The sequence below is a fragment of the Arthrobacter sp. 9V genome (assembly GCF_902506065.1).
Taxonomy (GTDB): Bacteria; Actinomycetota; Actinomycetes; order Actinomycetales; family Micrococcaceae; genus Arthrobacter.
Genome location: NZ_LR732912.1, coordinates 3,845,299 through 3,901,033, shown reverse-complemented (window position 1 = coordinate 3,901,033; position 55,735 = coordinate 3,845,299). Strand labels below are relative to the sequence as shown.

The window sequence follows — 55,735 nt, the reverse complement described above, 5'->3', positions numbered from 1 at the left end:
GGACGACTCCGGAAGAATGATCGGCATAGCCTCCATCAGCAGGAACTACCCCTCCACCATCGAGCGGCTGGGAGACGCCGTCCCAAACCTCCTCACTTACCTTGGCGTGGCCAGTGTCCTCGGAGTGGCCGGATCCCTTCTGCTGTCCCGCCGCGTCAAACGGCAAACCCTGGGCATGGAACCCCGGGAAATCACCGGGCTGGTGGAAAACCGCGAAGCGATGCTGCAGGGCTTGAAAGAAGGTGTAGTGGCCTTGGATCCCCACGAACGCATCACGGTGGCCAACCAAAGCGCCAGGCAACTCCTTGGCCTGCCCCCGGATTGTGTCGGCAGGAAACTGCGGTCCCTCCACGTGGATCCCGCCCTGAAAATAGTGCTCACGCGCGAGCAATCAGACCCCGACCAGCTGGTGCTCGTAGGAGAACGGCTGGTGGTCATGAACCGTGTTGCCCTCCGCTCGCACGGCCGGGACATCGGCTCCGTAACAACCCTGAGGGACAGGACCGAGTTGTCCGCCCTGGAGAGCGAACTCGGCGCCACCAAAACCGTCACCGACACCTTGAGGGCACAAGCCCACGAGTTCGCCAACCAACTCCACGTCATCTCCGGCCTGATCCAGATCGGTGAATACGAGTCCGTGGTGCAGTTCGTCAACGGTGCCACGTTGGACCGCACCCGGCTCAACGACGACGTCACCAGCCGCATCGAAGACCCCGCGCTCGCCGCCCTCCTCATTGCCAAAGCCAGCCTCGCCACTGAGCGCGGTGTGGAACTGCAGCTGGATCCGCACTCCGCGTTGCCCCGGGTTAACGAGGACTTGTCGCGGGATCTCACCACCGTTGCAGGCAACTTGGTGGATAACGCTTTCGACGCCGTCACTGGACTTCCCGGGGCATCAGTCCGGGTGCTGGTGGCCAGCGCGGGTGACCAGGTAACGGTCACCGTACGGGACAACGGTCCCGGTGTGCCCACCGGCTCGGCGGAGGACATTTTTCGGCAGGGTTTCTCCACGAAAGAACCCGGACCGGGTGATGCGCGCGGCTTCGGGTTGGCGTTGTCACGCGTGATCTGCCGGCGATCCGGAGGTGACCTGTCTGTGTCCAATGACAAGGGGGCAGTGTTCACTGCACGGTTCAGCAAACACCATTCGGATTCCACAAAAGGGGCAACGCAGCCGTGATCAAAGTACTGATCGTCGACGACGACTTCATGGTGGCCAAAGTCCACGCAGGGTTCATCCAACGGACCCCCGGCTTCGGTGTGGTGGGCGTGGCGCATACGGGCGCCCAGGCTCTGGTGGAAACCGAGCGGCTGCAGCCGGACCTGGTGCTGTTGGACATCCATCTCCCGGACATCAACGGGCTCGAACTCATGCACCAACTCAGGGATGTTGCCCCGGACTTGGACGTGTTGGTGATCAGCGCTGCCCGCGAAGTGGAAACCGTGCGGAAGGCCTTGCGTGGTGGAATCGTCCACTACCTGATCAAGCCATTCTCCCAAGCCGACCTGCAGGAACGGCTGGAACACTATCTCAGCGCCTACCAAGGCTTGGACGCGTCGAAAGTCGAGGCCGAGCAGTCCGATGTGAACCGTGTTTTCGGCCTGGCCGTTTCCGAGCGGACCCTGCCCAAAGGCTGCAGCGTGGAGACCCTCGAATTGGTTGAATCAGCGCTCAAATCCGCGCCGGGCGATCTCTCCGCAGCTGAGCTGGCTGAACAGCTGGGGACTTCCCGGGTGAGTGCGCGGCGTTACCTTGAGTACCTCCACGACGAGGGGGCGCTGGAGGTCAGACTCAAGTACGGCGTCGGACGTCCTGAAAGGCGCTATGTGCTGAAGGGGCGGTGAGCCGGACGGTCACCTAATGCTGGTAGACGTCCCGCCTGTGGCCCATGGCTACCACCAAAACAATGAGCTGTGCGTCGCGGATCTCATAGATGATCCGATAGTCACCAGTCCGGACGCGCCAGTCTCCGCTGCTTCCAGATAGCTTCTTTGCCCCGGGAGGACGAGGTGTTTCGGCGAGGATTTCGATGGCGGCCTGGATGCGCCGGCGTGCTTCCGGTGGAATCTTTCGCAATTGGCGGACCGCCGCGGGCGCAACCTGAACGGCGTAACTCAAGCCAGGCCCAGCTCCGCTTTGACTTCCTCCCATGGCACGGCGGCATCGCCGGTCTCGGTCATTTCGGTCCGTGCAGCGTTGGCTGCCCGGAGGTCGTTGAGGTCCTCAGCTGCCTCAATCAGCTTGGCGAGATCTTCTGCGTCGATCAGTGCCGCGACGCGGCGGCCACGGCGCAGCAAATACACGGGTTCGTGGCTTACCCGGGCGGTATCAACCGCTTCGGAGAGTCGGCTCCGGGCCACGGTAACTGTCATCTCGGTCATGACACCACTTTAGACTTTAGTACGCTGAAATGTACATTTCGGCGCTAAGCTGTTATTCGGCTCTTTTCCAGCCCAAGGCGGGACCCAATTTCCCTGCGATGTCGGTGAGGATCTGCACGTAATCCTCGTGATCGAAGCTGAAGGGCAGCGCGAACGCCACCTCCTCCACCTCTTGGAAGCCTTCATGGGCGTACAGTTGCGCGGCGAGTTCGTCACTGGTGCCGATGAGGTCCTTCGCAAACATCATGCCCTTGGGTCCCTGCGGAGCACTCGTGCGTGGCGTGCGTTCGTCGACGTACCGCTGGTACTTCTCCCGCTGCTCATTCGAGGCGGAATCAGTGGGGATCACCACTAACCCCTGCGAGGCCCGGGCCGGGTTTCCGGATGCTGCTGCGGCCTCCCGGTAGGCGCGAATCTGCGATTGCTGGACCTTGGCGAAATCAGGTTCCTGATCCTTTTCCGGAAAAATTACGCTGCTGGACAACAGATTGAAGCCGTTGGCCCCCGCCCACACGGCCGACTTCATGCTGCCCGCCCCGTACCAAAGTCGGCTGCGCAAACCGGGGGAGTGCGGTTCCACGCGGTTGGAGAACTCCTCCACAACTCCTTGCTTGCCGGAGAAGTCCCTTACTTTTTCTCCAGCGATCAGGCGGGCAAACCGGTCGACGCGGCCGTATGAAAAGTCCTCTGTTTCTGCAGAATCCGGGTACAGCTCATGCTTCACAGTGTCGTAGTGCATGGGTTCGCCCACGCTCAGTCCCGGATTGATCCTTCCCCCGGCCAGCAGATCCACGGTGGCCAGGTCCTCGGCCAGTCGCAACGGGTTTTCCCAACCCAGCGGGGTTACCGCGGTGCCGAGCTCAATCCGGGACGTGCGCTGGCTGGCGGCAGCCATCACCGCCACGGGGGAGGAGATGCCGAACTGCAAATGACGGTGCCGCAACCAGGCGCTGTCGAAGCCCAACTGCTCGCCCAACTCGATGATCTCCAACGTGGACCGGTGCCCTGCAGCCGGATCAGCGGCGTCGAACAATCCGATGGTGAGGAAACCGAGCTTGCGGAGGGGGCGTTCGGGAGTGGGCATGGGCTTTCCTTCGCGTTTGGTGGTGCAGCTAATGCCCAGAATAGGTGCCGGCACCGACAACGACGGCGGGAGGTTACCTTTTGTGATGGGTGCGGGTACAGCTCACTTTCGTGAAGTAGCTAGACCCCCACCGTCTTCAGGTAGTTCCGGATCCCGTCCACCACCATCTGGTGGTCCTCCTCCGACGACAAACCGGACACCGTGACAGCACCGATCACTCCGGCACCCCGCACGCGGATGGGGAAGGAACCGCCGTCGAGGGTGTAGTCCTCGGGAGCGAGCCACCCGCCGCCAAGCGGGTTGCGCTCCGAGAATTGTTCACCCAACAACGCCGTGCTGTGCTCGAATCGCAGCACGGCGGCGGACTTGCGGCGGATCCATTCTTCCTGGTCCGCCGTGGAACCGGGCAGGACGCAACGGAAGAGGACGAGGTTGTGCCGGCGGATGTCGATTGCAACGCCAAGCTCCGAAGCAATGGCGTGGTTGGCGATCAACGATCCGAGCCGCCACGCGTCATGGTGATCGAACGAGGCGAAGACCAGCTCTTCCTCCTGCTGGCGGAGTTCAGTCAGGCGAGGTGAATCGGCCATTATTCGTTTCCTTCCAGAACACCGTCAGCGTCGTAGCTGAGCCCGATCTGCCTCCGGATTTCGTCCATGGCGGCCATGATGGCCACCGTCTCACTGGGCGGCAGGATGGCCCCCGCGGTGGAACCATCCCGGATGAGGCGCTCCAACTCGGCGGCCTGATATTGCATGCCCCGGCTGGTGACCGGCTCGTCGTACCGTTCAACAACACTGCCATCAACTGCGAAAACCGTGAAGGACACCGGGTTGTACCAAGTATGTTCTATGTCGATCCACCCTTCCGTCCCGATGACCATGGCTCGGTTGGCACTGGCGGCGTCCAGCTCACAATCCACTATCGCCTGAGCGCCATTGGAATATCCAAAGATCGCTGCTGTTTGGCGGTCCACCCCGGTGGCGGACATGGAAGCGCTGGCCTTCACAGACTCAGGCGTGCCCAGGATGTCGAAGGCAAAGGAGATCGGGTAAATACCCAGGTCCAGCAGCGCGCCACCACCCAGGGCGGGATCGTTCAGCCGGTGGGCGGGGTCCTTGGGCAGGCTCTGGTTGTGGGTGGCCACTACCTTGCGTACTTCGCCGATGGTGCCGGCCGCGATGAGCTCCCGGATCCGGATCATGTGCGGCAGGAACCGGGTCCACATGGCCTCCAAGGCCACGAGCCCTTTAGACGCCGCCATGTCAACGATCTCCTGTGCCTGGCGGGCGTTCATGGTGAACGCTTTCTCCACCAGCACGTGCTTGCCGGCGCTCAAGGCCAGCAGGGCATTTGCGTGGTGGAACGGGTGTGGCGTGGCCACGTACACAACGTCCACCATGGGGTCGGCAACCAGGTCCTCATAGCTGCCGTGGGCGGTGGCCACGCCGTACTCCTCAGCGAACGACTCACTCGATTCCAAGGAGCGCGATCCCACGGCTTGCACCGTGAAGCCATTCTCCTTCAAGTCCTTGATCTGGAGCCCGGCAATGAATCCCGTGCCGAGGATGCCCCAGCGGATGGTGCCGTCGGATGTGCCGTTGCTGAGGGTCACGTGCTTAGTCCTTGCTGCTGAAGGCGGCGTCGAAGGAGGTTTGCGACGCCGGGAAGTCGAACTTCTTGAGGGCGGCGAGGGCTTCGGGGGCGCCGTGGAGCCGGTCCATTCCTGCGTCTTCCCATTCTATGGAGATAGGGCCGTCGTAGCCGATGGCGGTGAGGGCGCGGAAGGATGATTCCCAGGGAACATCGCCGCGTCCTGCGGAGACGAAGTCCCAACCGCGTCGGGGATCGCCCCAGGGCAGGTGGGAGCCCATCACGGTGTTGCGGCCGGTGGGGCGGAGCTTGGTGTCCTTGCAGTCCACGTGGTAAATCCGGTCCTTGAAGTCCCAGATGAAGGACACAGGATCGATTCCCTGCCACATGAAGTGGGACGGATCCCAGTTCAGGCCGAAAGCTTCACGGTGGCCGATCGCTTCGAGGGTCCGGACGGTGGTCCAGTAGTCGTAGGCGATTTCGGACGGGTGGACTTCGTGGGCAAAGCGGACCCCGCATTCGTCGAAGACGTCCAGGATGGGGTTCCAGCGGTCGGCGAAGTCCTGGTAGCCGGCGTCGATGACCTTTTCCGGAACCGGCGGGAACATGGCCACGTATTGCCAGATGGAAGAGCCGGTGAAGCCGACGACGGTATCCACCCCGAGCGCCTTGGCCAGCCGCGCCGTGTGCTTCATTTCCTCCGCGGCGCGCTGGCGGACGCCTTCCGGTTCACCGTCGCCCCAGACGCGGGATCCGACGATGGCTTCGTGGCGGAAGTCGATGGGGTCATCGCAGACGGCCTGGCCCTTGAGATGGTTGGAAATGGCCCAGACCTTCAAGTTGTACTTCTCCAGGACGGCGAGCTTGGATTCGACGTAGCCGGGCTCGTCCCAGCGCCAAGCGTCCAGGTGGTCACCGGAGACGGCGATTTCCAGGCCGTCATAGCCCCAGCCGGAAGCGAGTCGTGCCACTTCCTCAAAGGGGAGGTCGGCCCACTGGCCGGTGAAAAGAGTGTACGGGCGGGGCATGTCAGGCTCCTTCAAGAACGGATGCGTTGAGCTGGATCAGTGAGCTTTGTGCTGCCGCGGATTCTTCCACGGCGGCCAGGATGTGCTGGACGTTCAGGCCCTCTTCAAACGACGGCGACGGCGATTCACCGGCCGCGATCGCGGTGAGGAAGTCCCGGATCTGATGCGTGAACGTGTGCTCCCAGCCGATAATGTGTCCCTGCGGCCACCACGCGCCCAAGTACGGGTGCTCGGGTTCGTTGACCAGGATCCTCCGGAAGCCCTGTTCGCGGACCGGAACTGTGGTGTCCATGAAGTTCAGTTCGTTCAGGTTCTCCAGATCAAAGGTGAGCGAACCGAGGGAACCGTATATTTCGAGCCTGAGGGAGTTCTTTTGGCCTGTAGCCACCCGCGAGGCTTCTACTGAGGCGATGGCCCCCGAGGCGAGCGAGAGGTTAACCCAGGCGGCGTCGTCGACCGTTACATCCTCCGGGCCTTCAGCGCCGGGGCGCTGATCAACAAAAGTCCGCAGGCGGCCGGAAACTTCGGTGACGGCATCATCCAGGAGATAGAGGATCTGGTCGATGGCGTGCGAGGCAATGTCCCCGAGCGCGCCTGACCCGGCCGTTTCCTTGCGGAGGCGCCAGGTCATGGGAGATTCTGCGTCGGTCAGCCAGTCCTGCAAGTACGCCGCGCGGACATGCCGGACGGTGCCGAGGCGGCCCTCGGCAATGAGCTCACGGGCCAGCGCAAGCGCAGGGACACGGCGGTAGTTGAAGCCGATCATGGATTGCACGCCGCGGGCACGGGCTTTCGCGGCGGCGGCTGTCATCAACTCGGCCTCGCCGAGCGTGTTGGCCAGCGGTTTCTCCACCAGGACGTGCTTGCCCGCTTCCAACGCGGCGATGGCGATTTCGGCGTGCATCCAGCCCGGCGCGCAGATGTCGATGATGTGGATATCGTCGCGCTCAATGACGGAACGCCAATCCGTGGCGGACTCGGCCCAGCCATACTTGGTGGCCGCTTCGGCAACGGCATCGGCGTCCCGGCCTACCAGCACCTTCTGTTCGAAGGCCGGGACGTCAAAGAAGCTGGCAACGTTGCGCCAGGCATTGGAGTGCGCTTTGCCCATGAAGGCGTAGCCGATCGCCGCAACGCCCAAGGGCGTGTTCGCAGGGGTAGTCATAGTTTCCTCGCCGGTTCTAGAGCGTCGCGGTTTCGGGTGCCCAGTCCTCGGGGACCGCAGCTGAGACGGGTGCGTTGCTGGTGACGTCCACGAAGGTGCCCGATTCCACGGATTCGGTGATGGAGACCATGCTGTCCAGCACGTGGTAGGCGAGATCACCCGTGGCGCGGTGCGCGGTACCGGCGCGGAGGGCGCGGGCCATATCCAGCACGCCCAGGCCGCGACCGTTGGCAGGTCCCGTGGCGGGGATGATTTCGGGTTCTTCCGCACCCGGCCGCCAGAGCTTCAGATCGCCGTCGAAGTAATTAGGGTCCGGCAGGGAAAGCGTGGCGTCGGAGCCGGTGATTTCCACGAAGCCCATCCGTTGGCGCGGGGATTCGAAGGAGAAGACGCTGTGCGAGGACTGGCCGCCCTCGAACTGCGCCATTGCGGACACATGCGTGGGGACCTCGACGGCGAATTCCTCGCCGGCCTTGGGCCCGGAACCAATGATGCGGGTCGCCTTGGCGGAGGAGCCGACGGCGGCCACCTTGCGGATGGAGCCAAAGGTCTGGATCAGTGCGGTGAGGTAGTACGGGCCCATGTCGAACAGGGGACCGGCGCCGTGCTGGAACAGGAACGCCGGATTCGGGTGCCAGGATTCCGGGCCGGGGGTCTGGAACGTGGTCATGCCGGTCAGCGGGGTGCCGATGTCGCCGCGTTCGATGATGCGGCGTGCGGTTTGCAGCCCGGCGCCGAGGAACGTGTCCGGTGCGGTGCCCAGGCGAATGCCCGCAGCGTCGGCTGCTTTGAGCAGGCCAAGCCCGGACTGGCGGTCCAGGGAGAAGGGCTTCTCGGTCCAGACGTGCTTGCCGGCGTTGACCGCAGAGGTGGCCACCTCAACGTGCGCGGCGGGGATGGTCAGGTTCACAATGAGTTCGACGTCGGGATGGTTCAGTGCCAGCTCGGGCGTACCGAATTCGGCGATCCCATATTCCTTCGCGCGTGCTTCGGCGGCCTCTTCGAAGAGGTCCGCGATGACCAGGACTTTCACGTCCGGGAAGACCGTGAGGTTGTCCAGGTACTGCTTGCTGATGTTGCCCGCGCCGATGACGGCAACGCCCACGGGGCCTTTGCGGGTGGAAGGGGCGAAGCTCATGCCTGTGCTCCTTCTGCTGCTTCTGTGCCGGCTGCTTCGGCGCTGGCCGCGGCGGTCAGGTACGCAAGGCTCTGGGTAATGCCTTCGAAGATGTCGCCGGAGTAGTCATCGAATTCAACCACTCCCACTTCCAGGGATTTCGCTGCGGCAATAATGTCCAGCACCGGGATGGTGCCCTGGCCGGCGGGCTGCTGGGCCTTGGTGTCGGTGGTGGCGGGGCCGTCCTTGATGTGGATGAGTTTCACCCGGTCACCCAAGCGGGCCAGTAGTTCCACGGGATCCTGGCCGCCCACGGCAACCCAGTACGTGTCCACTTCCAGGACGAGTTCGGGATCCAGCAAACCCTCGAAGTACTCCAGGGCGGTCTTGCCCTCGATGGTGGACTCCAGCTCCCAGGCGTGGTTGTGGTAGCCCACGCGGATGCCGTACTCAGCACCCTTCTTCGCTGCTGCGTTGAGCTTGGCGGCAGTGGCCTGGATGGTCTCGGCGTCCTGCCAGTGCTCGGCCGGAAGGAACGGATCGATCACCGTGCTGATACCCAGTTCCTTGGCCGCGGCGAAGATCTCATCCTGGTCCTGGCTGAGCAAGGGGGCGTGGCCGGAAGGTGCAGTCAGGCCGTTGTCCTTCAACGCAGCGCCAAGCTCGGAAGCCGTGGCCACAAAGTTGTATGGCTCCACCTGCGTGAAGCCAATCTCGGCAACCTTCCTGATGGTTCCCGGCAGGTCCTCCTGGATGGCATCGCGGAGGGTATACAGCTGGAGTGAGTAAGACATCGGGATCCTTTTCGGGAGTGGTTTTCCGGGAAATCAGGGCCTTGGCGCCAGTCTAGTGAGCGGCCCATCGGGGAGCCACCGATTCCACGCATCAATGGACCGGGCGCCAACTGTTTTCAGCCTAGAGGGACTTTTGCCGAGCGTCCAGCAAAAGTATCGATTATTCCGCCAAACTTCTACCGGGTGACATGCATAAGCAATCATGCTTCACTGTTTGCATGACATTTGAGGCCGGAATCGACGCCGGAAATAGCTCCGCGCCCGAGGCCGGCAATCTCTCGCGCGCCGGGAATCTCTTCCAACTCCTTCGCGACGGCAAAGCGCGGACACGGGCTGAGCTTGCTGAGACCACAGGCCTCGCCCGCTCCACCGTCGCCTCGCGGATTGACGCCCTGATCAGCTCGGGCCTGGTGGGTCCCGCCGGCGAGGCGACCTCCACAGGCGGCAGGCCGCCGTCGCGCATTGCCTTCAACCCTGGTGCGCGCGTGGTCCTGGCCGTCGACGTCGGAGCTACCCACGTGATTGTTGCCGTCACCGATCTCGGTGGCCACGTTATTGCCGAACGAAGGCTGCGGCAGGAAGTCGCCGAAGGGCCGGACGTCGTTCTGGGCCGCGTGGTATCGGCAGGGCGTGAACTCCTGGCAGAAGCCGGCCGCGAACCCGGAGACCTGGCCGGCATAGGCATCGGCCTGCCTGGTCCTGTGGAACATGCCACCGGGAAGCCGGTGAAGCCGCCTATCATGCCGGGTTGGGACGGATTCGACGTCGTCGCGTACGTTCAGCGCTCCCTGCCGGTGCCCGTCCTGGTGGACAACGACGTCAACATCATGGCCCTCGGCGAACGCACCGCGTACTGGCCCGACCATGAGAACTTCCTGTTCATCAAGGTGGCCACCGGCATCGGCGCGGGCATCATCAGCAGCGGTCAATTGCAGCGCGGCGCCAACGGCACCGCCGGGGACCTCGGCCACGTCCGGGTCCGGCGCGGGGACGACGTCCTGTGCCGCTGCGGCAACCACGGCTGCCTCGAAGCGCTCGCCTCAGGTCCCGCCGTCGCGCGTCAATTGCAGGCGCAAGGACTGGAAGCTGCAAGCGGTGCCGACGTCCTGCGGCTTGTGGACGAGGGCAATCCGCAAGCCATCCAGGCGTTGCGGCAGGCCGGACGGGATGTGGGCGAGGTGCTGGCTACTGTGGTCAACCTGCTCAATCCGTCCATGATCATCATTGGTGGCAGTGTGGGGGAGGCCGGCGAGCATCTGGTGGCCGGGATCCGAGAGGTGGTCTACAGCCGGTCCCTGCCCCTGGCCACCACGGACCTGCGTATCGGCATTTCCATGGCAGGCCAGCGCGCGGCGATCCTGGGTGCCAGTCGTTTGGTCACCCAACACGTTCTCTCGCCGGCAGTGATTGAGGCCACGCTCCAAGCAGCGGGATGAGCATTGCTGGATGCCCGTTGCTGGCCGGCGCCGTGATAGCAATGAAAGTGATGAGTACTTTCTTCCCTTCTCCGTGCGCCCGATGAGCCGAATCCTCGCCAGAGTTCCCCGAGGTTGGTTGATCCTCGCGTGCATCGGCCTCATTGCCCTGAACATGCGCGGGCCCTTTGTGGCCGTAGCTCCCGTGGTGGATTCGCTGCAGCAGGACCTCGGATTCTCGCCCGTCGAGCTGGGACTGCTGACCGGTATTCCCGTGTTGTGCTTCTCCCTCGCCTCACCCTTGGCTTCCTTGGCGGGGCGCCGATTGGGGGCCGAATTCGCGGTGATGCTGACTCTTATTGGTGTGCTGGCCGGGGTAGTGATCCGATCCAGCGGCGCTGGCGTTTCGGTCATGGTGGGCACGGTGATCATTGGCGTTGCCATCACCATCGGCAACATCGCGGTGCCGCTCATCATCCGCCGGGACTTCGCACCCCGGCGCCAAGCAACTGCCATGGGCGTCTATACGGCCGCGCTCAACGTGGGCTCATTCCTCACCTCCGTGGCCACTGCACCCTTGGCTGAACTGCTGGGATGGCGGCTCGCCCTGGCCGCGAGTGCGTTGTTGGCCTTGGCAGCAATCCTGTTTTGGGTGCCCACCGTTGGAGCGCGCCGGGCCTTTGTTCCTCTTGCCGTCCCTGTACACGCTGCCTCGGCCTCTGGTCCGGTAGCCGGCGTGGGCTGGCTGACTGCTGGCCTCACGCTCGGCTTCGCGGGCCAGGCCTTCTCCTACTACGGCGTCACCGCCTGGCTTCCCAGCTTCCTGTCCGACGAACTCGCCATGGGCACCGCCGAAGCCGGCGCGGGCTCCTCGCTGTTCCAGATCTTCGCGATTGTGGGCGGCTTGGGCGTGCCGCTCCTGGCCCGCTTCACCAGCACGACGGCGGTAGCGGCCACCCTGAGCGCGCTGTGGTTGACGGTTCCCGTTGGTTTGCTGCTGGCACCGAGTTTTTGGTGGCTGTGGTCCTCGCTGGGTGGTGTGGCCCAAGGCGGTGGGATCACGGTGATCTTCATTGCCATCATCAAATTCGCGCAATCCCAGGCAGCTGCCGGGCGAATGTCTGCCGTGGTGCAAGGTGTGGGCTACTGCTTCGCCGCGTTGGCTCCCACAGTTATCGGGTTCGTGCACAGTGTGACCGACGGCTGGACTGTTCCGCTGCTGGTGATCCTCGGCTCGGTGCTCGCGTTCTGTGTGTGCACCACGTTGTCCGTGCGATGGGTGGCCCGGCAGGGGTAGTTCTGGCCCCGATTCGATGGTTCCCTGCACAACGTGCCGTGCGCACGGCATGGTGAGCAGCGGGGCATCGAAGTGGGGTGGACCGGCGTGGGCCGGAGCAGGGTCAGTGCGGGCTGGGCATGGGTAAGCCCCGCTGCTGGGCTGCCTCCCCGGCGGTCGGGGTCACTTGTTGCGAAGAGTGCAGGCAGCCCAGCGTCGGGGCTTGATAGGTGTCGCTACCTCAGGTCACTGGACCTAGGCTGCGACGAGTTCCTCTTCCGTAGCCTCTTCACGGGCCTCGGTGAGGAAACGGGCGTACGCAGGGATGGTGAGGAAGGTGGGGAATTCCTCGGCCAGGGTGACTTCTTCGAAGATGGCGCGGGCGTCAGCGAAACGGTCTCCGTCGAAGCGTTCCAGGCGGGCGTATTCCTCGTCCAGCATGTCCTCCACCCATTCGCGGGTGATGATGTCGCCTTGCTCCGTGATGGCGTGGGAGTGGATCCATTGCCAGAGCTGGGACCTGGAGATCTCGGCGGTGGCAGCGTCTTCCATGAGGTTGTGGATGGCCACGGCCCCGTTGCCGCGCAGCCAGGACTCGATGTAGCGGATTCCTACCTCGATGTTCAGGCGAACCCCGCCCTCGGTGATGGTTCCCTCGGTGCTGGCGATGTCGATCAACGCGCGGTCATCCGGGGTGACATCCTCGCGGGAGCGGTCCAACTGGTTGGGGCGGTCTCCGAGAACTGAGTCGAACACTTCCCGGCACACCGGCACCAGGTCCGGGTGGGCCACCCACGAGCCGTCAAAGCCGTCGTTGGCCTCACGGGTCTTGTCCGCACGGACCTTCTCGAACGACGCAGTGTTGGCGGCCTCATCCTTCCGGTTGGGAACAGCTGCTGCCATGCCCCCAATAGCCATGGCACCACGGCGGTGGCAGGCCCTGACCAGTTGCTCGGTGTAGGCACGCATGAACGGCTGGGTCATGGTCACCTGGCCGCGGTCCGGGAGCACAAAACGCGGTCCGCGGGTACGGAAGTTCTTGATCAGGGAGAAGATGTAGTCCCAACGTCCGGCATTCAAACCTGAAGCGTGGTCCCGCAGTTCGTACAGGATCTCTTCCATCTCGAACGCGGCCGTGATGGTTTCGATCAGCACCGTGGCGCGGATGGTGCCCTGCGGAATGCCGAGCAGATCCTGGGCCAGGACGAAGATGTCATTCCACAGCCGTGCTTCGAGGTGGTTCTCGATCTTCGGCAGGTAGAAGTACGGGCCCTTGCCCTGGGCCAGCAGGCGTCGGGCGTTGTGGAAGAAGAACAGTCCGAAGTCCACAATGCCGCCGGCGATCGGCTTGCCATCGATCAGCATGTGCTTCTCCGGCAGGTGCCAGCCACGCGGACGAACCACAATAGTGGGCAGGTCCTCGGCGGCCTTGAGCTTGTATTCCTTGCCCTCAGGGGAGGTGAAATCGATGCGGCGCTCCAAAGCATCGGTCAGGTTCAGCTGGCCCTGGATGACGTTCCGCCACGTCGGCGTGGACGAGTCTTCCATGTCAGCGAGCCACACCTTCGCACCCGAGTTCAGGGCGTTGATGGTCATCTTCTTATCCACCGGACCCGTGATCTCCACGCGACGATCCTCCAAACCCGGAGCCGGGGGAGCCACACGCCACGACGGATCATTCCGGATGCCCTCAGTCTCGGGACGGAACCGGGGATCCTGGCCACTGGAAATCTGGTTGCGGCGGGCATGCCGTGCCTGCATCAGCTCCTGACGACGATCCGCCGTAGCCCTGTGCAACTTGCCAATGAACTCAAGCGCGTCCGGCGTCAAAACCTCGTTCTGCCGGCAAATGGGCTGAGCGGTGATAGTGATGCCATTGATAGTGAAGTTGTCAGTGAAGCTGTTCATTTCAATCTCTCCTTGAGAAGCAAAGTTCGACGGCGGCGCTTGTCTGGGTGGGTCGGGCCTGGGTCGGGTTGGGCCGGTTTGGGTCCGGCCTTCGGACCGGAACTGCTCTGCCTGCTATTCCCCTTATGCGGGTCTGACCTCGCTGAGCGAGGACAAACCCTGATAAGGGGGCCCTTTTACGCAGGCTGCCGCAATACCGGCCTCTTCGGCCTGGTGCCTGCTTCCCCGATAACGGTCGACCCAACGGTCGAACAAGGTGATCCGGAAGCGTGCGTAAAAGGGGCCCTGTCCCCGCCGTCGACCGAGCTTTGCGAGGTCTATCGGCGGGGACGGGGAATAGCACGCGGAGGATTGCCTTGTTCGACCTCCGCAGGCAGAGCGTTGCCGGTCTGTAGGCCGGAGGCGACAACCGTCACCGGAGCCGAGGACCGCCGTCGGAAGTGGTTAGTGGAACTGGCCTTCTTCGGTGGATCCCACCAGGGCCAAAGTGGATGCGTTCGGGTTGAGCGCGGTTGCGATGTCGTCGAAGTAGCCGGTGCCGACTTCGCGCTGGTGCTTGGTGGCGGTGTAGCCGCGGGACTCGGAGGCGAATTCCTTTTCCTGGAGTTCGACGTACGCGCTCATACCTTCACGGGCGTAACCGTGGGCGAGGTCGAACATGGAGTAGTTCAGGGCGTGGAAGCCGGCCAGGGTGATGAACTGGAACGTGAAGCCCATGGCACCGAGCTCGCGTTGGAACTTGGCGATGGTGGTGTCGTCCAGGTGCTTGCGCCAGTTGAAGGACGGGGAGCAGTTGTAGGAGAGCATCTGGTCCGGGAAGTCGGCTTTGACCGATTCGGCGAACTTGCGTGCCAGTTCCAGGTCCGGGGTTCCCGTCTCCATCCAGATGAGGTCGGAGTACGGGGCGTAGGCCTTGGCGCGGGCGATGCAGGGTTCGATCCCGTTGCGGACTTTGTAGAAGCCCTCTGGAGTGCGTTCACCGGTGGTGAATTCCTGGTCGCGCTCGTCAACGTCTGAGGTGATCAGGGTTGCTGCTTCGGCGTCGGTACGGGCGATGACCACGGTGGGGGTGCCTGCGACGTCGGCTGCCAAGCGGGCCGCGTTCAGCGTGCGGATGTGCTGCTGGGTGGGAATCAGAACCTTGCCGCCGAGGTGGCCGCACTTCTTTTCCGATGCGAGCTGGTCTTCCCAGTGAACACCGGAGGTGCCTGCGGTGATCATGGATTTCATGAGTTCGTAGGCGTTCAGCGGGCCACCGAAACCGGCTTCGGCGTCGGCGACGATCGGGACCAACCAGTCCTCAACAGTTTTGACGCCCTCGGCATATTCGATCTGGTCTGCGCGGAGCAGGGCGTTGTTGATGCGGCGGACCACCTGGGGGACCGAGTTGGCCGGGTACAGGGACTGGTCCGGGTAGGTCTGGCCGGAAAGGTTGGCGTCAGCAGCCACCTGCCAGCCGGAAAGGTAGATGGCGCGAAGGCCGGCCTTGACCTGCTGCACGGCCTGGTTGCCGGTCAGGGCGCCCAGGGCGTTGGTGTAGCCACCGGTGGGAGCTTCCTCGGTGAGCTGCTTCCACAGCTTCTCCGAACCGCGACGGGCGAGGGTGTGCTCTTCGGAGACGCGACCACGGAGGCGGACGACGTCAGTGGCCGAGTAATCGCGGGTGACGCCTTCCCAACGCGGGTTGGCGGACCATTCAAGTTCCAGCGCTGCGGCCTGCTGCTCTGCGGTCTGCTCTGCTGGTTCAAATGATGCGGTCATCTTAATCTCCTATGTGGTGCCCGGGCCGGCCTCCGCTGCGCCTTTGCTGCATCGGCCGGCTTATCCGGGGTCTGTATTTCTTTTTCGTAAGTCCTACTTTTCTGCACTTCCAAGAGGGTTGCTAGAGTAAAAGTGTGGAAAGAAATGCACTTCTTCGCGTATTCTCAAGAAATGTCTCCTGTGAGCTGGAATCGCGAAGTAGCATCGCCGTCGTCATCCGCTGCGTCCCCTGAACTGGACGTCATCAGCCTTGGGCGCCGTGTGCGCCATCTGCGTAAGCAGGCCGGGCTGACGCTGGACGACTTGAGTGCCGCCGTCGGGACCGCGCCGAGTCAACTGAGCCTGATCGAAAACGGCAAGCGCGAACCAAAATTGGGGCTGCTTCAGCAGCTTGCCGCCTCGCTGAATGTGACCATCGATCAGCTGCTTGGAGCGGAGCCGCCGAGCCGTAGGGCGGCGCTGGAAATCGAGCTGGAACGGTACCAGCGCGGACCGCTGTATGAGTCCCTCAACCTGCCCAAAATCCGCATCAGCTCGCGGTTGCCGCTGGATGTTCTGGAGTCGCAGGTGGGGCTGCTTCAGGAGCTCGAACGCAAGCTTAATGAGCAAGTTGCGACGCCGGAGGAAGCCCGCCGCGCGAACGGCGAGTTGCGTGCCATGATGCGCGAGCGCGGTAACTATTTCCCGGAGTATGAGGCGGAGGCGCAGAAGGTCCTCAAAGGGGTGGGTTACACCACCGGTCCGTTGAGCCAGCACGTCATTGCGGACATCGCGGAGAACCTCGGTTTTTCCCTTCACCATGTGGGCGATCTGCCGCACTCCACGCGGTCCGTGACGGATTTGAAGAACCGCAGAATTTATCTGACGCAGAACCAGCGCCAGGATCACGACCCCCGCTCGGTCCTCCTTCAGGCGTTGGGCCACTACGTCCTGGGGCATGAAACTCCGCGGAACTACGGCGATTTCCTGGCACAGCGCGTGGCCACCAACTACTTTGCCGCCGCCTTGTTGCTACCGGAGCAGGCCACGGTGGAGTTCCTGCAAAAAGCGAAGGCGGCCAAGGAGATCGCCGTGGAAGACATCCGCGACGCCTTCGCCGTGTCCTACGAAACTGCTGCCCACCGCTTCACCAACCTGGCCACCAAGCACCTGGGCATCACCACCCACTTCCAGAAGACCCACCAATCCGGCATCATCTACAAGGCCTACGAGAACGACGGTGTGACCTTCCCGCAGGATCACACCGGGGCCATTGAAGGGCAGCCTTCCTGCAAAGCGTGGACCTCGCGTGCGGTGTTCGACGTGCCGGACAAGTTCAGCGCCTACAGCCAGTACACGGACACGCCATCGGGCACTTACTGGTGCACGGCGCGGACAGAGCGCTCCGCGGCAGGTGAATTCTCCTTGAGCATCGGTGTCCCGTATCAGCACGTGAAGTGGTTCCGTGGCAGGGAAACCACCGCCCGGGCCACATCCAATTGCCCGGATCCCAACTGCTGCAAGCGCCCGCCGGAGTCCTTGGCGAATGAGTGGGCCGGAAACGCCTGGCCCTCCGCGCGGGCCCACTCGCACCTCCTCGCCGCCATGCCTCCCGGCGCATTCCCCGGCGTGGACGAGACCGAGGTGTACAGCTTCTTGGCGGCCCACTCCGAGCGCTAACGCTCCATCACGTCCCGCGGGCTTGAGCTGGACGCTCGCTCACGTCCCGCGGGCTTGAGCTGGACGCTCGCTCACGTCCCGCGGGCCTGCAGGCCTTAGTCAGCGGACCAACCGGCCCACCAGCACCGCCGCAGCATCAACGACGTCGTCGGCTTCCCGCTTGGATGCGCTGAGCGCCACTTCCTGCCCGGCCACCGTGATGATGTCCGTGATCACCGCAACGGTAAGCCGCCCCAAGGTGTCGTCGCTTGCACCCAGGAGCACAGAGTTCTGGCGCACCCATTCGCGCCCACGTTCACGTCGGAGGACTTCGAAGCCCGGGGGAGTGTCGCCCTCGATGAAGACGCGCTCCAAGTCCCGGTGCTTCCAGGTGTAGTCGAAGTAGCTGCGGCTGCCCACGTTGAACAGTGCAAGGGGATCGGCCTCGCCGGCCTTGCGTGCTTTTGCCACGGACGCTGCCACCAGGCGTTCATGCTCGTTTTGGTAGTCGTCCCACAAGGCAAGGAAGAGTTCAGTCTTTCCGCCGAAATGGTGATAGAGGCTACCCACGCTGGACCCTGCTCGGGAAACGATGTCCGAGATGCTGGCGTCGGTGAAGCCATGTTCCACAAACACCCCGGACGCCGAGTCCAGGAGATTTCGCTGGGTTGCCGCGGTTCGGGTCCATTGCCAGGAACTCGCGCTGCTGGCCACTTGGGACGCTTTCCGGACCACGCCTTCACTCCTCTCGGGCAGAACAAGGACCGGAGTGTCTACCGGCCATTTTCTGGAATCGTACCTGCGGAACAATCCACATAGCCAGCAAGATGTCTTGACTGGCCCCGGCAGCTCAAGAAATAATTCTGGAAGTCTGTTCTAGAAATACATATTGCGGCGTATATCCGAATGCTGCGATTTTTGACGTGGGACGCCCCGAAACCCGGGTGCCGTTTTCGCCGTCGGGCTTCAACTGGTTGAATCGCTATATAGCGCCAACTGGTCGCAGCCAAACAAGCCAGAGAGGAACGCGGCCTGATGTCCGTTTCAAGCAAGTCGTCCGGGATTACGTCGAACAGGTGGTTCAAACCCGTCGCCGTCACCGTAGGAGCCTTGGTGGTGGCACTGATTCTGGTGCTCGTTGCGCAATGGTTGCGGACACTCCAGCCCGTGCAGCAATTCCTCACTGACTACCCCGGGCATTCAGCAATTCCTGATGGCACACCCACGGGCTTCCCGGCGTGGCTCGGCTGGCAGCACTTCCTCAACATGTTCTTCATCGTCCTGATCATCCGGTCCGGCTGGCAGGTGCGCACCACCACTCGCCCGGCCGCCAACTGGACCCGGAATAACAAGGGACTTATCAAGACCAAGAACCCGCCCACCAAGATCAGCCTGGACCTCTGGTTCCACTTGACCTTGGATGCGCTGTGGGTTCTGAACGGCATCATCTTCATTGTGCTGCTGTTCGCCACGGGACAGTGGTTGAGGATCGTGCCCACCAACTGGGACGTCTTCCCCAACGCCGTGTCGGCAGGTTTGCAGTATGCCTCGCTGAACTGGCCGGTTGAAAATGGCTGGAACAACTACAACAGCCTCCAACTCCTCACCTACTTCATCACGGTGTTCGTGGCCGCGCCGCTGGCCATCATCACAGGCATTCGGATGTCCGGTGCATGGCCCAAGAAGGCTGCGATCAACAAGTTCTACCCGATCGAGCTGGCCCGGAAGATCCACTTCCCGGTGATGATCTACTTCGTGGCTTTCGTGATTGTCCACGTGACGCTGGTGCTGGCTACCGGCGCGCTGAACAACCTGAACCACATGTACGCCTCCAACAATGACTACAGCTGGTGGGGCTTCGGCATCTTCGCTGCCTCCATCGTTTTCACGGCGGCTGCATGGTTCCTGGCAAGGCCCCTGTTCCTGCGGCCCATCGCCTCGCTCATGGGCAAGGTCTCGCGCTAGCCTTCACGCAAAGAAAGACAGCCGCCCCGGAAGTGTTTCCGGGGCGGCTGCTTTTGTCTGTATCGAGAGAGGCTAGGACAGCGCCCCGCCCTGCCACAGAGCATCGAACGGAGCGCCCGAGGACACCCGGTTCTTGATGCCGGCCGTCACGAAAGCCTTCGCGGTCCGCGCGGCTTCCAACGGCGTCGCGCCCTTCGCGAGTTCGGCGGTCACAGCTGCAGCAAGGGAGCAACCAGCACCGGAGACAGCCACTTCGCCAACCTTCGGAGCGCGAAGGACTTCCAGCGTTTCACCGTCGTAGTAGACGTCGACGGCGTCCGGGCCTTCCAGCCGCACCCCGCCCTTGGCAAGGACTGCTGCGCCGCTGATCTCGTGGATACGGATGGCAGCGGCCTTGAGCGACTCTTCGTCGGTGATGGTGAGCCCGGACAGCGACTCGGCTTCGAAGTGGTTCGGAGTGACAAACGTTGCCAACGGCAGGATCTGGGCCTTGAGGGCCTGATCGGTGTCCAGGGCGTGGCCGGGCTCCTGGCCCTTGCAGATCAGGACAGGGTCCAGGACCACATGCTTGAAGGAGCCATCTGCCAGCGCCTTTTCCACTGTGCTGATGGTTGCCGGGCTGCCGAGCATGCCGATCTTCACGGTATCCAACACCGATGGTGCGCCCGAAGCGGCACCATATGCCGCCGTCGTGGCTTCCAATTGATCGGCAATAACTTGCTGGTCCACCGGCACAAAGCGGTGGTTCCAGTTGTCCTGCGGGTTGAAGGAAACGATGCAGGTGAGGTTGGCGATGCCGAACACTCCGAGTTCCTGGAAGGTTTTGAGGTCCGCCTGCGCGCCGGCGCCGCCGGTCGCTTCGGAGCCGGCGATGGTCAGGGCGATGGCAGGGGCAACGGCTGAAGTCATGTCTTCCATTTTGCCATTTGCCAGGCCGCACCTCCGATTTCGGGCTCGGACGGCTACCCGTGCAGCGTCCGGTAAGCGGTCTGCGCCGCCGGATGCAGAGGCACGCCGGCGGTGTTGATGAGCGTCTCGGGGCTAAGGAACTGCACGCCCGTGCTGGACTTTGGCACAAGATCCTGGGCTTGTTCCACCAGCAGCTCCACGGTCTGCCGGACAACATGATCCGCCAGATCCTTGCGGCACAGGAGCAGGTTGGCCACACCAACAGTCCACACAGCGGGTGCGTTTCCGTAGCTGTTCGCGGGGATGAGGACACGGTCGTAAAAGAAACCGGACTCAGCCCGGGTAGCCGGAACGAGTTCAGAAAGGTCCAAGAGCCGCATGCCGAGGGCCTGGGAGGCAGCCGCGATGGGCGCCGTTGGGACGCCGCCGGACTGGATCATGACGTCAATGGAACCTTCGGCCAGGGCAGCCAGCGCGTGATTGAGTCCAAGGTTCACCTGCTTCAGCGCCCGGTCCGGACCGGCTGTCGCCGGAGATAACCCCGCGGCAGCAATAATGCGCCCGGCAGTGAGGGTAGTCCCGGAACCCACTTCACCCACACCAGCGGTCTTCCCGGCGAGGTCGGCGAAGGTCCGGATGCCGCTGTCTTCCCGCACCATGCAGTGGACGTAGTTTTGGTACACCTTTCCCAATGCCACCAACTGCCCGCCTTCTGCGTCCGTGGCTGCGTCCGTCGCCGCGGGGGCTGCGGCTTGCGCTGCGGCGTCGGCCAGCGCGACGGCGAACGTTGCCTGTCCGGATAAGAGGCGCTGAATGTTTTCCAGGCTTCCACCGGTGGTCACGGCAACTGCCCTCTCAGCAACCCCTTCCCGTTGCAGCAAGTCCGCGAGCAGGGTGGCGAACTCAAGGTAGAAGCCGCCCGATTCGCCACCGGCAACGGTGATTTCCTTCGGCCGTTCCTCCGCGGTGCAGCCTGCAGATGTTGTAAGGAGGGGACCGCCGACCCCAAGGACCACGGCTGTTTTGATGGCATTTCGCCGGGACATGCCAGGCCGGGATAAAGCAGGTGACTCAGGCATGCGAACCGTCCCGTGGCCGTGCGAATTCCAGCCGGGCCCTCAACCCGTGTGGCTCACGCGTATCCAGGACCAGCCGCGCCCCGTTAGCCTCCGCCAGGCGTTCCACAATGGTCATACCCAGGCCATTACCGGGAATCCCGCTGTGCTGCGGCGCCCGCCAGAACCTGGTGGTGGACGCGCTGAGTTGATCGGCAGGGAGGCCGGGGCCGTCGTCGGAAATCTCGACGGCGGTGCCTCCTTTGGTCTCATGCGTGGCCACGGCGATGCGGGCTCCTGGCGCGTACTTGATGGCATTTGCAAGGAGTTCACCCACCATGTGTGCGAGTTCATCGGGGTCGCACATGATCTGGCTCTCGGACGGCGGACCCTCCAAGGTCAGCTCCGCCCCCGCATTCCGAGCGGCCGGCGTGGCTCTTTCCACCTCACCCTGCAGGACCGGGAAAGGATCGATGACGGAGTGGCGCTGCTGCTCTGCTTTCCGCTCCACACGGGCAGTCCCTTCAGAGGCGCGATGTTCAGCGGTGGCCAGCTTCAGCACGCCGTCGAGCATCTCCTCCACCCGTTCAAGTTCGGCAATAACGCCGGCGGCGGCCGCCTTTTCGGGGTCGCTCTTCAGCTCGAGCTGCAGAAGATCGATCCTCAAACGCAACGCGCCCACCGGGTTGCGGAGCTGGTGCGACGTATCTGCGATGAGCCGGCGCTGCGAGTCCATGCTCCTGGTCACGGTATCGGCCATGGCGGTGAAAGAACGGCTCAACTCCCGAAGCTCAGGCGGACCGGCTTCGGGAAGCTGACTGGTTTTGCCCGTGGCCTCGAGCTCGCGGACTGCCCTGCTCAGGCGATGGACCGGGCGCAAAACCCAAGCCGTGATCCGGGCAGCGGCCAGCAGGAGCAGCGCGCCAAGCGCAACGGCGGCGAGCACCACCACCAGCCACCGCGCCCGAAGCTTCTGCCGGGCTGGATCAAGGTCCACTTCAAGAACTACCTCGCCGAGTACCTGGCTGGCTGTACCGAAGGATCTGGAAATGAAGTCATTGCCCGTCCCGAACGCACGGATGGGGTTCAGCGTAGTGTCGCTGAGGTTCAGGCTCGCCCGGTTCAGCGCACCCTTGACCTCAGGCTGGTCCTCGCTGAGACCGCCCGAGCGGAGGGATTTCTGTTGGAGCCGGATCAGGACACCTTCACCATAGAGCTCGGAGTACCGGTCCATTTCCCGCTGTAGTTGGGTGGTGTTGTTGTCCGCCGCGGCGTCACTGGCCAGCTGCGCGAAGCGGTTGAGGGCTGCCACGCGGTTGATCTGCAGCTCCTGGGTGAGCTCCCGGCTGGCCGAGGTGAGGATCACGCTGGACACCGTCACCACAATGATCACCACCAGCAGGCTCAAAACGCCCAGAACCCGGACTTTCACGGCTGCTCAACCCGGTAACCCACGCCTCGGACGTTGATGATGAATCCGGGAATCTGGAGCTTGGACCTCAGCCCCGTGAGGTGAACGTCCAAGGATCTGGAATGCGCCAGGAACGCATCACCCCAGAGCGCATCCAGGATTTGCTCCCTGGTCACCACTGATCCTGCGTTCCTGACCAAGAGGCTGAGGAGGTCGAATTCGGTGGCGGTGAGGGCGAGTTGCCTTTCTCCGACGACGGCCACGCGGCGATCGAGGTCTACCTCCAGATTTCCGAGGACTATGGCGTGCGGAGCTTCCTGGCCCGATCGGTTGGTGCGTCTGGTCACTGCTTCGATTCTGGCGAGCAATTCCACCAACTTCACGGGTTTGACCAGATAGTCATCAGCGCCGGACCGGAGGCCCAGGACTACGCTGCGTTCGTCGTCGCGCGCCGTCAGAATCAGGATGGGAATCTGGGTGACCTGTCTTAGCTTGCGCAGCACATCCAAGCCGTCCAGGTCCGGGAGGCCGAGGTCCAGCAGGATCACTTCATGCTGCCTGTGCGCCAATAACGCATCCTCGCCGCGCGACACCCGGGTGTGCTTATGGCCGGCTGAGGCGACGGCTGCACTCAAGGCCGACGCCATGGCGTCGTCATCCTCGACGATGAGCACGTGCACTGTCCGGATCCTTTGGCTTGCGGGGGTGGTTCGCTATCGGGGGTTCATGCGGGTGGTCCGCTACTAGAGCTTAACGTTGTGGGGCCCGCTCTGCGCCCTTCGGAGTATCCAAAGCGCGTAGAACGGGCCCAACAAGGCAGGCGGTTCAGGCGTCGACGCGATCCTTCGCGCCGCCGTCGTCCGCTGCGCCCTTGGCCACGAAGGCGCTGCCCTGTTCCGCGTCCAAGTGCGTGGGCTTCTTGTTCTTCAGCGCGAAGATGTACACCAGCAGCGAGACGAAGATCGCAGCCGTGACGTAGGTGAAGAACATGTCCACCTGGCCCGACTTCTGCAAGGCTGCACCAATCAGCGGAACCGTGCCGCCGAACAGCGAGTTGGCGATCGCGTAACCGAGCCCCACGCCAAGGGCACGGATGGACGCGGGGAACAGCTCAGCCTTCACCAAAGCGTTGATGGACGTGTAACCACCAACCATCAGGAGACCGCCCATCATCAGCAGGAACGCCATGAAGGGATCCTTGGTGCCGGCGAGCGTGGAGAGCAGCGGCCAAGTAAACAGCACACCGGTCACACCAAACCAGATCAGGAGCGGCTTCCGGCCGATCTTGTCAGAGAGCATGCCGTAAACCGGCTGCAGCAGCATGAAGATGAACAGAGCCCAGAAGTTGATGACGGAAGTGTCTGTCTTGGCGATGCCCGAGGTATCGTTCATGAACTTGAGGATGAAGTTGGTGTATGTGTAGAACGCCACCGTGCCGCCAAGAGTGATGCCGATGCAGATCAGCAACGGCTTCCAGTGCTTGGTGAGCAGGAGCTTCATGGTGCCGGGCTGTGCCTCGCCCTCAACCTTGACGTGCGCGGCGCGGAGCTGATCTGCGGAAAGGGTCTCCTCCATGGAACGGCGCAGCCAGAGAACAACAAGTGCAGCGACACCACCAATAGCGAAGGGAATCCGCCAGCCCCACGCGGTCAGGTCTTCCTTGCTCATGGTGTTCTGCAGGATCACCAACACCAGAAGGGCCAGCATCTGCCCGCCGATGAGCGTCACATACTGGAAGCTGGAGAAGAAACCACGCCGCTTGGCCGTTGCGGCTTCGGACATGTAAGTGGCGCTGGTGCCGTATTCGCCACCCACTGAGAAGCCCTGAACCATGCGGATGAACACCAACAGGATCATGGCCCAAAGACCAATGACGTCCTGCGTGGGCATGATGGCGATAGCGAATGAGCCCGCAGACATCATGGTTACGCTCAGTGTCAGTGCAGCCTTGCGACCCTTGCGATCGGCGTAACGCCCGAAGAACCAGCTGCCGATCGGACGCATGAGGAACGACGTCGAGAAGACTGCCATCGCCTCCAGCCCGGCCTGAAGATCGTCCGAAGAATTAAAGAAGTGCGACTGGAAATAAGCCGCGAAAGCGGTGTAAACGTAAACATCGAACCACTCCACGAGGTTGCCCGCGGAGCCCTTAAGGATGTTGCTCACGGCCTTGCGAGTCTGGGCGGCCTCGCTCAGAGGCGCAGCTTGTTGGGTGCTCATCAATGAACCTTCCTGGACGGCAGCCTTTTGCGGCAGCCGTGTCTTGCATGAGTTCGTTCTGTCCATGAAGCGGGTGCTCATGGCGTCCTTGCGCATGGCTCTTCGTCGACTAAGAAAGGTCCTCCAAAGGTGAAAGAGGACATGTTCCAAACTATGGGTGATGCACGGCACAGCCCTAGCGGGCCGGGCATTTCCTAACACTTCCTTAGGTTTCGGCTTGCGTCGCTGGCGCCGGTGGCGTCGCTGGCGCCGGTTGAGGTTCGACGGCGGGTGGTGGGGCCAGTGTCCTGTCGTTCCGTCGCCCGGTGGTCCCCTTGCGGACGCTCTCGCGGATCCCTCGGCTTTGGCTGGGTCGCTCTTTCAGGTCCCTCGACGAACTAATCGGTAAGCGCGCTGACGTCGTTGATGCGCACCAGTTTCCACGCGGCGAGGCGGCCAACACCGGCGGCCAAGGCAATTGACGATGAGAAAAGTAGGGGACCTATCCCTGAAAGTCCGCCGAATGGCGCACACATGAGCAAACCTCCGGCGAAAAACGCGGCAACGTGAAGCCATTGATTCCGAACTCGACGCAGTGCCAAACCGAGAAGTGACCCCGCCGCCGCGCCAACCACCCAGACAGGGAGCAGGCTGTAAAAGAAGACAATGATGGCCCATGCCGGCGCTTGGACGCCCCACAAGACGCAGAATGTGAGGTGCGCTACCGCGATTCCCACAGCCAGGCCCTTGGCGCCGAGCACCACCCGATCCTTGGACCCGTACCGCCATTCGGCAGACGTGCGGGGACTTGCAAGCCCGTACTCGGCCTCGTCAGTCCACGGTTCCTGGCTCATGGTTATTCTCCTGGATAGTGAAAGAGCGTTCGGCTGAAGGGGTGATTATGTGAGTGAGCGTTCGGCTGTATGGGTGATTATGTGCGGGAGGGATGGTCGTTGATGAGGACGAGTTTCCAGACGGCCAGTCGGCCATGCCAGCTCCAAGCGCTGCAGGAAGTGTCATGTAGGCCAAAGTGTGAATGGTCCAACCCGTGAAAGTAACTCCTACCAGGGTTCCCACCAAGGCTCCGGCGACGATGAAGCCAGAATGCCGGATGGTTAGGCGAGTTCATCGAGTAGCCGCGATCTGGTTGAGCGCGCCGGCCAAAGTTGGGTGCTGAAACGCGAAGCCGGCCTCGAGCAGTTTCCGGGGTTCCACCCATCGGCTTTTGAGGACCAACTCGGTCTGCGTGCGGATCAGGACCGCGCCCGCTTCAAGGAGCCAAGCGGGCGTCGGAATGCCAAAAGGAACACCCATGCTTTGCCGGACCAATGACATCAGTTCGCGGTTATCCACGGGGTAAGGCGTTGCCGCGTTCACGGGACCGGTCAGCTCAGCATGCTCATGCACGAACAGCACTGAACGGAAGAGGTCCTCCACATGGATCCAGCTGAACTTTTGCGTTCCAGGTCCCATATGCCCGCCCAATCCGAGCCGGGCGAGGTTCCGCAGAGGGCTCATGACACCACCGGCACCGAGCACGATCGCAATGCGCAGCGGCACTTTCCGGGTACCAGGCACGTCAGCCGCCGCCAACTCGGCCTCCCACGCGCGGGCCACGTCCACGGAAAACCCGCTGCCCAGCTCACCCGACGATTCAGACTGCGGACCGTCTTCAGCGTGCCGGTAAATAGTGCCAGTACTCGAGTTGATCCAGGTACTCGGAGGTTCGGCGCAGGCGGCAACAGCGCGGCCGAGCGTCCGCGTTGTCAGAACGCGGGAGTCCATAATCTCGCGCCGGTGCCGCTCGTTGTAACGGCAATTCACGGACCGTCCGGCAAGGTTTACCAGCAGTTCGGCGCCGTTCAGCACCTTGGTGATGGCGCCGTCGTCGTGCCATTGCGCATCAGCGGAGGCATCCCGCCCGACGGTCCTGACCTGCCAACCGTCCTCAAGAAACCGCCGTCTGAAGTAGCTGCCAATAAATCCACTGGCCCCCGCGATCACCACTGTCCGCGGCATCACGAGTCTTCCTTGACGCTGCGTACGAGCCCCAAAACGTCGTCGAAGACTTTGCTGACGCCCGGGACTTTCGCGAGGGACAGGCCGCGGGCCACGAGGGGGGCGGCGCCGTCGATCAGTTTTCGTGTACGTCGCTGTCCTTCGGAGCGGTCGTAGACCCAGAAAAGCGCGACGCCCATGTACGCCAGCCACAGCAGTTCGGGCAGATCCCCGCGCAGCTTTTTCGCTACAGCCGGGGAGGAGCCTTCGACAGCGGACCTGAAGATCGCGAGCGAAGCCTCGCGGGCGGCGGTGGACGCCTCACCGAACGGGTTAACGGGCGACGACGGCCGGATCGCCGTCGCGATGAAGTCGGAACCGAACTGGTGGTAAGGCGCCATGACGTCCACTCCTGTGTGCAGAACCGCCTTCAGGCGCCCCGCAAGATCCTGCACATTTTCGAGTGCCTGCGCCGCGATCACCGCATGCTCGTCCTGCACTTGGATGTACAGCTCCTGGACGAGCTCGTCCTTGGAGGCGAAGTAGTAATAGGCGTTCCCCACCGACACCCCGGCTTCCTGTGCGATGGCTCGCATGGTGGTTTTTTCGAAGCCGATTTCACGGAACATCTTCAATGCCACGTCGGCCACCAGTTGGCGGGTCTGCTCACTCTTTGCGGCCATCGGTTGCTGCTCCTCAATCCGTTTTTGAACGTGTTCAAGAATGAGTATGCCACGCTTTCTGAACGTGTTCAAAAACTGGGGAATGGCAGGACGTGAAGGAGGGATGCTCGACAGGGGATGGGATGTGAGGGAGGGATGCTCGAAAGGGCGCGGAATGTGAAGGAGGGATGCTCGACAGGGGATGGGATGTGAAGGAGGGATGCTCAAAAGGGGATGGGATGTGAAGGAGGGATGGCAGTGGGAGAATGGAACCGGTGCCGGGCCGGATGCCCCACCAACCACAGTGCTAATACAGCGGGGCGCCCTTTCGAAAAAGGGGCCTGCGCAAACCACTACGAAATGGATGACCCATGCCCTCGCCCTCAGGCTCCAGTACTTTGAGCAAGCCCGCGCCGCGTTTCGCGTCGATCGGTTCCCCCTATTTCGGCATCATGTTGGCCATCATGGCCGTGGTGCTGATCCTTTCCAACATCGGCGCATCCAAGGGCGTAGTGCTCGGACCGATCATCACGGATGGCGGGTTCTTCCTCTTTCCCATCGCCTACATCCTGGGCGACGTGATGAGCGAGGTCTATGGCTTCAAAGTTGCGCGGAAGGCCATCATTACCTCGTTCGCACTCTCGGTCTTTGCTTCCCTTTGCTACTGGATCATCATCGTGCTGCCCGGGTTCAACGACGAGTACGGCACCGCCAAGCAAGCTGCTATTGAAGGCGCCCTGGGACCGGTGCCGCAGATTGTCCTGGCCTCACTGCTTGCATTCCTTGCCGGGCAAACCATCAATTCCTGGATCCTGGTGAAGATGAAGGCCCGCACTGGTGAGAAGTCCCTGTGGGCACGCCTGATGGGCTCGTCCGTAGTGGGCGAATTCGTGGACACACTGATCTTCTGCAGCATCGCCGCATCTGTCATTGGCATCACGGACGCGGGCTCGTTCCTGAACTACGTCCTGGTTGGCTTTGTGTACAAGACCGCCGTGGAGTTCCTGTTCGTCCCGATCACCGTGCTGGTGGTCGGCTGGATCAAGAAGCGCGAGCCGAGCTACGGGGTTGCTGCAGCCTAGGCTTGGACTGAGCTGGCGCGGCGCTGAGTTCACCGGATGAACCCGAGGACGCGGGAGCTGTACAAGATCGCCGGATAAGCCCGGCGACCTCGCGCGGCTCCCGCGTGTTCGCGCGGCTCCCGCGTTCTCGAAACCCAGTGAGGCGGCAGGACTCGCGGAGCGCGCCTGGCTCCCGTCATCTCTTGAGCGCTTTCAGAACCCGCGCCTTGAACTCCTGCTCCTGAAACAGGTCCTTCCATTCCACACGGATGAAGAACCAGCCGTCCTCTACCAGGGCCTTCTCCCGGCGTCGTTCCTCAAAGATCACCCGGTCTGTGCGGGCGTACTTGAAGTACTTAACCTCCCCGTCGAACTCAAGGGCCACCTTCTCTTTCTTCCAAGCGAAATCCATTCGGTGCCGTCCGATCCGGGTTTGCACCTCCACCTGGGCCTCAGGCATAGGCAATTTGAGGCGCATGAGCAGTTCACGGCAGAGAGTTTCGCCAGGGGATTCCGAGCGGGGGTCAGCATGAGCCAAACACCTCTGCAGGGTACGGCATCCTCGCCGTCCGGAGAGCGTGCTTGCGTGGGCTTGCATGAGCGGCTTGTCCGCTCCCAGCCGCAGCGCATGATCCATGATGATCAACGCTTGCCGGTAGTTCAGACTCTTGGCACAGTCCACGACAGTTCGCTCAAGATCGGTGACCTGGAGGAATTCCACCGTGGTGATCTGGGAGCGTGTCAATCGCAGTTTGTGCCCGCGAACATCCTTGCCGAGCCGCTCGCTGGATGGGTTGGACGGAAGTGTGACGTGGATGGTTTGATCCACGTTCCAAAGAAACAGTCCGTGCAGCCTGGCCGCGGACGTGTGGCTGTAGACGTAGCCGCCGGTGGACGTGGTGAGCGTTCCGTGTGCATGCGCGTGGATCAGCTGCTTACCGCGGACGTCTTCCGGCTGTTTTTCCCATGCCGCGCGGCGTATATAACAGCCTTGGCGTACCCGGATGAGGTCACCCTGGCGGACCAGCGTGCCGATTGCCCGTGAACTGAGTCCTAGTTCATTGAGCTGCTGGGTGCGCCAAAGGGTTCCCATTTGAGGGAGGGATGCAGTTGGTTTTTGACTCATCAACTCAGCCTCAGGCAGGCTCGACGCCGAAAGTAGACCCCGCCGTCGTTATGTGGACAACACGCGAAATCGCCGGACCTAGGCCGGGGACGCGGGAGCTGTGCGAGTTAGCCGGACAGGCCCGGCGAGCCTGCACGGCTCCGGCGATCCTGCACGGCTCCGGCGCTCTGGCATGGTTCCCGCGATCTCGGCGCGCTACGAGTAGTACCGGCCCAACGTCTCCGCCTTGAACTCGAAGAAGTCCCCGGATTCGATGGCCAGGCGGGCGTCGTCCACCATCTTCACCACAAAGCGCTCGTTGTGAATGGAGATCAGGGTTGCGGAGAGCATTTCCTTGGCCTTGAACAAATGGTGGATGTAGGCGCGCGAGTAGTTCAGGCACGTGTAGCAGTCGCAGCCATCCTGCAGGGGTCCGAAATCGGTCTTATAGCGGGCCCCGGAAAGGTTGAACCGGCCAGACGGAGTGTAGAACGCCGAGTTCCGGGCAACACGGGTGGGTGAGACGCAGTCGAAGGTATCAGCACCGTTTTCGACTGCCGTGAAGATGTCGTCCGGCTCGGAGATACCCAGCAGGTGGCGCGGCTTATCCTCGGGAAGTTCCTCGTTGCACCAGCGCACAATGGTGCCCAGGTTTTCCTTCTCCAGCGCCCCGCCGATCCCGTACCCGTCAAAAGGCATGGCGCCCAGATCCTGGCAGGCCTTGCGCCGCAGGTCCTCATATTGGGCTCCCTGAATCACGCCGAACAGCGCTTGGTACGGCTTGCCCGTCCGCGAGGAAGTCAGCGAGGCGTGCTCCTCCAGGCATCGCAAAGCCCAAAGCCGCGTCCGTTCCAACGACTCCTCCTGGTAGGCCCGGGAGTTCTGCAGTGTGGTGAGCTCATCGAAGGCGAACATGATGTCCGCCCCGATCTGGTGCTGGACCTGCATGGAGATTTCGGGGGAGAAGCGGTGCTTGTCGCCGTTGAGGTGCGACTTGAACCACACCCCGTCGTCGTCAATGTGGGCCAGGCGTTCCTTGCCGGGCGCTACGGCGTCATCGGGCCCGGACGAATCCACATTTTTCATGTCGATCACTTTTTTGAACCCCGAGCCCAGGCTCATCACTTGGAATCCGCCAGAGTCTGTAAAAGTGGGCCCGGACCAGTTCATGAACGCGCCCAGCCCGCCCGCGGCGTCGAGGATTTCCGGACCTGGCTGCAGGTACAGGTGGTACGCGTTGGCGAGGACGGCCTGCGCACCTAGCTCGGAAATGGACTCCGGCAGCACCGCCTTCACCGTTGCTTTGGTTCCGACGGCGATGAACGCGGGCGTCTGGATGGTTCCGTGCGGTGTGGTGATGGTTCCGGTCCGGCCCAGGAACGCGCCCCCGTTGGCATCTATCTGAGCGTCCGACGGCGAGCACGTTTCAGTCAGGCGCTTGCCCACTGAAAAGGAGAACTCGGATTGCCTGCCGGACAAACCGGGCAGGGCAGGGGAAGATGCAGGAGCAGATGAGGAAGCTGGCACGCTATCAAGTGTGCCAGCTTTACCGGGAGTACCCTGCCGATAAGCCCTTAGGACCCGTAGTTCTCAGCCTTCCAGTTGTCCCAGGATGACCGGATGTCCGCCAAGGTGTGGGCCCCCAAATCGTAGGTGGAGGCAATCACCATGGAACCGCCGTCGGGCCTTTTCTCCGGAATCGGCAGTTGCTCCGCGACGATCAGCAGCCCCTCCCCATGCTCGGCGTAGCTGTGGACGGTGAGTCCCACTTGGTGCCGGCTCTTGAACCAGACCTTGCCGGAGATCTTCTCGCCGGTTGCCAAGGTGAGCGAGTACTCCTCCCCAACGGGCGGAAGATCGCCGAGCCCCAGCTTCTCAATCGCCGGCCCACCTTTGCCCGGAAGCGGCATGAAGTGCGTCCGCCGGTGTCCGTGTGGGTGCCGTTCCAAAGCGAAACGCAGCTGGTGCAGGAACGTGAGCCAGCCCTGGGTGATGTCCTCATCCCATTCCGCCCACTCCGAATTGTGGTCCAGGGCGGCCCGGGTGATCTTCACTTCGGTTCCGCCTGAGACGGGGTGGAGCTCAAAGACGTCGCCGCCATTGACCGTCAGGCTCGTGTGATCGGGCCCCTCCACAACATCGGTGTTGAAGTAGATCTGTTTGATTTCGTCGGTGAGATCATCAGCTTCCCAGCCGTGCCATTGAGCCACCAGCGACGGTTCGCGCAGCATGGTCCAAACCTGCTGCGCGTCGGCATTAACAACAACGCTCAGATTGTTCGTCATGGCCCCGAATCTACCGCCGTTGGCGCCCACATAACAGGTCTTGATCTTCCGCAAATAGGCCGAACCGGAAAGCTAGGCGCGTACCGACTCGAGTTCGTTGCCGATCCGCCGGGCCAACTCTTCCTCGCCGATGGTCTTGGAGCCGCCGTGGGCACGCAGGAACATCAGCGCTTCCAGACGGAGGAACCGCCATTCGCGCTCAGCCTCGTGGTTCCCGTGGTCGATCGCGCGGAAGATTTCCTTGTCATACAGGTTGGGTTCGTTGAGCGAGCGTTGGCGCACGCGCGCATTGATCCGGGCCTTGAAGGGGTCCTCTTCCTGGGACTCGGGCGAACGCAGGAGTTTTTCATACACGGCGGCGCGTTCGGCCTGGCCCGCTTCGCGGCAGATGAAACTGGACAGCGCCAGCGCCCGTTCAATCGATGCCCAACGGTCCAGGTTGCCGTCAAAGGGCAACACATTGAGCAGATCGGCCACCGCCAGGGCATGATCCGGATCGCGGAGCACGATGCAAAGATCGAAGGCAAGATCACTAAGGTCCCGGAGGCAGCTCCCGGATTTGGTGTTGATGCCCTTCGCCAGTCGTTCCGCCAGGACCTGCACGCCGTTCTTGCCCTTGTGGTTGGCGGCCGCGGCACGGACCACGGCTTCGGGCGTGCCGTCGGGCTCGGGGATGAGCGCCATCTCTTCGGCGCTGGGGCCGGTGTACGTCGGCGGCGTCTCCGGGCGGGGAGGCACGACGACGGCGGGCCCGGTGGGCGCTTCGGCGTCACCTTCTGTGGTGGCGTCTGCGGAGGAAGCTGTTGCTTCGGCGCCAACAGGAACACTGGACCCGATCGCGATCCGCACTGTGCCGCCGTCGACCATTGTTACCAGCAGCAAAGCGGCAACGCCGTAATCGTCGTTTTGAACCTCAACTGCGGCGATTTCCTCGGCCGGGCCGTCCCCGGGCGGGAACACGAAATCCCCGGGCTGCAGGTCCCCAGCCTGCTTTTCTCTGTACTGCTGTGTGGCTGGGCTGTGAGTCATCGGAAGTCCTTTGGTTCTCGTGGGGTCCGCCGTCCAGTCTACAAAGACCGGCCGGCGTAAGGGCCGGGACCCGCTAGAGAACGATGCCCGAGAAAGCCAGAGCCTGCCGGACGAGGTTCCCGCGGCCGCCGTCGAATTCCTGCTGCACGTTCTCGCTGAGCACCTCTTGGGGCGTCATCCACGTCAGTTCCAAGGCGTCTTGGCGGGGTTCACATTCGCCGGTCACAGGAATGATGTAGGCCAGCGAGACCGCATGCTGGCGATCGTCGGTGAAGCCCGTCTGTGACGGAGCGGGGAAATACTCGGCAACGGTGAAGGGAACAGGGCTGATGGGCAGCTGCGGGAAAGCCAGGGGGCCCAGGTCCTTTTCCATGTGCCTCAGGAGGGCGGCACGAATGGTTTCGCGGTAGAGAACGCGGCCGGAGACGAGGTAGCGGACCATGTTTCCGTCGGCGTCGCCCTGCAGGAGGGTGCCTACTTCGTTGACATAGCCGAGCGGATCCAGCCTGACCGGAACGGCCTCCACATAGACCATGGGGAGTCGGCCGCGGGCTTCGAAGAGGTCTTCATCTGAAAGCCAGCCTGGATACGGGTCGGGTGTACGTACGCTCATGGTTAAGTTCTACCGCATCACCCGCCGAACTTCCTTGGTGGCACTGCCGTGGCTGCGGGGTTACGCTCTCGGCTGTATTACGGGCGGGAACCGGTAACTTTCTCTATGGCAATGGATGCCGGGGCCGCGCCGCTCACTGCGTCCGGGTTGGCGACGTACAGGACGTCCTCGCTGATCCTGGCCTCAACGTCCGCAGTCCTGAGACGCGCCAGCAAGGGCTCCAATTCGCCGTCGTACTCAAATGCGAGGTCCCCGTTGCTGGTGTCGGCGCCATGAATGACCCGCAAGATTCCGCCGTTTTTGGTGGTGAAGGTGGCTGACTCGTCGTCCTCAGTCCGTGGCCGGGCGCCAATGTTCCGCAAGGCGCTTCCGGCAAGGCCCACAAAGGGGCTCACCCACGTAGCTACCACGCTCAGCGCTTGATCGGCCTCGCCGGAGGTGGCCCAAGTGCCATCAGCTGCACGTTGCGCGGGGAAAGCAAAGAACTCAAAGCCGTCGTCGGTGGAGACACGCACCGAGGGCCCCTCAGAGGCTTCATGGAGTTCAGCCTGGGTGCCGTCCTCCTCCGTGCGGCGTGCGAATTCCTCCAGGTCACCAACCTCCACACTGAAAACCGTGGAGCCATCCAGCGCGTGTCCATGGACTACTGAACCCAGCGCAAGGCGACCCGATCCGGCGTCGAACTCCTGCCAATCGCCGTCGTCAACCGGCATCACCAAGCCAAGCGCCTCAAGCAACGCCGCCCACTGCCGGGGGCGTGAGGTGTAGTGGATGGGGCGGGCTCGCAACATTGGTCCTCCTGGATGGGTCCTCATCAAAGCCTATGCTGAATCCATGCCCAGTGAACTTGAGGAACTTCTTGTCAACGACGGCCCAGAGTGGCGTGCGTGGCTTGCGGCGAATGCCGCTGAGAGCCCCGGCGTGTGGCTGATCCTGCACAAGAAGGGCGGCACAGTCACCGAGCTCGACTACGATGCCGCCTTGGACGAGGCCCTGTGTTTTGGCTGGATCGACGGCCAGGTCAGGAGTCGCGACGCCGAAAGCTACTTCCAGCGGATGACGCCCCGGGGCCGCAAGAGCATCTGGTCGGTGCGGAACGTAGGGCACATTGCACGGCTGGAATCCGAGGGCAAAATGACCGACGCCGGACGAGCCGTCGTCGACGCCGCGAAGGCCGATGGGCGCTGGGAAGCCGCCTACGCAGGACCGGCGGATTCGGTGGTTCCGGACGATCTCGCGGCCGCCATCGCAGCAGTTCCGGAGGCCCAGGCCATGTTTGACGTCCTGACTTCACAGAACCGCTTCGCCCTCATCCACCGCACCAACGGGGTCAAACGGGCAGAGACGCGGGCGCGCAAGATCGCCGGTTTCGTGGAAATGCTCGCCCGACACGAAACCCCCTACCCGCAAAGGAAACGGCCAGCCGGTAGCCCATCCTCTGACAGTTAGAGCGTGGCTGCAGCCTCCAGCGCCATCCACGCTTGCAGCTGCGTGGAAAGCTCGACGGCGGTCCCCGCCGGATACGTCTCGCCCGCCGGTCGCTGGGGATCGAAGGAGAACACGATCGCAGGAGTACCCTTGCGTGCGTTAACGGGGTTCGGGTCCACGCGGCGACCAGTCCACAACGCTTCAGCCGTGCTGTAAACCAAGGACTTGGCCGTTTCACGTGCCGCGGCCGGAAGCCTCGCGTCCCTGGCTGCCAGTGCCAGATAGCGGAGCAGGATGCCTGTGAAGAGCCCGCCATCGCCCGTGCCGTCTCCGCGGATGACGTCCGTGCCGGGAAGTGTGAGTTCACGTTTTACGGCGTCCACCAAGAGGGCGGCCCTCCGCAGATTCTCTTCGCCACCCAGCTCCAGCAGCGCGCCCAGGACAGGGCCTTGGTTATAGGTGTAAATGGCGTTATCCACCACCACCTGCCCATGGCTCATCCGAACCCCGTCCTGATACACGCCGCGCTCGGGGTGGAGGAGTTTGCTGTTGAGCCAGTTCACCAGCTGTTGCGCACGCTCTGTGTGTCCGGTCCGTGCATAGTAGAGGGCTACGGGGGCTGTGGCAGGGGTGTTCTTGAAGTCCCGTTTGGTGCTCCAGAAGGTGCCGCCACCAAAGTCGTCCGTAGATGCCGAGTCGAACTGCAGTGTCAGGCTCTTCCGGATATATGCGTTGCGCCGGCGACCCGGTTTTTTGGTCTCCTCCGCCAGTTTCTCCAGGCGCAGCGTGGCGAGGGCCAGCCAGGCCATGTCGTCGTAGTAGTCGTTCACGAATCGCAGCAGGTTCCGGAGCCGGATGGTGGTGAGCAGTCGCGAAGCGAGCCTGCCGGCACTAGGCCGGGAGTCGCCGTCGAACCTTTTCTTGTCCGCGAGTTCGCGGCGGCCGGCATCCACTAAACAGTCCACATAGTGCGCTTGCCACCAGTAATGCCAGGGGCCGGAGAGGCTCTTGAGGGTGGTGCCAGGCAGACTCACTGCGGCGAGGTGGGTGCCGGGCAGGAAGAGGAGGCGCCTGCCGAAGCTTCGGGTCACTGATCGGGCCGCTTGGTTGGCGCGGGTTGCCCACTGGGCGGCGTCCGTGGAGGGGGCCGGAGTTCCGGTTGGCTCGAGCTGGCTGGACATGCAATTAGCCTAGCGGGGCCAGGCAATGTGCGCTGAACCACAATTCCAGTTAACATGCATTAACGGATTTGGGTCTGCATCAAGGAGGATGAATGGACATCAAGGGAACAGTGGCGCTGGTAACCGGCGGGGCATCTGGTCTGGGGGCCGCAACGGCGAAGCGCCTGTTCGACGCAGGAGCCTCCGTGGTGCTGGTGGATCTGCCGCAATCGGCGGGGGAGTCCTACGCGGCCGAGCTGAATGGCGCGGGCTCAGTCTCGGGCTCAGTTTCGAGGGAACGAGCCGTTTTCTCGCCCGCAGACGTCACCAACGAATCCCAGGTCCAAGCCGCCGTCAATGCCGCAACCGCCATGGGACCGCTCCGGATCGTGGTCAACTGCGCAGGCATCGCGACACCCGGAAAAGTCCTTGGCCGCGACGGCGTGCTTCCGCTGGAAAACTTCAACAAAGTCATCCAAATAAACCTCGTGGGCACCTTCAACGTGATCCGGTTGACCGCCGCAGCCATGGCGGAAACCGAGCCCGTCTCCACGGAACTGGGCGGACCCGAACGCGGCGTCATCATCAACACAGCATCCGTGGCCGCTTTCGAAGGCCAGATCGGCCAGCCGGCATACGCCGCATCCAAGGGCGCTGTAGCAGCCATGACGCTGCCTCTGGCGCGCGAGTTCGCCCGTTCATTGATCAGGGTGGCCACCATCGCACCCGGTATCTTCGAAACGCCCATGATGGCCGGTCTTCCCCAGTCAGCCCAAGATTCCCTGGGACAACAAGTTCCGCACCCAGCCCGCCTTGGCCGCGCCGCCGAGTACGCGAACCTTGCGGCCCACATCGTGGAGAACGCCATGCTCAACGGCGAAACCATCCGGCTTGATGGCGCCATCCGCATGGGACTCAAATGATGGGCGAGGACAGCGGCGTGGACCTTCCCACTGCCGACTTCTTCGACTTCGAATCCCTGCTCAGCGTTCAGGAACAAAGGAAACTCAACGAACTCCGTGGCTTCCTGGCCTCAGAGATCGCCCCGTATGCCGGGCAGTGGTGGGAAAAGGCGGAGTTCCCGGAACACATCCTCCCCAAGCTCGCAGCCCTCCGGCTCAGCGCTCCCGCCCAACGCGGGTACACGCACCTGTTTGCCGGGTTGGTGATTGCTGAGATGACCCGCGTTGACACCTCGATTGCCACGTTCTTCATGGTCCACCACGACCTTTTCGTGGAATCGCTCTACGACTTCGGCAGCGATCAGCAGCAGGACCGCTACCTCGACGACGCTTCCAACCTCCGCACCACCGGAGCCTTCGCACTCACTGAGCCGAACCATGGGTCCGACGTCGCCGGGGGCATGGAAACCACCGCCCGCCGTGTTGCACGCCCGGATGCCGACGGCGGCGATTACTGGGTGATCAACGGCGCCAAACGCTGGATCGGCAACGGGACGTTCTGTGACTTCATGTTGGTGTGGGCCAAGGACGAAACAGACGGCGCAGTGCGTGCCTTCATCGTGGACGCAAACCTGCCGGGCGTCACCCGCAGCCGCATCGAGAACAAAATCGCCCTGCGAACAGTGCAAAACGCCGACATCATATTTGATGACGTCGAGGTAGCTGAAGCAGACCGCTTCGCCGGCATCAGCAGCTTCGTGGACACCAACCACCTACTCCGGGGATCCCGGATCATGGTGGCCTGGCAGGCCGTGGGCCAGCAACTGGCAGCTTTCGACGTCGCCCGGCAGTACGCCGTCGAGCGCATGCAATTCGGCAAACCACTGGCCAAGTTCCAGCTCATCCAACAACACCTGGTGGACATGCTCGGCAACGCGGTAGCAAGCATGGGAATGATGGTCCGCATCGCCCAGCTACAGGAAGACATCTTCACGGACGCCCACGGTGTGCGCCACGGCGGCGCCCAGATGGCACAGGTGGCTCTCGCGAAGGCCTACTGCAGCGCCCGGATGCGGGAAACCGTGGCCCTGGGCAGGTCCATCCTGGGCGGGAACGGAATCGTCACCGATTACCGCATCGCCAAAATCTTCGCCGACGCCGAGGCAATCTACACATACGAAGGCTCTTACGAAATCAACTCGCTGATCGTCGGCCGTGCAGTGACAGGGGTTTCGGCTATCACCTAGGCCCGCTGTCCTCTCACTCCTGGGGGAGCTTCTCCCCGGCTTCCACCAGCACGTCCAAGGAATTGCCACGGACAGGCATGGGGCAGGTGCCATACGGAGTGAAGGCACTGGGATAGTTGATGGCACGGTTGAAGTCGATCACCACGGATCCGTCGGGGCGGGGCCGGGGAATGAACACCTTACGCCACTCGTCCGTGGTCTTTCCGTTGCTTTCATCGTGGAAGGTGACGTTGAGCGCGCCCAGCTTCTCCTCCTCCGCGTGCAACCGGATCTGGTGGGGAACGCCCGGTACCCGAAACACCACCTCGCCCACTGACCGGTGGACGCCATCCACCAGGGGGTTGGCCGTGCCGATGGGTACATCCACGGGCTCAGCGTAAGCTTCGAACCGGCCTTGGATAACCCAGTCGGGGTTGTACTCGTAGGTGGGGACACCCTTGAACCCGGTCAACACGGGCGAGCTGTTATCCCGGGTGCGAACGGCGTACTTATCCGCACGCATGGCGAGTTCCACCACAACCTGTGTTCCGTCGTCGCCGCCAAACTGCACCCACATCAGCGACTCTTCGTCCTCCAGCGTCGCCGTGATGGTGCCCTCCACCACGTGTCCTGTCTCCACCACAGTGAGGCCATCAGCCGCGCTCGCCGTGAGGAACGCGGTAGTGCCATCGGTAGACCAGAGGCCCGGAACAAGTTCCATGGCGGACGGTTGGGATTCAAGCCATTGGAAAGAGGTCAGTGTCAACCATCCGTGCTCCGTGGCAAGTGCTGAATGCCTGCCTGCGCGGAACCGCTCCCAACGGGCGAGCTGGGCGTCGGTTGCGGTGGTGGGCGAGCTCATGGTTCTCCTCGGCTGGTGTTCGCGTCTGTTCGCGGTGGTTGCACTTGCCTCAACTATGAGCCGGGCGTGGGCATTCCCTCATCCAGTCGGTCTCAGCCTCCGTTGCCTGGATCGGCTCGCGCTGGCCCTGAAACCATGCCAGCGCGAGCCGGGTTTGATGGACGGGCGGCCAGCTGCCCGGTGGTGGTGGCCAGCGATCCTTGGAGACCTTGGATGCGCTCCGTCACAAGGTAAGTGTTCATAGTGAGCAGTTCGTTACGCTGCAGAACGGATTTATCCCGGTCCGTTTTAACCTGACTAGTCTCGAGGGGCAGCCGTTGCCGCCGCCCCGCTCAGGGGATGGAACTTCATGCGCGAAGGGTGGAGCGGGCCGTCACCGAGGGCTTCCAGCACTGCCCTGCACGTCAATACCCGCGACAGATTGCTTGCGCTGACTGAAAAGAGGATGTGGATTGCGGAATTTTGGTACATTGCAGTCGCCCCGGTTCCTTGCAGCTCGCCTTTGACGGCGTCCCCGATCCGGGCCAATAAGGTCCAACAATGGCTCCGGCCATCGCGTGGGAGGGGCAGCGAAATAATGGCCACAGCATGCGAACCGGGCCCGTCTGCGCCGAACTCCGCAACCTCATGGACCCGTCTTTGAAAATGGGCAGGCGTGGCCAGCCCTGTGTAGACGTCGGTACAGGAGATGGCGGGGGCCGTTTCTGCCACCTCAGCCCACCCCTCCGCGATCGATAGGAGTGCATCGACGTCAAGGGCCCGCTCCGCTGCAGTGAACAAAGCCCGGAAATCGATCAGAGTCTCCCTGATGCTGACTCCATTTCTGGCGCGCGCAGCTCCCAACAACTTGGCCGCAGGAGCTGGAATGTGTTCGCCGCTGGCAAGGGGAATGACTACTGTCCGGACTTCCGGCAGGAACCAATCCGCTCTGAACCGCCAACCCTTTTGGTAACTGGCAATCCGCCATCTGCGCAGCAAATGGTGCTGCGAAAACGTGCGTTCGGCAGCTGATTTTGTCCGGAACGATGTCATAACCCAAGAGTGCGCAAAAGAGCCGTTTCGTGACGAAGTGCGTTCCCGCATCCTGTTTGCTAAAGACTGTGTACAAACCGGCGTCACGACTCGTGCAGAACCCACACTCCATATACATGGGCAGGGTTCTCTACGGTTTGGGGGTGCCATATGGCACGCGGGTCACATGCGAGCAACAAATCCGGCGTCGACGACGGAAAACTCATGGAATTGGTCCGCAGCGGAGACTTGTCTGCCTTTGACGGACTATACGAACGCCATGTGGCCGTTGCCTCCAACGTTGCCCGGCGCAACGTGGACAACCAGAGTGACGCCGAGGACGTGGTGGCCGAGGCTTTCCAGTCCGTCTTGCAGAGCCTTGTTTCGGGAAAAGGACCTAACACGTTCTTCAGGGCGTACTTGTTGTCCACAGTTGCCCGGTTGTCCCATCAGCGGAATCTAAAGGCCCGCAAAGTCCTTCCCAGCGGTGACGATTCCGTCCTGGATCAAACCCTGGCAGACTCGGACGCCGCAGTGGGCGCTTTCGAATCGCACACAGTAGCCAGGGCGTTCCGTGCCCTGCCTGAACGGTGGCAGGCCGTGCTCTGGTACTTGGACGTCGAACGCATGAAACCTGCAGCCGTGGCACCCATTCTTGGGCTCTCCTCAAACGCTGTCTCTGCTCTCGCCCTTCGTGCCCGTGAGGGCCTGCGGAGACAGTACCTGCAGCACCACGTCGCGGAGCAAACTGACATTGACTGCTCTGAATACGCTTCCAAGCTCGGCAACTACATCCGCGGTGGAGTGTCCAAAGGCACGGCGCGCAAGATCCGCGAGCACCTTGACACCTGTCCCTCGTGCACTGCCGCCCTCGCGGAACTGAAGGATGTTCAGGGAAGCATGAGGGCAGTCCTCCTTCCGCTGGTGACAGGAATTCCAGCCTCACTGTGGGCAGGTCAAGGGGCGGGACTCGGAGTCGCGGGTGGCATGGTGCCCGGCAAGGCGGCGCTGGCCCTCCATTCTTTGGCCCTCCCGGCGCTTGCGCAACCGGCGCTCATGACGGTCATCGCGGCAGCTGCCGTAGGACTTGTAATGGGGACTGTGGCCGTCGTAGACCATATGACGCCGGATGCATTTAGGGAGCAGTGGGCTGTGGAGTCCGCCGGGGTTCCAGGAGAAAAGCTTCCGGTGATTCCCACGCCTTCTCCGGCGAGCGCACCGGCTCAGAGCACTTCCATAGCGGTTGCGCCGCCGGTTGCGCCGCCGGTTGCCGGGCCGGTTGCGCCGCCGGTTGCCGCGCCGGTTGCCTCGCCACCAGCGGACGCGCCACCCGTTGAAGTGCCGCCCGACGTCGATAAATCCGGAGCCGAGGAGCCTGTGCTGCAGATTCCGGTTGAACCAACGGCTGCGCCTGCCCCGGCCCAGGCGCCTGCCCCGCTACCCGTCACTACGCCGTCTGCTTTGCCTTCGGTAGTTCCGTCGGCACCTACTCCAGCGGTTGTGAACGGCTCAGTGCGCGAAGCCGGAGACCGGGAGTCGGGTGGCACCGTCATGGATATTGACTTCCAGATTGCCGGAGCCAGCCCACTGACTGCCGGCACGGCCGTATTTTCGGTGGGGAAGAACTCGTGGATTCTCAAGAACTCTCTGCGGGTTCCGGAAGGATGGACCTGCTCATTCGAGAGCCGGAGTGTGGTGAGTTGCTTCACCGCTGCTGTTCAGCGCACGGACCTTAGCTTTCAACTGGGGGCTCTCTCCAAGCGGGGTGGGGACGGCTCCGCTAAGGATGAAAGGGTCCTCACCTACACGCTGAGTGGACCGGGCTTGGTCTCGAAAAGATTTTCCGCCTTGTATTGAATCAAGATATTGCCGGGCCGATTGCGTCATGAATTTCCACGTGGGGGCACTCATCCATCGGCAAGGCCCGGTGACGGGCGGCATGAACTATCCATAAGGGTGAGAAATGAAAACATGCACGGACCTCCGTGCGGTGAATCCTTGGGTTCTCCAGGTTCCCCTAACTGTCATGGGGACGCTCTGATGGCGCGCATTCTGGTCACAGGCATTGCCAACCCGGCCGGCTCGTCCTTGGCATGGCAGCTTAAGGCAAAGGGGCATTGGGTGCTGGGAGTGGACGTCCTGCCCGGCCGTGGTGGGTTTGCGGATGTTGTTTCAGCCGTTTCACCCCCGGATGCCCTCGGTCACCTTTGGGAGTTGCGGGGCCTGGTGGCGACGCACGGGATTGAAGCCCTCATCCCCACCATGAATGCCGAGCTTGTGGTCGTCTCAGAGGCCCGGGACGATTTCGCCCCGGGAGTTCGCGTGGTGGTGGCTGATCCTGCGCCGGTAAAAACGGCTCACGACAAATACTTCACCATGACGTGTCTTGCAGCAGCGGGGGTGAGCGTTCCCAGGTTTGGCCTGCCCGGCAGTTTTGGGTCTGTGCATGATGCCATGGATATGTTGGGCGGTCCGCTGGTGGTCAAGCCCCGTATTTCACGGGACGGACGGGGACTCTGCTTGCTGGAGCGGACCTCCGATGCCGGTGCCCGGGCTGCCCGTATCTGGGCCGGCCTTGACGACTCGTGGATTGTCCAACGGTTTGCGCCCGGCACCGAATACGCTTCACCGGGGCTGCGCAGCGGACGGCTCAATGATCCGGATGACGTCCTGGTGGTGCTGGAGAAGACGCTCAGAGGGGCAACAGGGCGGGACGGTTCCCCAACAGTCAGTATCCGGAAGGTACAGGATTCTGATGTTGCCTCGGTGGCTGCTTCCGCCGCTGCCGCCCTCGGGCTGACCGGTCCATTCAGCGTGGATATCAGGCGTCTTCAGGACGGCAAACCGGCAGTTTTGGAGGTAGAGGCCAGATTCGGAATGTTCAGTGCCCATGCTCCCCGGATTCTGGATCGGATTTTGGATCGATTGGCACAGGGCCAACCGCTGGGAAAGTCGGCGTGACACGGCGTACCCTGAGCGCATGGGGATTGAGTCAGCGATTCCGATTGTCGTCAGTCTGGCCCTCATTGTGGGTTCGATCTGGGCCGGTACGAGGCTTGTGAGTAAGGGAGTTCCTTCCAAAGGAGCAACCGGCACCCTGGGGAGTGTTTTGTCCATGATTGAACCTGCCACGGGTGCGCCCACCCGGATGGAAGCGGCCGCAGCCATTGAAGAGATGAGGCAGCGCCGGCATGAGTCCCTGTCGGCAGGCCCGGGTACGGCGAACCGGGACGTGTTCGGCGGAAAGGTAGTCCTGCCACCACCTGGCAGGAAGTCGCCAGCAGGCGACGCCAAACTCTGAGACGTATTCCTTCTGTTGAGTTCCGTGCGGGTAAGATCCCGTAGGAACAAGTAATCCGGCTCACAGTATCCAGCGCAGTGTACGGGCCCCACCAGATCCCGAAGGTAAGTATCTATGGTTCACACTGCCCATCAAGACACCGATCTCGCTGCCGAACTGCGTGCCGACGTTCGCCGCGTTTCCACTCTCCTCGGCGAATCCCTTGTACGACAACACGGTCCGGAGCTGCTCCAACTGGTGGAGCAGGTGCGCTTGCTGACCAAGGAGTCCAAAGAGGCCGCCCGGGGCGGCGCGGATGCCACCGGCCCTTGGAGCGCGCACGACGTCGTTGCCCAGGTCCGCGAGTTGCTCGCCTCCCTGCCACTGGACCAAGCCACTGATCTGGTCCGCGCCTTCGCGTTCTACTTCCACCTCAGCAACGCGGCAGAGCAGGTCCATCGCGTCCGGGGACTGCGTACCCGGCAGGAAAAGGACGGCTGGCTGGCGAAAGCGGTCTCAGAGATCGCCGGCCAGGCTGGGCCGCAGGTCCTGCAGGACGTCATCAACGAACTGGACGTACGCCCTATTTTCACCGCGCACCCCACTGAGGCTTCGCGTCGCTCTGTTCTGGACAAGGTCCGCAAGCTATCGGACGTCCTCGCCGAGCCAACCGCTGAGGGGACCTCAGCGCGGCGTCGTCAGGACCGCCAACTCGCGGAAATCATCGATCAGATGTGGCAGACCGATGAGCTCCGGCAAGTGCGCCCCACGCCGGTGGATGAAGCCCGAAATGCCATCTATTACCTGAACAGCATCCTTACCGATGCCATGCCGGAGATGCTGACGGACCTTTCGGAACTCTTGGCTGAGCACGGTGTAACGCTGCCCGCCGCTGCCGCACCGCTGAAGTTTGGTTCGTGGATCGGTGGCGACCGCGACGGTAACCCGAACGTCACCGCGGCCGTCACACGGGAGATCCTGCAGTTGCAGAACCAGAATGCCGTTCGCATCAGCATTGCCTTGATCGACGAACTCATCTCGGTGCTCTCCAACTCGACGGCTCTCTTTGGGGCCGACCAGGAGCTGCTGGATTCGATCGCCACAGACCTTAAGAACCTGCCCGGTCTGGACAAGCGAATCCTTGAACTGAATGCGCAGGAGCCGTACAGGCTCAAACTGACGTGCATCAAGGCCAAGCTCATCAACACCGGACGCCGTATTTCAGCGTCCACGTATCACGAGCCCGGCCGGGACTATGCAACCACTCCCGAGTTGCTCGCTGAATTCGGATTGCTTGAAACCTCGCTGCGGAACCACTCTGCGGGGCTGGTAGCGGACGGTGCACTGGCACGCGTACGCCGGGCAATCGCGGCCTTCGGCTTGCATTTGGCAACCTTGGACATCCGTGAACATGCTGACTACCACCACGATGCTGTGGGGCAGCTCGTGGACAGGCTCGGCACAGAAAAGCCGTACGGCGAGTTGACTCGTGAGGAACGCTTCACCTTCCTGGGGGCGGAGTTGGCTTCCCGCCGACCTCTCTCGGGCCACCCGATCAAGCTTGAGGGCACGGCTGACGGAACATACGACGTCTTCCGGAGTATCCGCCAGGCCCTGCACACCTATGGCCCGGACGTCGTGGAAACCTACATCATTTCCATGACACGTGGCGCCGATGACGTTCTTGCTGCCGCAGTCCTTGCCCGTGAAGCCGGCCTGATAGACCTGTTCAGCGGCAAGCCCCACGCAAAGATCGGGTTCGCTCCGCTGTTGGAAACGGTGGAAGAGCTCCGGGCGTCGGCTGAGATTGTGGACCAATTGCTGTCTGATCCGTCCTACCGGGAACTGGTCCGTCTCCGCGGAGACATTCAGGAAGTCATGCTCGGTTATTCCGATTCCAACAAGGAATCCGGCGTAATGACCAGCCAGTGGGAGATCCACAAAACCCAGCGCAAGCTGCGCGATGTGGCTGCCAAGCATGGCGTCCGGGTTCGTCTTTTCCACGGCCGCGGAGGCTCCGTGGGCCGCGGTGGCGGACCCACCTACGATGCCATCATGGCCCAGCCGAACGGTGTGCTTGAGGGCGAAATCAAGTTCACTGAGCAAGGCGAAGTCATCTCGGACAAGTACTCCCTGCCTGAACTCGCCCGTGAGAACCTGGAGCTCTCCTTGGCCGCGGTGATGCAGGGCTCGGCACTGCACCGCACGCCGCGAACCTCGGAGGACGAGCGTGAGCGCTACGCCAACGTCATGGAGACTATCTCGGACGCAGCGTTTGCCCGCTACCGCACCCTGATTGACGATCCCCAGCTCCCCGCTTACTTCCTCGCCTCCACGCCGGTGGAGCAGTTGGGTTCGCTGAACATTGGTTCGCGACCCTCCAAACGTCCGGATTCCGGTGCCGGACTGGGTGGCCTGCGGGCCATTCCGTGGGTCTTCGGCTGGACGCAATCCCGCCAAATCGTGCCGGGCTGGTTCGGTGTGGGCTCGGGGCTGAAGGCTGCCCGCGAGGCTGGAGATACGGATCAGCTGCTGGAAATGATGGACCGCTGGCACTTCTTCCGTTCCGTCATCTCCAACGTGGAAATGACGCTGGCAAAGACTGACATGGAGATCGCGGGCCACTACGTTTCATCCTTGGTCCCGGAGGAACTGCACCGGTTGTTCCACATGATCCGCGACGAGTACGAGCTAACTGTGGCCGAAATTGAACGGCTTACCGGTGAGATGGAACTCCTCGACGCCCAGCCCACGCTGAAGCGTTCATTGGAAATCCGTGACCAGTACCTGGACCCGATCAGTTACCTGCAGGTGGAGCTCCTTCGGCGCGTGCGCGAGGAGCAACTTTCCGGAGGCGAGATCGATGAGCGGCTCCAGCGGGCCATGCTCATCACCGTCAACGGGGTAGCCGCCGGGCTTCGCAACACCGGCTAGCACCGTCTCTCACATCCCTCGGGGTTTTCTGGATCCCTCTATCACCAGGTGATAGAGGGATCCGGCCAAAGGCGCGGGATGTGCGGGAGGGATAGGGTAGTGGGATGCCGTCGTTCCAGACCAAGTTGAAGATCACTGGCCTCAAACCGGGCAACGCACCTGAATCGGTGATGGCCGCAGCGGTGGAAGCGCTGGAAACCCGCCACCACGTCGAAGCGAACCAGCTGGACATCGTGGGCGGAGTACCCCAGCTCAGCCTCCGCTTCACCGTTGATGATCGCGACTACTCCGGCGAGAACGACGAAGCCCGGACGTCGGCAGCCATGATGCGTGACGCCGTCGAGCGTGTTGCTTTGACCGGCAGCCTTTACGTACTGCGTCGCAGTCGCGGACGTTGGTCGCCGGTCTAGAACCGGGCACGAAACCGGCTTTACTCGGGCTGTGCCACGTCGCCGGGCTTGTCGGCGTCGAACGGTTCCTCCACCGGTGAGCGGGTGCCGCGGCGCCGGGTGACGATCAATCCCACCACAACGCCGATCACCAGCCCCAGTCCCACTCCAATGAGTGAACTGGCCCAGAATGGGAGCTTGGTGGCGGAGCCGGTGAAGTATCCCAGGCCAACCTGCCACACGGCCCACAGCACGGCACCCAATCCGGCGCACAGGCTGAACCCGCGCACCGAGACGTTCGCTATCCCTGCCGCGGATGAGGTGGCGAGCCTGCCACCGGGGATGAAGCGCGCGCCAATGATGGCGCCGTAGGTTGAGGAGCGGCCCGCTTTGGCAATGGCCTCGTGGATGCCGCGGTGGATGCGCCGCCCCCACGACCAACGGTCCAGGACATGGCTGATCCGCCGCTTGAACAAGAGGAAAACCAGCATGTCGCCGAGCCAGGAAGCGAATGCTGCCAGGAAAAGAATGAGCCAGAAGTTCGCGTGGCCGTCGGCAGCGAGCGCCCCGCCAGTGATCACCACCATTTCGGAGGGGATGGGCGGGAAGATGGCATCGCCCAGCACAATGGGGACGATCCACAGGTAAATTGCGGATCCCCAAGTTTCCGGGGCGGTGAAGTCCATGGGCACAAGGTACCGCACTTGCCGTGTCCGCCGCTTCGGAGTGAGACTGGGCCATGCGAATCGACATTCTGCGCGGGGACCTCACCACACGCGGCGTTGACGCGATCGTCAACGCCGCCAACTCGTCTTTGCTTGGTGGAGGGGGAGTGGACGGCGCTATCCACAGGGCTGCAGGCAGGGAGCTGCTGGAGGCGTGCCGGGAGTTGAGGCGGACGCAGTTACAGGACGGGCTGCCGGTTGGTTCCGCCGTCGCGACTCCCGCTTTCAAGCTCCCTTCGCGGTGGGTGATCCATACTGTGGGACCTAACCGGCATGCGGGCCAGACCGATCCGGCGCTGCTCGCCTCGTGCTTCCGTGAAAGCCTGTCAGTGGCGGCCGGGCTTGGTGCCCGGTCAGTGGCTTTCCCTGCGATCAGCGCCGGAATTTATGGTTGGGACGCCCGTCAGGTTGCGGAGGTAGCGTTCGACGCCGTGAGGTGGTTTTCGTCGTCGTCTTCAGGACGTGGTGCTGATAACAGCTCGCTTGAGTTGGTGGAGTTCGTGCTGTTTTCGGAGGACACGACGGCGGTGTTCCGGACAGTGTTTGAATCGTCGCCGGGGTTTGAAGCTTGAGCAGGGGGTGAGCCGTCGCCCGAGTCAGTGGGCTTCGCTGAGCTCCAGCTGGCTACGGTATTCCACGCGTTGCTTACTGATGGGGTCCACAAAAGTGATGCCGCGTGCCAGCAACTGAAGGGGTTTGCTGTAGTCGTCAGGAGCTTTGTCCAGGAGGTCCGGGTAGAAAGCGTCGTTGACGATTCCCAACCCGAGGGAAGCCATGTGAACGCGGAGTTGATGCGTCTTTCCCGTGTGCGGCTCCAGCCGGTACAGCGCGCGCTGGTGAGTGCCGGCGTCGAACGTTCTTGTTTGTTCAATGCGCGTTTCAGCGTTCGGTTCGCCGGGGATGACTTCGGCGAGCAGGTAGCTGCGGGACTTGGTCATGCGGTTGCGGACCACTGCCGGGAACTCGACGGCGGGATAACCTGCGGCGGGCGTCGCGGCCGACACGCACTCGTATTCCTTCTGGACCTGGCGCTTCTCGAAGAGGACCTGGTATTTGCCGCGGGTTTCGGGGTTGGTGGAGAGCAGCAGGAGGCCGGCTGTCATGCGGTCCAGGCGGTGCATGGGGATGAGGTCCGGGAGCTCGAGCAGGTTCCGGAGCCGAACCAGCGCGGATTCCTGGATGTAGGTGCCGCCTGGAGTAGTGGGGAGGAAGTGGGGCTTGTCCACCACCAGGATGTGTTCGTCCTGGTGGAGGATGCTGATTTCCACGGGCAGGCGCGTCTCCGGCGGGAGGGTGCGGTAGTACCAAATAAAGGTGTGGTCCTCCAGTTTGGTGCTGCGATCCAGCGGAACGCCGCCCTCTCCTACGATCTCGCCGGCGTCGAACCGGTCCTCGATTCCTTGGGGATCAATGTGTCCCCAGCGGTGCATCATGTAGTCCATGGCCGTGGTCCACGGGCCCTCGTCCGGGAGGCGCAGGCGGGTGGCGTTTACGCCGTCGCGTACGGGGAGGGGGGATTGCATCACGTGACAATTCTACCGGGGCCGTTGTTGGGCCCGCTCTGCGCCCCAATTTGGACGCGAAGCGCGCACAGCAGGCCCCGCAACGGAAGAGCTATCCGAACACAAAAAAGTTCTTGACAATAAAAGTTGTCGGTACGCATACTTGAAGCATGTTGGACATCGAAGTGATCGAGGACCCGGCCGCGGCTGAAGTCTCGCTGGACCCCATCCGCACCCGCATTCTGCAGGAGCTCGTGGAGCCGGCGTCCGCCACCCAGCTGGCAGCGAAGGTGGGGCTGCCCAGGCAGAAGGTCAACTACCATCTCAAGGCCCTTGAGCGCCACGGGCTGGTGGAATTGGTGGAAGAGCGACGCAAGGGCAACGTCACCGAGCGCGTACTGCGTGCCACGGCGGCGTCCTACCTGATCTCCCCCGTCGCTTTGGCCTCCGTGGCGCCGGACCCGCGGCGCTTCTCCGATCGGTTTTCGGCCTTCTGGTTGTTGTCCCTGGCTTCCCGCACGGTGCAGGAAATGGGAAAACTCATTGCCGGTGCCGCCGTAGCCAAGAAGAAATTGGCCAGCTTCGCGATCGACGGCGAGATCACGTTCCGCTCCGCCGCGGAACGCGCAGCATTCGCAGAAGAACTCGGCGTCGCGGTGACCAGGCTCGTGGACAAGTATCACGACGGCGGTGCTGCCGCAGCGGCGAGCGGTGCACGCAAGCACCGCCTCGTCGTCGTCCTTCACCCCGCACTTAAAACCAGCGCACCTAAAACCAGCGCATCTAAAACCACCTCAACAGACACAGTCTCCCCGGAGCAATCAGCAGAAAAGGATCAAAGCAATGACTGACAACCGGAAATTCGAGATCGAAACGGACGTCGAGCTGCCCGGCACTCCTGAGCGCGTGTGGCAGGCGGTCACCCAGGACACTCCTGCCTGGATGTTCCCCACGGATCAGTGGCCCAGCGTCAAGACCATCGAGGAATACCCCAGCCATTTGGTGTCCCGGATGGACGGCCCTGACGGCTGGTTCAATCAGTTGGAGCGCGTCCTTGAGCCGCTTGAGGGCGGCCGGGCCAAGCTGCACTATGTTCACAGCGGGATCTTTGCCGACAACTGGGACGAGCAATACGACGGCGCCAGCAAGCACACCGAGTTTTACCTGCACACCCTTGGCCAGTACCTCAGGTATTTTGATGGCAAGCCGGTGGCCTTCACCGATATTCAGGCGCCTGCTTCTTCGCAGACGGCCGACGGATTCTCGCAGCTTAAAAAGGCGCTGGGAGTGGAAAGTGCCGCCGCCGGGACCGCAGTGGATGTGAACGTCGACGGCGTGGGCCGGCTCAGCGGGGAAGTGGACTTTTCCAACGAGAACTTCCTGGGCCTCCGGACTGCGGACACCATGTACCGCTTCTTCGGCCGGAACGCTTTCGGTGCTCCGGTCGGCATGACCGTGCACGAGTTCAGTGGCTCCGGCGACTCGGAACTCACGGCCAAGACCTGGGGCGCATTCCTGGAAAAGGTCTACGCCTAGAGCTGCGGTGAGGCCGCCCAGGCCCGGGTTACGGAATCCAGGGCGGCCTTGTAAATCCCGGGCCAGTCTGTGGCGGGATCGTTCATTTGTGCCAACTCCAGGCTGACGAGCCCGTGGACTTGTCCCCAGATGGCCATGGCCACCATTGTGGGATCATCCTTGCGGAGAGTGCCCGCGGACTGTGCGGCGACCACCGCTTCGACCAACGGAAGCATCGAGTCCGAGGCGACGTCCGGCGTCGGGCTGCAATCGACATAGGCCGTCAATGCCCCGCCGAACATCAGGCGGTAGAGGGCCGGGTGTTCCAGTGCCCAGACGCGGTATGCCCGGCCCAGTTCCAACAGTCCGCCCTTGGCTGCCTCCCGTTGGGATTCACCAAAGGAGCGAAAACCGTCGTCGACGGCGGCCGTCAACAGTTGTGCTTTCCCGCCGAACAGCGAGTAGATGGCCGTGGTGGACGTTTCCGCGGCGGCGGCGACGTCGCGGAGGGTGACGCGCGCAGGCCCTTCGCGGTCCACCAACTCGGCGGTTACCGCGAGAAGCCGGTCCTGGACGTGCTGATCGTGAACTACGGGTCTTGCCATAGCTTCAAGTGTTCCATAACATTGTTTCATAACAGCGTTACGAAACTCGGATCCGGTAATCGTGGGTCCGCCAACTGAAGGATTCTCATGGCACAGGACATCTTCCCAGGCCGCTTCACTGCGGACACAGGGCGCGATTCAGTGACCGTTTTCCTCATTGGGATGCGGGCAAACCGGTGGTGGAAGCTGGCGAAAGTGGCCAAGGTGGCATCGGCAATGCCCACCATGATGCAGCACCTCGCGGCCAACCCCGAGGCCGGGCTGCTTGGTAGCGAGCAATGGTTCGGTCGGACCACCATGCTGCTCAGCTATTGGGAGAGTCCGGAGCATTTGAGGCGCTTCGCCGCGGACAAGGATTCGCCGCACCTGGGGCCATGGCGGAAGTTTATGAAAGAGGTCGCAGGCAGCGGCGATATTGGTGTGTGGCACGAGACGTACCAGGTGCCGGCAGCGGGTATTGAAGTGGTCTATAACGGCATGCCGCTCTTTGGCCTGGCGAAGGCCACAACCCATGTTCCGGTGGGACCCGGCAGCAATACGGCCAAGCAGCGCATGGGCGGGGCGGCCCGATCTGCTGGCCCGGCCCCAACCAGGTAGCAGCACATGCCGTTTTGATGGGGCCAAAACGGCGTTAACTGCGACTCAGTTGGGTAGCAACGGCGAGTCCGGCGGCCGGCGGCCTAGGCAACCGCGACGGCGGCGGGCTGCTCTGCTTGGAGCGTCCGGCGAAGGTGGGGTGAGGCGTCGAGCTTATCCTGGGCTGCTCGCAGTGCACCCACGGCGAACTCCAACTGTGCGGCGGGCAAGGTGAACGGAACACGCAGGTAATGCTCGAACGCGCCACCCACCCCAAAACGGGGGCCGGCCGCCAAGCGAACACCGAAGTCGGGGGCGAGTACGGTCAACGCAGTACTGCACGGCGTGGGAAGGCGGCACCACGCGGTGAGGCCACCGCGGGGTCGCTCCACCTCCCACGATGGCAAGTGCTCGGCAAGCAACCCCAGCAGCGACTCCCGGTTGCGCCGAAGCTCCTCGAGCCGGGCATCAAGCGGTTCGGCGAAAGACCGCACCAGGCGCGCCGCAGCCAGTTGTTCCACCACCGGCCCGCCCAGATCCATGACGGTCCTGGTGGAGACAAAACGGGCGATCAGCGCCTCGTCCGCCCGGATCCAGCCCGTCCTCAGCCCCGCCCAGTGCGACTTGCTGAGCGACCCTATGGAAACCACCGCGGGACTGAAGGATGACATCGGCGCAGTACGGACGCCGTCGAGGTTTAGCCCGCGCAGCGTCTCATCCACTACCAACACGGTCCCTGACGCGGCCGCTGCCCGCGCCAGGCGCCTCCGCTGCAGGTCTGACATGATGCGTCCGGTGGGGTTGTGGAAGTCCGGCACCAGGTATGCCATGGCGGGGCGCTGCTGGTTCATGGTGGCCACCATGGCATCGAGATCCCAAGGCGGCGAGGTGCTTGATTGTATTGCAGGTAGCGCCACCGGCAGGGGCTTGCAGCCAGCTGCACGTATGGCGTCCAGGGCGTTGGGGTAGGTGGGGTGTTCCACCAGGACGCGGTCCTGCCTTCCGGCCAGCGTCCTCAGCACGATGTTCAGTGCATGCTGCGCTCCGGAGGTAACAAGGATTTGGCCGGGGGTTGTGGGCACCCCCTCGGAAGTGTACTTTTCAGCGATGGCTTCGCGGAGGGCGGGAATGCCCACGGCATCGTAACCGAACCCGGGCAAGAGGGCGGGCAGCTCGGTCAGTGCGTCAGCGAAGGCCCGGTGCACTACTTCGCCGGCGGCCGGGAGCGAGGCATAAGCCAAATCAAGAAGTCCCTCGGGAACCGCGAGTCCGGGGGCGCTCACTGGAGCGGTGCGGTGGGGGATGCAGGTCCGTCCACGGCTGCCCTGGCCGGCAGTGAGGAAGCCCTGTTCGCGGAGGCTCGCATACGCGGCAGTGACCGTGGTGCGGCTGAGCCCCAATGTCTGGGCGAGTGCCCGCTCGCTGGGCAGGGCGACGTCCAACGGGACGCGGCCGTCCATCACCAACAAACGCACGACGTCGGCCAGCTCGCGGTAGGCGGGCAGCGCGCCGGAGTTCCACGAGCCGAGGAGGCGAACAAGGGCGGTGGGATTCAGGGAGCCGGGCATAAGACCAGTATTGCAAACTGGCTATGGAATACAAGGCCAGTTTTCGTGGATGATGTGTTTCATGATGACCCGCAGAATCTCTCAACTCCTGATCGGCCTCGCGATGTACGGCATCTCCTTGGCCATGTTCATCCGCGCCGGTCTTGGTTTGGACCCTTGGGATGTGTTCCACCAAGGCGTATCCCAAAAGACCGGATTCAGCATTGGCGTTGTGGTCATCGCAGTCAGCTTCCTGGTCCTTCTCCTGTGGATCCCGCTCCGTCAGATGCCGGGGATCGGAACCATCGCCAACGCGGTCCTGGTGGGACTCTTTGCGGATCTGGGACTGTGGCTCATCCCGGAGTTCTCACACCTGGGCGGGCAGATCGCCATGCTTGCAGGTGCTGTGATCCTCAACGGCATCGCGTCCGCCTGCTACATCGGTGCCCGCCTTGGACCCGGCGCCCGCGATGGCCTGATGACCGGCCTTGTCCGCCGTACCGGGTGGTCCGTGCGGTTGGTCCGCACGGGCATTGAAGTAGTTGTCCTGGCCGTGGGCTTCCTGCTGGGCGGTTCCGTCGGTGTGGGTACAGTGGTCTACGCCCTGGCCATCGGCCCGATCGTGCAGGTACTGCTTCCCAGGTTCATGGTTCCGGAACGTGCAAAGACAACGGCCCCCACGGAAGCCGTGGAGGCCGCGCAGGCTGCCTGAACTAGTCCTTGATGGCACCCATTGAAAGGCCGGACTGCCAGTAGCGCTGGAGGCTGAGGAACGCGACGATCAGCGGGATGATCATGAGCAGCGAGCCGGTGATCACCAGATTTTGGATCAGCTCGCCATTTCCGGCGGTGGACCCAAGTTTGTTCCACTGGTTGATTCCAATAGTGAGCGGGTACCAAGCCGGGTCTTTCAGCATGATCAGCGGCAGGAAATAGTTGTTCCAGATGGATACGAAGGAAAACAACAACACCGTCACCGTGGCCGGGGCAAGCAGGGGGAAGGCGATGCGCAGGAATATGCGCAGTTCTCCCGCACCATCTATACGGGCTGCCTCGATCAATCCGTTGGGTACGGCCTGATCCGAAAAAACCCACATGAGGTAGAGGCCGAACGGATTGATGAAAGATTGGATGAGCACGGCCCACGGCGTGTTGGTGATCCCGAGCTGGGCGAAAAGCAGGAACTGGGGGATGGCCAAGGCGATTCCGGGAACGGAAATGGATCCGAGCACGATGAGGAGGAAAGCCCGCCTGCCAACGAAATCGTGCTTGGCAAGCGCGTAGCCTCCCAAGGCCGCCAGGAACGTGGACACCACTGCGCCGATTACCACGTACAGGACCGTGTTCAGCAGCCACCGCGAGAAGATGCCCTCTTGGAAAGTGAAGACTTGAACGACGTTGTCCCACAACGCAAAGTGCTCGCCGAAGCCAAGGCCGAACGAAGAAACAAAATCTTCTTGGGATTTTGTTGCGTTGATGACCAACCAGAGCATGGGGACAATGCAGTAGAGCGCGAACAACCCGGTCACGATTGTCAGCGTGAGGCTCTTCCTGGGGTTTGCCAAGGTGTAGAGCTTGCGCGGGCGTTCCAAGGGAAACCTGGGGGCCGGGGCGGCTGCCCTGGTGGAGGGTGCTGTGGGGCTACTTGTTGAAGGCATTCTTCATTCCCTTGATTTGAACTGCATATGCGATGGCAATAGTGAAGACAGCCATTACCAGGGCCAATGCCGCTGCGTATCCCTGCTGGGAACCAGTGAAAGCAAGACTGTATGCGTACATGTTCGGTGTGTAGTAGGACGTAATGCCGCTGTTGGAGACAAGCGTGGTGAGAATGTTGGGTTCGTTGAATAGCTGGAAAGTCCCAATAATCGAGAAAATGATGGTGACTATGAGGGAACTCCGCAATGCCGGGAGCTTGATGTGCCGGACAATCTGGAACTCCGTGGCTCCGTCAATTGCCGCCGCCTCATAGAGTTCACGGGGCACAGCCCGGAGGGCCGCATAGAAGATCAGCATGTTGTAGCCCGTGAAACCCCAGGTGACCATCACGCCAATGGAGATCATGGTTGTTTCAGGTGCGAACGGGTTGAATGATGTGCCTGCTGCCTCGTTGAGGCTTCCTATTAACCCGTACCGTATTCCAAGCATGAAGCCCCACATCAAGGTGGAGACGATCGCAGGAATGGCATAGGGAAGGAAGACCACGATGCGGAAGAAGCGTGAACCGTGAAGCCTTAGGGAATCGATGGCGAGAGCAAGTGCGATGGCGCTGAACAGCATGAAGGGGACCTGGACAGCAGTGAAGAGCACCACCCGGATAACGCCATCGTAGAACTGGTTGTCCTGAAAAAGCTTGATGTAGTTGTCGAACCAAATAAAGACTTTTCCGCCGATCAGTTTGTTCTGAAACATGCTGATGTAGGCCGAGTAGCAAATGGGAACAATAAAGACGAAGAGGAACAACACGCTGAAAGGTGCAATGAACACCAAGCCGACGTTCCGGCGTTTTGGCTTTCGGAGCGTTTGATGATCGGCTACCACGTCTGAAACCGATGTTTGGTGGGTGAGCAGCTGTCGGCTCATGGGGCCCTGCTTTCATGTTTCATTTGGTGTAACGGGA

The 55,735-nt window shown here is 62.5% G+C and carries 55 protein-coding genes (1 of these 55 cut by a window edge); 20 read left to right on the top strand and 35 right to left on the bottom strand.

Features of this window, described 5'->3' with window-relative positions; all coding sequences use genetic code 11:
- Together BACI9J_RS17880 and BACI9J_RS17875 are read left to right on the top strand one after the other, a co-directional pair.
- On the top strand, positions 1-1,180 hold the 3' portion of the coding sequence (locus BACI9J_RS17880; RefSeq protein WP_159736542.1) for a sensor histidine kinase. Its footprint begins 419 nt before the window's first position; only the last 1,180 of its 1,599 coding nucleotides appear in the window; the start codon falls outside the window, past its left edge; it ends in the stop codon at positions 1,178-1,180.
- The gene (locus BACI9J_RS17875) at positions 1,177-1,845 is read left to right on the top strand and encodes a response regulator (RefSeq protein WP_159735552.1); all 669 of its coding nucleotides are present in this window, start codon (positions 1,177-1,179) and stop codon (positions 1,843-1,845) included. The genes BACI9J_RS17880 and BACI9J_RS17875 overlap by 4 nt, the downstream gene beginning before the upstream one ends.
- 13 nt (positions 1,846-1,858) lie before the next feature.
- Here the strand turns inward: BACI9J_RS17875 and BACI9J_RS17870 are convergent, their stop codons facing one another.
- From BACI9J_RS17870 to BACI9J_RS17830, 9 genes are all read right to left on the bottom strand, one after another.
- Positions 1,859-2,119: a type II toxin-antitoxin system RelE family toxin gene (locus BACI9J_RS17870; protein WP_159735551.1), complete on the bottom strand. Its 261-nt coding sequence runs from the start codon at positions 2,117-2,119 to the stop codon at positions 1,859-1,861.
- Positions 2,116-2,382 carry a type II toxin-antitoxin system Phd/YefM family antitoxin gene (locus BACI9J_RS17865; RefSeq protein ID WP_011773458.1) on the bottom strand — a complete coding sequence of 89 codons (267 nt, stop codon included), beginning with the start codon at positions 2,380-2,382 and terminating at the stop codon, positions 2,116-2,118. Before BACI9J_RS17865 ends, BACI9J_RS17870 begins: the two co-directional genes overlap by 4 nt.
- A gap of 52 nt (positions 2,383-2,434) precedes the next feature.
- The gene (locus BACI9J_RS17860; RefSeq protein ID WP_159735550.1) at positions 2,435-3,466 is read right to left on the bottom strand and encodes an LLM class flavin-dependent oxidoreductase; all 1,032 of its coding nucleotides are present in this window, start codon (positions 3,464-3,466) and stop codon (positions 2,435-2,437) included.
- A gap of 119 nt (positions 3,467-3,585) precedes the next feature.
- Positions 3,586-4,056: a heme-degrading domain-containing protein gene (locus BACI9J_RS17855; RefSeq protein WP_159735549.1), complete on the bottom strand. Its 471-nt coding sequence runs from the start codon at positions 4,054-4,056 to the stop codon at positions 3,586-3,588.
- Entirely contained in the window at positions 4,056-5,081 is a 1,026-nt protein-coding gene (locus BACI9J_RS17850) for a Gfo/Idh/MocA family protein (protein ID WP_159735548.1), read from the bottom strand. The genes BACI9J_RS17855 and BACI9J_RS17850 overlap by 1 nt, the downstream gene beginning before the upstream one ends.
- 4 nt (positions 5,082-5,085) lie before the next feature.
- Entirely contained in the window at positions 5,086-6,087 is a 1,002-nt protein-coding gene (locus tag BACI9J_RS17845; RefSeq protein ID WP_159735547.1) for a sugar phosphate isomerase/epimerase family protein, read from the bottom strand.
- Between the two features lies 1 nt (position 6,088).
- Positions 6,089-7,252 carry a Gfo/Idh/MocA family protein gene (locus tag BACI9J_RS17840; RefSeq protein ID WP_159735546.1) on the bottom strand — a complete coding sequence of 388 codons (1,164 nt, stop codon included), beginning with the start codon at positions 7,250-7,252 and terminating at the stop codon, positions 6,089-6,091.
- A gap of 16 nt (positions 7,253-7,268) precedes the next feature.
- Complete coding sequence (locus BACI9J_RS17835) at positions 7,269-8,390, bottom strand: Gfo/Idh/MocA family protein (RefSeq protein WP_159735545.1); 1,122 nt, start codon at positions 8,388-8,390, stop codon at positions 7,269-7,271.
- Positions 8,387-9,163 carry a sugar phosphate isomerase/epimerase family protein gene (locus BACI9J_RS17830; RefSeq protein WP_159735544.1) on the bottom strand — a complete coding sequence of 259 codons (777 nt, stop codon included), beginning with the start codon at positions 9,161-9,163 and terminating at the stop codon, positions 8,387-8,389. Before BACI9J_RS17830 ends, BACI9J_RS17835 begins: the two co-directional genes overlap by 4 nt.
- Before the next feature lie 218 nt (positions 9,164-9,381).
- Between BACI9J_RS17830 and BACI9J_RS17825 the strand changes: the two genes are divergently transcribed.
- Together BACI9J_RS17825 and BACI9J_RS17820 are read left to right on the top strand one after the other, a co-directional pair.
- The gene (locus BACI9J_RS17825; RefSeq protein ID WP_236558750.1) at positions 9,382-10,599 is read left to right on the top strand and encodes an ROK family transcriptional regulator; all 1,218 of its coding nucleotides are present in this window, start codon (positions 9,382-9,384) and stop codon (positions 10,597-10,599) included.
- 82 nt (positions 10,600-10,681) lie between these two features.
- Entirely contained in the window at positions 10,682-11,875 is a 1,194-nt protein-coding gene (locus tag BACI9J_RS17820; RefSeq protein ID WP_159735542.1) for an MFS transporter, read from the top strand.
- A 234-nt stretch (positions 11,876-12,109) separates the two neighbouring features.
- Here BACI9J_RS17820 and aceB read toward each other — a convergent pair whose 3' ends face one another.
- Together aceB and aceA are read right to left on the bottom strand one after the other, a co-directional pair.
- Positions 12,110-13,762, bottom strand: coding sequence for a malate synthase A (gene aceB, locus BACI9J_RS17815; RefSeq protein ID WP_159735541.1), 1,653 nt, complete (start codon positions 13,760-13,762; stop codon positions 12,110-12,112).
- Between the two features lie 444 nt (positions 13,763-14,206).
- Positions 14,207-15,523, bottom strand: coding sequence for an isocitrate lyase (aceA, locus tag BACI9J_RS17810; protein ID WP_159735540.1), 1,317 nt, complete (start codon positions 15,521-15,523; stop codon positions 14,207-14,209).
- Positions 15,524-15,667: 144 nt separating this feature from the next.
- On the opposite strand from aceA, the gene BACI9J_RS17805 reads away from it, so the two are divergent.
- On the top strand, positions 15,668-17,182 hold the full coding sequence (locus tag BACI9J_RS17805; RefSeq protein WP_159735539.1) for an XRE family transcriptional regulator: 1,515 nt from the start codon (positions 15,668-15,670) through the stop codon (positions 17,180-17,182).
- A gap of 99 nt (positions 17,183-17,281) precedes the next feature.
- On the opposite strand, the gene BACI9J_RS17800 is transcribed toward BACI9J_RS17805, so the two are convergent.
- Entirely contained in the window at positions 17,282-17,896 is a 615-nt protein-coding gene (locus BACI9J_RS17800) for a TetR/AcrR family transcriptional regulator (protein WP_159735538.1), read from the bottom strand.
- Between the two features lie 300 nt (positions 17,897-18,196).
- Between BACI9J_RS17800 and BACI9J_RS17795 the strand changes: the two genes are divergently transcribed.
- Positions 18,197-19,126: a cytochrome b/b6 domain-containing protein gene (locus tag BACI9J_RS17795; protein ID WP_159735537.1), complete on the top strand. Its 930-nt coding sequence runs from the start codon at positions 18,197-18,199 to the stop codon at positions 19,124-19,126.
- 72 nt (positions 19,127-19,198) lie between these two features.
- Here BACI9J_RS17795 and BACI9J_RS17790 read toward each other — a convergent pair whose 3' ends face one another.
- The 8 genes from BACI9J_RS17790 to BACI9J_RS17755 form a co-directional block, all read right to left on the bottom strand.
- Positions 19,199-20,035, bottom strand: coding sequence for a hydroxymethylpyrimidine/phosphomethylpyrimidine kinase (locus BACI9J_RS17790; RefSeq protein ID WP_442858648.1), 837 nt, complete (start codon positions 20,033-20,035; stop codon positions 19,199-19,201).
- A 53-nt stretch (positions 20,036-20,088) separates the two neighbouring features.
- Complete coding sequence (locus BACI9J_RS17785) at positions 20,089-21,114, bottom strand: TAXI family TRAP transporter solute-binding subunit (RefSeq protein ID WP_159735535.1); 1,026 nt, start codon at positions 21,112-21,114, stop codon at positions 20,089-20,091.
- Positions 21,107-22,522, bottom strand: a complete 1,416-nt coding sequence (locus BACI9J_RS17780) for a sensor histidine kinase (RefSeq protein ID WP_159735534.1) — start codon at positions 22,520-22,522, stop codon at positions 21,107-21,109. The genes BACI9J_RS17785 and BACI9J_RS17780 overlap by 8 nt, the downstream gene beginning before the upstream one ends.
- Positions 22,519-23,181, bottom strand: a complete 663-nt coding sequence (locus BACI9J_RS17775; protein ID WP_159735533.1) for a response regulator transcription factor — start codon at positions 23,179-23,181, stop codon at positions 22,519-22,521. Before BACI9J_RS17775 ends, BACI9J_RS17780 begins: the two co-directional genes overlap by 4 nt.
- Positions 23,182-23,326: 145 nt before the next feature.
- Positions 23,327-24,721 carry an MFS transporter gene (locus BACI9J_RS17770; protein ID WP_159735532.1) on the bottom strand — a complete coding sequence of 465 codons (1,395 nt, stop codon included), beginning with the start codon at positions 24,719-24,721 and terminating at the stop codon, positions 23,327-23,329.
- Between the two features lie 377 nt (positions 24,722-25,098).
- Positions 25,099-25,554: a hypothetical protein gene (locus BACI9J_RS17765; protein WP_159735531.1), complete on the bottom strand. Its 456-nt coding sequence runs from the start codon at positions 25,552-25,554 to the stop codon at positions 25,099-25,101.
- Positions 25,555-25,825: 271 nt separating this feature from the next.
- Positions 25,826-26,722 carry a TIGR01777 family oxidoreductase gene (locus BACI9J_RS17760; protein WP_159735530.1) on the bottom strand — a complete coding sequence of 299 codons (897 nt, stop codon included), beginning with the start codon at positions 26,720-26,722 and terminating at the stop codon, positions 25,826-25,828.
- The gene (locus BACI9J_RS17755; protein WP_159735529.1) at positions 26,719-27,381 is read right to left on the bottom strand and encodes a TetR/AcrR family transcriptional regulator; all 663 of its coding nucleotides are present in this window, start codon (positions 27,379-27,381) and stop codon (positions 26,719-26,721) included. Before BACI9J_RS17755 ends, BACI9J_RS17760 begins: the two co-directional genes overlap by 4 nt.
- A 350-nt stretch (positions 27,382-27,731) precedes the next feature.
- Here BACI9J_RS17755 and BACI9J_RS17750 point away from each other — a divergent pair, with 350 nt between their 5' ends.
- Positions 27,732-28,442 (top strand): queuosine precursor transporter, encoded by a 711-nt coding sequence (locus tag BACI9J_RS17750; protein ID WP_159735528.1) that lies wholly within the window; start codon positions 27,732-27,734, stop codon positions 28,440-28,442.
- Positions 28,443-28,617: 175 nt separating this feature from the next.
- Here BACI9J_RS17750 and BACI9J_RS17745 read toward each other — a convergent pair whose 3' ends face one another.
- From BACI9J_RS17745 to BACI9J_RS17720, 6 genes are all read right to left on the bottom strand, one after another.
- On the bottom strand, positions 28,618-29,547 hold the full coding sequence (locus BACI9J_RS17745) for a type IV toxin-antitoxin system AbiEi family antitoxin domain-containing protein (protein WP_159735527.1): 930 nt from the start codon (positions 29,545-29,547) through the stop codon (positions 28,618-28,620).
- 195 nt (positions 29,548-29,742) lie between these two features.
- Positions 29,743-31,053 (bottom strand): tRNA guanosine(34) transglycosylase Tgt, encoded by a 1,311-nt coding sequence (tgt, locus tag BACI9J_RS17740; RefSeq protein WP_159735526.1) that lies wholly within the window; start codon positions 31,051-31,053, stop codon positions 29,743-29,745.
- Between the two features lie 47 nt (positions 31,054-31,100).
- Entirely contained in the window at positions 31,101-31,811 is a 711-nt protein-coding gene (locus BACI9J_RS17735) for an SRPBCC domain-containing protein (protein ID WP_159735525.1), read from the bottom strand.
- A 72-nt stretch (positions 31,812-31,883) separates the two neighbouring features.
- Complete coding sequence (locus BACI9J_RS17730) at positions 31,884-32,840, bottom strand: DUF6707 family protein (protein WP_159735524.1); 957 nt, start codon at positions 32,838-32,840, stop codon at positions 31,884-31,886.
- 73 nt (positions 32,841-32,913) lie between these two features.
- Positions 32,914-33,453 carry an NUDIX hydrolase family protein gene (locus BACI9J_RS17725; RefSeq protein WP_091465301.1) on the bottom strand — a complete coding sequence of 180 codons (540 nt, stop codon included), beginning with the start codon at positions 33,451-33,453 and terminating at the stop codon, positions 32,914-32,916.
- Between the two features lie 77 nt (positions 33,454-33,530).
- A complete protein-coding gene (locus BACI9J_RS17720; protein WP_159735523.1) occupies positions 33,531-34,244 on the bottom strand; it encodes a hypothetical protein in 714 nt (237 codons plus the stop codon).
- A 43-nt stretch (positions 34,245-34,287) separates the two neighbouring features.
- Here BACI9J_RS17720 and BACI9J_RS17715 point away from each other — a divergent pair, with 43 nt between their 5' ends.
- Positions 34,288-34,902, top strand: coding sequence for a YdeI/OmpD-associated family protein (locus BACI9J_RS17715; RefSeq protein ID WP_159735522.1), 615 nt, complete (start codon positions 34,288-34,290; stop codon positions 34,900-34,902).
- Here the strand turns inward: BACI9J_RS17715 and BACI9J_RS17710 are convergent.
- Positions 34,899-36,062 carry a glycoside hydrolase family 76 protein gene (locus tag BACI9J_RS17710; protein ID WP_159735521.1) on the bottom strand — a complete coding sequence of 388 codons (1,164 nt, stop codon included), beginning with the start codon at positions 36,060-36,062 and terminating at the stop codon, positions 34,899-34,901. The genes BACI9J_RS17715 and BACI9J_RS17710 overlap by 4 nt on opposite strands.
- A gap of 92 nt (positions 36,063-36,154) precedes the next feature.
- Here BACI9J_RS17710 and BACI9J_RS17705 point away from each other — a divergent pair, with 92 nt between their 5' ends.
- Positions 36,155-36,964, top strand: coding sequence for an SDR family NAD(P)-dependent oxidoreductase (locus BACI9J_RS17705; RefSeq protein ID WP_159735520.1), 810 nt, complete (start codon positions 36,155-36,157; stop codon positions 36,962-36,964).
- The gene (locus tag BACI9J_RS17700) at positions 36,961-38,190 is read left to right on the top strand and encodes an acyl-CoA dehydrogenase family protein (RefSeq protein ID WP_159735519.1); all 1,230 of its coding nucleotides are present in this window, start codon (positions 36,961-36,963) and stop codon (positions 38,188-38,190) included. Before BACI9J_RS17705 ends, BACI9J_RS17700 begins: the two co-directional genes overlap by 4 nt.
- A gap of 13 nt (positions 38,191-38,203) precedes the next feature.
- Here BACI9J_RS17700 and BACI9J_RS17695 read toward each other — a convergent pair whose 3' ends face one another.
- Both BACI9J_RS17695 and BACI9J_RS17690 read right to left on the bottom strand, forming a co-directional pair.
- Entirely contained in the window at positions 38,204-39,031 is an 828-nt protein-coding gene (locus BACI9J_RS17695; protein ID WP_159735518.1) for a DUF1684 domain-containing protein, read from the bottom strand.
- Between the two features lie 297 nt (positions 39,032-39,328).
- Complete coding sequence (locus BACI9J_RS17690) at positions 39,329-40,063, bottom strand: hypothetical protein (protein ID WP_159735517.1); 735 nt, start codon at positions 40,061-40,063, stop codon at positions 39,329-39,331.
- Positions 40,064-40,213: 150 nt separating this feature from the next.
- Between BACI9J_RS17690 and BACI9J_RS17685 the strand changes: the two genes are divergently transcribed.
- The 5 genes from BACI9J_RS17685 (at position 40,214) to BACI9J_RS17665 (ending at position 46,666) form a co-directional block, all read left to right on the top strand.
- Positions 40,214-41,899, top strand: coding sequence for a sigma-70 family RNA polymerase sigma factor (locus tag BACI9J_RS17685; RefSeq protein ID WP_159735516.1), 1,686 nt, complete (start codon positions 40,214-40,216; stop codon positions 41,897-41,899).
- A gap of 183 nt (positions 41,900-42,082) precedes the next feature.
- The gene (locus BACI9J_RS17680) at positions 42,083-43,003 is read left to right on the top strand and encodes an ATP-grasp domain-containing protein (RefSeq protein ID WP_159735515.1); all 921 of its coding nucleotides are present in this window, start codon (positions 42,083-42,085) and stop codon (positions 43,001-43,003) included.
- Between the two features lie 19 nt (positions 43,004-43,022).
- Complete coding sequence (locus BACI9J_RS17675; RefSeq protein WP_159735514.1) at positions 43,023-43,343, top strand: hypothetical protein; 321 nt, start codon at positions 43,023-43,025, stop codon at positions 43,341-43,343.
- A gap of 114 nt (positions 43,344-43,457) precedes the next feature.
- Complete coding sequence (gene ppc, locus BACI9J_RS17670; protein WP_159735513.1) at positions 43,458-46,256, top strand: phosphoenolpyruvate carboxylase; 2,799 nt, start codon at positions 43,458-43,460, stop codon at positions 46,254-46,256.
- A gap of 104 nt (positions 46,257-46,360) precedes the next feature.
- The gene (locus BACI9J_RS17665) at positions 46,361-46,666 is read left to right on the top strand and encodes a hypothetical protein (RefSeq protein ID WP_159735512.1); all 306 of its coding nucleotides are present in this window, start codon (positions 46,361-46,363) and stop codon (positions 46,664-46,666) included.
- A 20-nt stretch (positions 46,667-46,686) separates the two neighbouring features.
- Here BACI9J_RS17665 and BACI9J_RS17660 read toward each other — a convergent pair whose 3' ends face one another.
- Positions 46,687-47,331 (bottom strand): DedA family protein, encoded by a 645-nt coding sequence (locus BACI9J_RS17660; RefSeq protein ID WP_159735511.1) that lies wholly within the window; start codon positions 47,329-47,331, stop codon positions 46,687-46,689.
- 53 nt (positions 47,332-47,384) lie between these two features.
- Here BACI9J_RS17660 and BACI9J_RS17655 point away from each other — a divergent pair, with 53 nt between their 5' ends.
- Positions 47,385-47,942, top strand: a complete 558-nt coding sequence (locus tag BACI9J_RS17655) for an O-acetyl-ADP-ribose deacetylase (RefSeq protein ID WP_159735510.1) — start codon at positions 47,385-47,387, stop codon at positions 47,940-47,942.
- A 24-nt stretch (positions 47,943-47,966) separates the two neighbouring features.
- Here the strand turns inward: BACI9J_RS17655 and BACI9J_RS17650 are convergent, their stop codons facing one another.
- A complete protein-coding gene (locus BACI9J_RS17650) occupies positions 47,967-48,893 on the bottom strand; it encodes an RluA family pseudouridine synthase (protein WP_159736541.1) in 927 nt (308 codons plus the stop codon).
- A gap of 149 nt (positions 48,894-49,042) precedes the next feature.
- On the opposite strand from BACI9J_RS17650, the gene BACI9J_RS17645 reads away from it, so the two are divergent.
- Complete coding sequence (locus tag BACI9J_RS17645) at positions 49,043-49,723, top strand: ArsR/SmtB family transcription factor (protein ID WP_159735509.1); 681 nt, start codon at positions 49,043-49,045, stop codon at positions 49,721-49,723.
- Positions 49,716-50,408, top strand: coding sequence for an SRPBCC family protein (locus BACI9J_RS17640; RefSeq protein WP_159735508.1), 693 nt, complete (start codon positions 49,716-49,718; stop codon positions 50,406-50,408). The genes BACI9J_RS17645 and BACI9J_RS17640 overlap by 8 nt, the downstream gene beginning before the upstream one ends.
- Here BACI9J_RS17640 and BACI9J_RS17635 read toward each other — a convergent pair.
- Positions 50,405-50,992 (bottom strand): TetR-like C-terminal domain-containing protein, encoded by a 588-nt coding sequence (locus BACI9J_RS17635; RefSeq protein WP_201296613.1) that lies wholly within the window; start codon positions 50,990-50,992, stop codon positions 50,405-50,407. The genes BACI9J_RS17640 and BACI9J_RS17635 overlap by 4 nt on opposite strands.
- An 87-nt stretch (positions 50,993-51,079) precedes the next feature.
- Between BACI9J_RS17635 and BACI9J_RS17630 the strand changes: the two genes are divergently transcribed.
- The gene (locus BACI9J_RS17630; RefSeq protein WP_159735506.1) at positions 51,080-51,589 is read left to right on the top strand and encodes a DUF4188 domain-containing protein; all 510 of its coding nucleotides are present in this window, start codon (positions 51,080-51,082) and stop codon (positions 51,587-51,589) included.
- An 83-nt stretch (positions 51,590-51,672) separates the two neighbouring features.
- Here BACI9J_RS17630 and yczR read toward each other — a convergent pair whose 3' ends face one another.
- Entirely contained in the window at positions 51,673-53,136 is a 1,464-nt protein-coding gene (yczR, locus tag BACI9J_RS17625; RefSeq protein WP_159735505.1) for a MocR-like transcription factor YczR, read from the bottom strand.
- A gap of 61 nt (positions 53,137-53,197) precedes the next feature.
- On the opposite strand from yczR, the gene yczE reads away from it, so the two are divergent.
- Positions 53,198-53,827: a membrane protein YczE gene (gene yczE / locus BACI9J_RS17620; RefSeq protein ID WP_159735504.1), complete on the top strand. Its 630-nt coding sequence runs from the start codon at positions 53,198-53,200 to the stop codon at positions 53,825-53,827.
- Position 53,828: 1 nt separating this feature from the next.
- Here yczE and BACI9J_RS17615 read toward each other — a convergent pair whose 3' ends face one another.
- A complete protein-coding gene (locus BACI9J_RS17615) occupies positions 53,829-54,773 on the bottom strand; it encodes a carbohydrate ABC transporter permease (protein ID WP_236558749.1) in 945 nt (314 codons plus the stop codon).
- On the bottom strand, positions 54,757-55,698 hold the full coding sequence (locus tag BACI9J_RS17610) for a carbohydrate ABC transporter permease (RefSeq protein WP_201296612.1): 942 nt from the start codon (positions 55,696-55,698) through the stop codon (positions 54,757-54,759). Before BACI9J_RS17610 ends, BACI9J_RS17615 begins: the two co-directional genes overlap by 17 nt.
- Positions 55,699-55,735 lie beyond the last annotated feature (37 nt).

Bases quoted from the DNA above. Each gene is read 5' to 3' on its own strand.
- BACI9J_RS17865 (WP_011773458.1), bottom strand. From the start codon at position 2,382: ATGACCGAGATGACAGTTACCGTGGCCCGGAGCCGACTCTCCGAAGCG.
- BACI9J_RS17860 (WP_159735550.1), bottom strand. From the start codon at position 3,466: ATGCCCACTCCCGAACGCCCCCTCCGCAAGCTCGGTTTCCTCACCATC.
- BACI9J_RS17855 (WP_159735549.1), bottom strand. From the start codon at position 4,056: ATGGCCGATTCACCTCGCCTGACTGAACTCCGCCAGCAGGAGGAAGAG.
- BACI9J_RS17845 (WP_159735547.1), bottom strand. From the start codon at position 6,087: ATGCCCCGCCCGTACACTCTTTTCACCGGCCAGTGGGCCGACCTCCCC.
- BACI9J_RS17840 (WP_159735546.1), bottom strand. From the start codon at position 7,252: ATGACTACCCCTGCGAACACGCCCTTGGGCGTTGCGGCGATCGGCTAC.
- BACI9J_RS17835 (WP_159735545.1), bottom strand. From the start codon at position 8,390: ATGAGCTTCGCCCCTTCCACCCGCAAAGGCCCCGTGGGCGTTGCCGTC.
- BACI9J_RS17830 (WP_159735544.1), bottom strand. From the start codon at position 9,163: ATGTCTTACTCACTCCAGCTGTATACCCTCCGCGATGCCATCCAGGAG.
- BACI9J_RS17825 (WP_236558750.1), top strand. From the start codon at position 9,382: ATGACATTTGAGGCCGGAATCGACGCCGGAAATAGCTCCGCGCCCGAG.
- BACI9J_RS17820 (WP_159735542.1), top strand. From the start codon at position 10,682: ATGAGCCGAATCCTCGCCAGAGTTCCCCGAGGTTGGTTGATCCTCGCG.
- aceB (WP_159735541.1), bottom strand. From the start codon at position 13,762: ATGAACAGCTTCACTGACAACTTCACTATCAATGGCATCACTATCACC.
- aceA (WP_159735540.1), bottom strand. From the start codon at position 15,523: ATGACCGCATCATTTGAACCAGCAGAGCAGACCGCAGAGCAGCAGGCC.
- BACI9J_RS17805 (WP_159735539.1), top strand. From the start codon at position 15,668: ATGCACTTCTTCGCGTATTCTCAAGAAATGTCTCCTGTGAGCTGGAAT.
- BACI9J_RS17795 (WP_159735537.1), top strand. From the start codon at position 18,197: ATGTCCGTTTCAAGCAAGTCGTCCGGGATTACGTCGAACAGGTGGTTC.
- BACI9J_RS17790 (WP_442858648.1), bottom strand. From the start codon at position 20,035: ATGACTTCAGCCGTTGCCCCTGCCATCGCCCTGACCATCGCCGGCTCC.
- BACI9J_RS17785 (WP_159735535.1), bottom strand. From the start codon at position 21,114: ATGCCTGAGTCACCTGCTTTATCCCGGCCTGGCATGTCCCGGCGAAAT.
- BACI9J_RS17770 (WP_159735532.1), bottom strand. From the start codon at position 24,721: ATGAGCACCCAACAAGCTGCGCCTCTGAGCGAGGCCGCCCAGACTCGC.
- BACI9J_RS17765 (WP_159735531.1), bottom strand. From the start codon at position 25,554: ATGAGCCAGGAACCGTGGACTGACGAGGCCGAGTACGGGCTTGCAAGT.
- BACI9J_RS17755 (WP_159735529.1), bottom strand. From the start codon at position 27,381: ATGGCCGCAAAGAGTGAGCAGACCCGCCAACTGGTGGCCGACGTGGCA.
- BACI9J_RS17750 (WP_159735528.1), top strand. From the start codon at position 27,732: ATGCCCTCGCCCTCAGGCTCCAGTACTTTGAGCAAGCCCGCGCCGCGT.
- BACI9J_RS17745 (WP_159735527.1), bottom strand. From the start codon at position 29,547: ATGAGTCAAAAACCAACTGCATCCCTCCCTCAAATGGGAACCCTTTGG.
- BACI9J_RS17735 (WP_159735525.1), bottom strand. From the start codon at position 31,811: ATGACGAACAATCTGAGCGTTGTTGTTAATGCCGACGCGCAGCAGGTT.
- BACI9J_RS17730 (WP_159735524.1), bottom strand. From the start codon at position 32,840: ATGACTCACAGCCCAGCCACACAGCAGTACAGAGAAAAGCAGGCTGGG.
- BACI9J_RS17725 (WP_091465301.1), bottom strand. From the start codon at position 33,453: ATGAGCGTACGTACACCCGACCCGTATCCAGGCTGGCTTTCAGATGAA.
- BACI9J_RS17720 (WP_159735523.1), bottom strand. From the start codon at position 34,244: ATGTTGCGAGCCCGCCCCATCCACTACACCTCACGCCCCCGGCAGTGG.
- BACI9J_RS17715 (WP_159735522.1), top strand. From the start codon at position 34,288: ATGCCCAGTGAACTTGAGGAACTTCTTGTCAACGACGGCCCAGAGTGG.
- BACI9J_RS17710 (WP_159735521.1), bottom strand. From the start codon at position 36,062: ATGTCCAGCCAGCTCGAGCCAACCGGAACTCCGGCCCCCTCCACGGAC.
- BACI9J_RS17705 (WP_159735520.1), top strand. From the start codon at position 36,155: ATGGACATCAAGGGAACAGTGGCGCTGGTAACCGGCGGGGCATCTGGT.
- BACI9J_RS17700 (WP_159735519.1), top strand. From the start codon at position 36,961: ATGATGGGCGAGGACAGCGGCGTGGACCTTCCCACTGCCGACTTCTTC.
- BACI9J_RS17695 (WP_159735518.1), bottom strand. From the start codon at position 39,031: ATGAGCTCGCCCACCACCGCAACCGACGCCCAGCTCGCCCGTTGGGAG.
- BACI9J_RS17690 (WP_159735517.1), bottom strand. From the start codon at position 40,063: ATGACATCGTTCCGGACAAAATCAGCTGCCGAACGCACGTTTTCGCAG.
- BACI9J_RS17685 (WP_159735516.1), top strand. From the start codon at position 40,214: ATGGCACGCGGGTCACATGCGAGCAACAAATCCGGCGTCGACGACGGA.
- BACI9J_RS17680 (WP_159735515.1), top strand. From the start codon at position 42,083: ATGGCGCGCATTCTGGTCACAGGCATTGCCAACCCGGCCGGCTCGTCC.
- BACI9J_RS17675 (WP_159735514.1), top strand. From the start codon at position 43,023: ATGGGGATTGAGTCAGCGATTCCGATTGTCGTCAGTCTGGCCCTCATT.
- ppc (WP_159735513.1), top strand. From the start codon at position 43,458: ATGGTTCACACTGCCCATCAAGACACCGATCTCGCTGCCGAACTGCGT.
- BACI9J_RS17665 (WP_159735512.1), top strand. From the start codon at position 46,361: ATGCCGTCGTTCCAGACCAAGTTGAAGATCACTGGCCTCAAACCGGGC.
- BACI9J_RS17660 (WP_159735511.1), bottom strand. From the start codon at position 47,331: ATGGACTTCACCGCCCCGGAAACTTGGGGATCCGCAATTTACCTGTGG.
- BACI9J_RS17655 (WP_159735510.1), top strand. From the start codon at position 47,385: ATGCGAATCGACATTCTGCGCGGGGACCTCACCACACGCGGCGTTGAC.
- BACI9J_RS17650 (WP_159736541.1), bottom strand. From the start codon at position 48,893: ATGCAATCCCCCCTCCCCGTACGCGACGGCGTAAACGCCACCCGCCTG.
- BACI9J_RS17645 (WP_159735509.1), top strand. From the start codon at position 49,043: ATGTTGGACATCGAAGTGATCGAGGACCCGGCCGCGGCTGAAGTCTCG.
- BACI9J_RS17640 (WP_159735508.1), top strand. From the start codon at position 49,716: ATGACTGACAACCGGAAATTCGAGATCGAAACGGACGTCGAGCTGCCC.
- BACI9J_RS17635 (WP_201296613.1), bottom strand. From the start codon at position 50,992: ATGGCAAGACCCGTAGTTCACGATCAGCACGTCCAGGACCGGCTTCTC.
- BACI9J_RS17630 (WP_159735506.1), top strand. From the start codon at position 51,080: ATGGCACAGGACATCTTCCCAGGCCGCTTCACTGCGGACACAGGGCGC.
- yczR (WP_159735505.1), bottom strand. From the start codon at position 53,136: ATGCCCGGCTCCCTGAATCCCACCGCCCTTGTTCGCCTCCTCGGCTCG.
- yczE (WP_159735504.1), top strand. From the start codon at position 53,198: ATGATGACCCGCAGAATCTCTCAACTCCTGATCGGCCTCGCGATGTAC.
- BACI9J_RS17615 (WP_236558749.1), bottom strand. From the start codon at position 54,773: ATGCCTTCAACAAGTAGCCCCACAGCACCCTCCACCAGGGCAGCCGCC.
- BACI9J_RS17610 (WP_201296612.1), bottom strand. From the start codon at position 55,698: ATGAGCCGACAGCTGCTCACCCACCAAACATCGGTTTCAGACGTGGTA.